At 42.9% G+C, this 56,676-nt stretch carries 61 protein-coding genes and 1 tRNA gene (2 of these 62 only partly in view); 19 read left to right on the forward strand and 43 right to left on the reverse strand.

What is annotated here, in order from left to right:
* On the forward strand, positions 1–343 hold the 3' portion of the coding sequence (locus QYB97_RS03635) for a PaaI family thioesterase (protein WP_301164574.1). It extends 137 nt beyond the left edge of the window; only the last 343 of its 480 coding nucleotides appear in the window; the start codon falls outside the window, past its left edge; the stop codon is at positions 341–343.
* Positions 344–371: 28 nt separating this feature from the next.
* On the opposite strand, the gene QYB97_RS03640 is transcribed toward QYB97_RS03635, so the two are convergent.
* Both QYB97_RS03640 and QYB97_RS03645 read right to left on the reverse strand, forming a co-directional pair.
* A complete protein-coding gene (locus tag QYB97_RS03640; protein ID WP_301164575.1) occupies positions 372–1,391 on the reverse strand; it encodes a CAP domain-containing protein in 1,020 nt (339 codons plus the stop codon).
* 115 nt (positions 1,392–1,506) lie between these two features.
* Positions 1,507–1,935, reverse strand: coding sequence for a CBS domain-containing protein (locus tag QYB97_RS03645; RefSeq protein WP_301164576.1), 429 nt, complete (start codon positions 1,933–1,935; stop codon positions 1,507–1,509).
* Between the two features lie 160 nt (positions 1,936–2,095).
* Here QYB97_RS03645 and QYB97_RS03650 point away from each other — a divergent pair, with 160 nt between their 5' ends.
* A complete protein-coding gene (locus tag QYB97_RS03650; RefSeq protein WP_301164577.1) occupies positions 2,096–2,443 on the forward strand; it encodes a YugN family protein in 348 nt (115 codons plus the stop codon).
* 249 nt (positions 2,444–2,692) lie between these two features.
* Here the strand turns inward: QYB97_RS03650 and QYB97_RS03655 are convergent, their stop codons facing one another.
* From QYB97_RS03655 to QYB97_RS03705, 11 genes are all read right to left on the reverse strand, one after another.
* A complete protein-coding gene (locus tag QYB97_RS03655) occupies positions 2,693–3,418 on the reverse strand; it encodes a nucleotidyltransferase domain-containing protein (RefSeq protein ID WP_301164578.1) in 726 nt (241 codons plus the stop codon).
* Positions 3,419–3,431: 13 nt separating this feature from the next.
* Positions 3,432–4,619, reverse strand: a complete 1,188-nt coding sequence (locus QYB97_RS03660; RefSeq protein ID WP_301164579.1) for a GNAT family N-acetyltransferase — start codon at positions 4,617–4,619, stop codon at positions 3,432–3,434.
* Positions 4,620–4,718: 99 nt separating this feature from the next.
* Positions 4,719–5,576: a cytochrome c oxidase assembly protein gene (locus QYB97_RS03665; RefSeq protein ID WP_301164580.1), complete on the reverse strand. Its 858-nt coding sequence runs from the start codon at positions 5,574–5,576 to the stop codon at positions 4,719–4,721.
* Positions 5,577–5,658: 82 nt separating this feature from the next.
* A complete protein-coding gene (locus QYB97_RS03670) occupies positions 5,659–6,000 on the reverse strand; it encodes a cytochrome C oxidase subunit IV family protein (RefSeq protein WP_301164581.1) in 342 nt (113 codons plus the stop codon).
* A gap of 3 nt (positions 6,001–6,003) precedes the next feature.
* Entirely contained in the window at positions 6,004–6,624 is a 621-nt protein-coding gene (locus QYB97_RS03675; protein ID WP_301164582.1) for a cytochrome (ubi)quinol oxidase subunit III, read from the reverse strand.
* On the reverse strand, positions 6,624–8,429 hold the full coding sequence (ctaD, locus tag QYB97_RS03680; RefSeq protein ID WP_301164914.1) for a cytochrome c oxidase subunit I: 1,806 nt from the start codon (positions 8,427–8,429) through the stop codon (positions 6,624–6,626). Before ctaD ends, QYB97_RS03675 begins: the two co-directional genes overlap by 1 nt.
* Before the next feature lie 75 nt (positions 8,430–8,504).
* Positions 8,505–9,521 (reverse strand): cytochrome c oxidase subunit II, encoded by a 1,017-nt coding sequence (gene coxB / locus QYB97_RS03685; RefSeq protein WP_301164915.1) that lies wholly within the window; start codon positions 9,519–9,521, stop codon positions 8,505–8,507.
* 184 nt (positions 9,522–9,705) lie between these two features.
* A complete protein-coding gene (cyoE, locus tag QYB97_RS03690) occupies positions 9,706–10,641 on the reverse strand; it encodes a heme o synthase (RefSeq protein ID WP_301164583.1) in 936 nt (311 codons plus the stop codon).
* 381 nt (positions 10,642–11,022) lie between these two features.
* Positions 11,023–14,469 carry a pyruvate carboxylase gene (pyc, locus tag QYB97_RS03695; RefSeq protein ID WP_301164584.1) on the reverse strand — a complete coding sequence of 1,149 codons (3,447 nt, stop codon included), beginning with the start codon at positions 14,467–14,469 and terminating at the stop codon, positions 11,023–11,025.
* Between the two features lie 29 nt (positions 14,470–14,498).
* The gene (gene ftsW, locus QYB97_RS03700) at positions 14,499–15,656 is read right to left on the reverse strand and encodes a putative lipid II flippase FtsW (RefSeq protein ID WP_301164585.1); all 1,158 of its coding nucleotides are present in this window, start codon (positions 15,654–15,656) and stop codon (positions 14,499–14,501) included.
* A gap of 152 nt (positions 15,657–15,808) precedes the next feature.
* Positions 15,809–16,090 carry an Fpa/YlaN family protein gene (locus tag QYB97_RS03705; protein WP_061969177.1) on the reverse strand — a complete coding sequence of 94 codons (282 nt, stop codon included), beginning with the start codon at positions 16,088–16,090 and terminating at the stop codon, positions 15,809–15,811.
* Between the two features lie 146 nt (positions 16,091–16,236).
* Between QYB97_RS03705 and QYB97_RS03710 the strand changes: the two genes are divergently transcribed.
* Complete coding sequence (locus QYB97_RS03710) at positions 16,237–16,734, forward strand: peptidyl-prolyl cis-trans isomerase (protein ID WP_301164586.1); 498 nt, start codon at positions 16,237–16,239, stop codon at positions 16,732–16,734.
* 37 nt (positions 16,735–16,771) lie between these two features.
* Here the strand turns inward: QYB97_RS03710 and QYB97_RS03715 are convergent, their stop codons facing one another.
* Positions 16,772–18,103, reverse strand: coding sequence for a PhoH family protein (locus QYB97_RS03715; RefSeq protein ID WP_425589753.1), 1,332 nt, complete (start codon positions 18,101–18,103; stop codon positions 16,772–16,774).
* A 285-nt stretch (positions 18,104–18,388) separates the two neighbouring features.
* Between QYB97_RS03715 and QYB97_RS03720 the strand changes: the two genes are divergently transcribed.
* Both QYB97_RS03720 and QYB97_RS03725 read left to right on the forward strand, forming a co-directional pair.
* Entirely contained in the window at positions 18,389–18,589 is a 201-nt protein-coding gene (locus QYB97_RS03720; protein ID WP_301164588.1) for a YlaI family protein, read from the forward strand.
* Entirely contained in the window at positions 18,579–19,028 is a 450-nt protein-coding gene (locus QYB97_RS03725; protein WP_301164589.1) for a hypothetical protein, read from the forward strand. The genes QYB97_RS03720 and QYB97_RS03725 overlap by 11 nt, the downstream gene beginning before the upstream one ends.
* An 11-nt stretch (positions 19,029–19,039) precedes the next feature.
* Here the strand turns inward: QYB97_RS03725 and QYB97_RS03730 are convergent, their stop codons facing one another.
* From QYB97_RS03730 to typA, 3 genes are read right to left on the reverse strand one after another with little or no spacing between them, the layout of a single operon-like run.
* Positions 19,040–19,309 (reverse strand): hypothetical protein, encoded by a 270-nt coding sequence (locus QYB97_RS03730; RefSeq protein ID WP_301164590.1) that lies wholly within the window; start codon positions 19,307–19,309, stop codon positions 19,040–19,042.
* An 11-nt stretch (positions 19,310–19,320) separates the two neighbouring features.
* On the reverse strand, positions 19,321–19,641 hold the full coding sequence (locus QYB97_RS03735; RefSeq protein WP_301164916.1) for a YlaH-like family protein: 321 nt from the start codon (positions 19,639–19,641) through the stop codon (positions 19,321–19,323).
* Positions 19,642–19,683: 42 nt separating this feature from the next.
* Positions 19,684–21,522: a translational GTPase TypA gene (typA, locus tag QYB97_RS03740; RefSeq protein WP_301164591.1), complete on the reverse strand. Its 1,839-nt coding sequence runs from the start codon at positions 21,520–21,522 to the stop codon at positions 19,684–19,686.
* Positions 21,523–21,708: 186 nt separating this feature from the next.
* Here typA and QYB97_RS03745 point away from each other — a divergent pair, with 186 nt between their 5' ends.
* On the forward strand, positions 21,709–21,894 hold the full coding sequence (locus QYB97_RS03745; protein ID WP_301164592.1) for a DUF5325 family protein: 186 nt from the start codon (positions 21,709–21,711) through the stop codon (positions 21,892–21,894).
* Here the strand turns inward: QYB97_RS03745 and QYB97_RS03750 are convergent.
* The 3 genes from QYB97_RS03750 to QYB97_RS03760 form a co-directional block, all read right to left on the reverse strand.
* Positions 21,891–22,364 (reverse strand): GNAT family N-acetyltransferase, encoded by a 474-nt coding sequence (locus QYB97_RS03750; protein WP_301164593.1) that lies wholly within the window; start codon positions 22,362–22,364, stop codon positions 21,891–21,893. The genes QYB97_RS03745 and QYB97_RS03750 overlap by 4 nt on opposite strands.
* Positions 22,354–23,169, reverse strand: a complete 816-nt coding sequence (locus QYB97_RS03755) for an inositol monophosphatase family protein (protein ID WP_301164594.1) — start codon at positions 23,167–23,169, stop codon at positions 22,354–22,356. The genes QYB97_RS03750 and QYB97_RS03755 overlap by 11 nt, the downstream gene beginning before the upstream one ends.
* Positions 23,170–23,332: 163 nt before the next feature.
* Positions 23,333–23,521 (reverse strand): hypothetical protein, encoded by a 189-nt coding sequence (locus tag QYB97_RS03760; RefSeq protein WP_061969159.1) that lies wholly within the window; start codon positions 23,519–23,521, stop codon positions 23,333–23,335.
* A 205-nt stretch (positions 23,522–23,726) separates the two neighbouring features.
* Here QYB97_RS03760 and QYB97_RS03765 point away from each other — a divergent pair, with 205 nt between their 5' ends.
* A complete protein-coding gene (locus QYB97_RS03765) occupies positions 23,727–24,365 on the forward strand; it encodes a YktB family protein (RefSeq protein ID WP_301164595.1) in 639 nt (212 codons plus the stop codon).
* Positions 24,366–24,454: 89 nt separating this feature from the next.
* Here the strand turns inward: QYB97_RS03765 and QYB97_RS03770 are convergent, their stop codons facing one another.
* Positions 24,455–25,465 carry an NAD(P)H-dependent flavin oxidoreductase gene (locus tag QYB97_RS03770; protein WP_301164596.1) on the reverse strand — a complete coding sequence of 337 codons (1,011 nt, stop codon included), beginning with the start codon at positions 25,463–25,465 and terminating at the stop codon, positions 24,455–24,457.
* A 99-nt stretch (positions 25,466–25,564) separates the two neighbouring features.
* On the opposite strand from QYB97_RS03770, the gene QYB97_RS03775 reads away from it, so the two are divergent.
* Positions 25,565–27,043 (forward strand): aminotransferase class I/II-fold pyridoxal phosphate-dependent enzyme, encoded by a 1,479-nt coding sequence (locus QYB97_RS03775; protein ID WP_301164597.1) that lies wholly within the window; start codon positions 25,565–25,567, stop codon positions 27,041–27,043.
* 100 nt (positions 27,044–27,143) lie between these two features.
* Here QYB97_RS03775 and QYB97_RS03780 read toward each other — a convergent pair whose 3' ends face one another.
* Both QYB97_RS03780 and QYB97_RS03785 read right to left on the reverse strand, forming a co-directional pair.
* On the reverse strand, positions 27,144–27,281 hold the full coding sequence (locus tag QYB97_RS03780) for a GapA-binding peptide SR1P (RefSeq protein WP_425589754.1): 138 nt from the start codon (positions 27,279–27,281) through the stop codon (positions 27,144–27,146).
* 91 nt (positions 27,282–27,372) lie between these two features.
* On the reverse strand, positions 27,373–27,672 hold the full coding sequence (locus QYB97_RS03785) for a DUF3055 domain-containing protein (protein ID WP_301164599.1): 300 nt from the start codon (positions 27,670–27,672) through the stop codon (positions 27,373–27,375).
* A 215-nt stretch (positions 27,673–27,887) separates the two neighbouring features.
* On the opposite strand from QYB97_RS03785, the gene QYB97_RS03790 reads away from it, so the two are divergent.
* Together QYB97_RS03790 and QYB97_RS03795 are read left to right on the forward strand one after the other, a co-directional pair.
* Positions 27,888–28,307, forward strand: a complete 420-nt coding sequence (locus QYB97_RS03790) for a DUF1885 family protein (RefSeq protein WP_301164600.1) — start codon at positions 27,888–27,890, stop codon at positions 28,305–28,307.
* Positions 28,308–28,469: 162 nt separating this feature from the next.
* The gene (locus QYB97_RS03795) at positions 28,470–29,978 is read left to right on the forward strand and encodes a glycine betaine uptake BCCT transporter (protein ID WP_301164917.1); all 1,509 of its coding nucleotides are present in this window, start codon (positions 28,470–28,472) and stop codon (positions 29,976–29,978) included.
* Positions 29,979–30,501: 523 nt separating this feature from the next.
* Here the strand turns inward: QYB97_RS03795 and lpdA are convergent.
* The 4 genes from lpdA to pdhA form a co-directional block, all read right to left on the reverse strand.
* Positions 30,502–31,914, reverse strand: coding sequence for a dihydrolipoyl dehydrogenase (gene lpdA, locus QYB97_RS03800; protein ID WP_301164601.1), 1,413 nt, complete (start codon positions 31,912–31,914; stop codon positions 30,502–30,504).
* A 4-nt stretch (positions 31,915–31,918) separates the two neighbouring features.
* Entirely contained in the window at positions 31,919–33,220 is a 1,302-nt protein-coding gene (locus tag QYB97_RS03805; protein ID WP_301164602.1) for a dihydrolipoamide acetyltransferase family protein, read from the reverse strand.
* A 100-nt stretch (positions 33,221–33,320) separates the two neighbouring features.
* Positions 33,321–34,298: an alpha-ketoacid dehydrogenase subunit beta gene (locus QYB97_RS03810; RefSeq protein WP_301164603.1), complete on the reverse strand. Its 978-nt coding sequence runs from the start codon at positions 34,296–34,298 to the stop codon at positions 33,321–33,323.
* Position 34,299: 1 nt separating this feature from the next.
* Positions 34,300–35,379, reverse strand: a complete 1,080-nt coding sequence (gene pdhA / locus QYB97_RS03815) for a pyruvate dehydrogenase (acetyl-transferring) E1 component subunit alpha (RefSeq protein ID WP_301164604.1) — start codon at positions 35,377–35,379, stop codon at positions 34,300–34,302.
* Between the two features lie 531 nt (positions 35,380–35,910).
* Here pdhA and def point away from each other — a divergent pair.
* From def to rnjA, 3 genes are all read left to right on the forward strand, one after another.
* On the forward strand, positions 35,911–36,465 hold the full coding sequence (def, locus tag QYB97_RS03820) for a peptide deformylase (protein ID WP_301164605.1): 555 nt from the start codon (positions 35,911–35,913) through the stop codon (positions 36,463–36,465).
* Between the two features lie 341 nt (positions 36,466–36,806).
* Positions 36,807–37,016 (forward strand): DNA-dependent RNA polymerase subunit epsilon, encoded by a 210-nt coding sequence (locus tag QYB97_RS03825; protein ID WP_301164606.1) that lies wholly within the window; start codon positions 36,807–36,809, stop codon positions 37,014–37,016.
* A gap of 3 nt (positions 37,017–37,019) precedes the next feature.
* A complete protein-coding gene (rnjA, locus tag QYB97_RS03830) occupies positions 37,020–38,690 on the forward strand; it encodes a ribonuclease J1 (RefSeq protein WP_301164607.1) in 1,671 nt (556 codons plus the stop codon).
* A 49-nt stretch (positions 38,691–38,739) separates the two neighbouring features.
* On the opposite strand, the gene QYB97_RS03835 is transcribed toward rnjA, so the two are convergent.
* Together QYB97_RS03835 and QYB97_RS03840 are read right to left on the reverse strand one after the other, a co-directional pair.
* On the reverse strand, positions 38,740–39,414 hold the full coding sequence (locus QYB97_RS03835) for a potassium channel family protein (protein ID WP_301164608.1): 675 nt from the start codon (positions 39,412–39,414) through the stop codon (positions 38,740–38,742).
* Positions 39,415–39,555: 141 nt separating this feature from the next.
* The gene (locus QYB97_RS03840; protein WP_090233068.1) at positions 39,556–40,104 is read right to left on the reverse strand and encodes a peroxiredoxin; all 549 of its coding nucleotides are present in this window, start codon (positions 40,102–40,104) and stop codon (positions 39,556–39,558) included.
* 241 nt (positions 40,105–40,345) lie between these two features.
* Between QYB97_RS03840 and QYB97_RS03845 the strand changes: the two genes are divergently transcribed.
* On the forward strand, positions 40,346–41,200 hold the full coding sequence (locus QYB97_RS03845; RefSeq protein ID WP_301164609.1) for a mechanosensitive ion channel family protein: 855 nt from the start codon (positions 40,346–40,348) through the stop codon (positions 41,198–41,200).
* 66 nt (positions 41,201–41,266) lie between these two features.
* Complete coding sequence (locus QYB97_RS03850; protein ID WP_301164610.1) at positions 41,267–41,470, forward strand: ChaB family protein; 204 nt, start codon at positions 41,267–41,269, stop codon at positions 41,468–41,470.
* Between the two features lie 25 nt (positions 41,471–41,495).
* On the opposite strand, the gene QYB97_RS03855 is transcribed toward QYB97_RS03850, so the two are convergent.
* The 5 genes from QYB97_RS03855 to ccpC form a co-directional block, all read right to left on the reverse strand.
* Positions 41,496–42,800 carry a hemolysin family protein gene (locus QYB97_RS03855; RefSeq protein ID WP_301164918.1) on the reverse strand — a complete coding sequence of 435 codons (1,305 nt, stop codon included), beginning with the start codon at positions 42,798–42,800 and terminating at the stop codon, positions 41,496–41,498.
* Between the two features lie 150 nt (positions 42,801–42,950).
* Positions 42,951–43,196: a YkuS family protein gene (locus QYB97_RS03860; protein ID WP_301164611.1), complete on the reverse strand. Its 246-nt coding sequence runs from the start codon at positions 43,194–43,196 to the stop codon at positions 42,951–42,953.
* Between the two features lie 107 nt (positions 43,197–43,303).
* Positions 43,304–44,428: an N-acetyldiaminopimelate deacetylase gene (locus QYB97_RS03865; protein ID WP_301164612.1), complete on the reverse strand. Its 1,125-nt coding sequence runs from the start codon at positions 44,426–44,428 to the stop codon at positions 43,304–43,306.
* Between the two features lie 25 nt (positions 44,429–44,453).
* Positions 44,454–45,170 carry a 2,3,4,5-tetrahydropyridine-2,6-dicarboxylate N-acetyltransferase gene (gene dapD / locus QYB97_RS03870; RefSeq protein WP_301164613.1) on the reverse strand — a complete coding sequence of 239 codons (717 nt, stop codon included), beginning with the start codon at positions 45,168–45,170 and terminating at the stop codon, positions 44,454–44,456.
* Positions 45,171–45,247: 77 nt separating this feature from the next.
* On the reverse strand, positions 45,248–46,108 hold the full coding sequence (gene ccpC / locus QYB97_RS03875; protein WP_301164614.1) for a transcriptional regulator CcpC: 861 nt from the start codon (positions 46,106–46,108) through the stop codon (positions 45,248–45,250).
* A gap of 127 nt (positions 46,109–46,235) precedes the next feature.
* Between ccpC and QYB97_RS03880 the strand changes: the two genes are divergently transcribed.
* Positions 46,236–46,607 carry a VOC family protein gene (locus tag QYB97_RS03880; RefSeq protein WP_301164615.1) on the forward strand — a complete coding sequence of 124 codons (372 nt, stop codon included), beginning with the start codon at positions 46,236–46,238 and terminating at the stop codon, positions 46,605–46,607.
* Positions 46,608–46,616: 9 nt separating this feature from the next.
* Here QYB97_RS03880 and QYB97_RS03885 read toward each other — a convergent pair whose 3' ends face one another.
* From QYB97_RS03885 to QYB97_RS03900, 4 genes are all read right to left on the reverse strand, one after another.
* Entirely contained in the window at positions 46,617–48,152 is a 1,536-nt protein-coding gene (locus QYB97_RS03885; protein WP_301164616.1) for an MDR family MFS transporter, read from the reverse strand.
* Positions 48,145–49,038 (reverse strand): cation diffusion facilitator family transporter, encoded by an 894-nt coding sequence (locus tag QYB97_RS03890; protein WP_301164617.1) that lies wholly within the window; start codon positions 49,036–49,038, stop codon positions 48,145–48,147. Before QYB97_RS03890 ends, QYB97_RS03885 begins: the two co-directional genes overlap by 8 nt.
* An 82-nt stretch (positions 49,039–49,120) precedes the next feature.
* Positions 49,121–49,864 (reverse strand): SDR family NAD(P)-dependent oxidoreductase, encoded by a 744-nt coding sequence (locus tag QYB97_RS03895; RefSeq protein ID WP_301164618.1) that lies wholly within the window; start codon positions 49,862–49,864, stop codon positions 49,121–49,123.
* A 120-nt stretch (positions 49,865–49,984) separates the two neighbouring features.
* Entirely contained in the window at positions 49,985–51,016 is a 1,032-nt protein-coding gene (locus QYB97_RS03900) for a zinc-binding alcohol dehydrogenase family protein (RefSeq protein ID WP_301164619.1), read from the reverse strand.
* Positions 51,017–51,166: 150 nt separating this feature from the next.
* Between QYB97_RS03900 and QYB97_RS03905 the strand changes: the two genes are divergently transcribed.
* A complete protein-coding gene (locus QYB97_RS03905) occupies positions 51,167–51,412 on the forward strand; it encodes a hypothetical protein (RefSeq protein ID WP_301164620.1) in 246 nt (81 codons plus the stop codon).
* A gap of 100 nt (positions 51,413–51,512) precedes the next feature.
* Here QYB97_RS03905 and QYB97_RS03910 read toward each other — a convergent pair whose 3' ends face one another.
* Positions 51,513–52,982: an arylsulfotransferase family protein gene (locus QYB97_RS03910; protein ID WP_301164621.1), complete on the reverse strand. Its 1,470-nt coding sequence runs from the start codon at positions 52,980–52,982 to the stop codon at positions 51,513–51,515.
* 187 nt (positions 52,983–53,169) lie between these two features.
* On the reverse strand, positions 53,170–53,877 hold the full coding sequence (locus QYB97_RS03915) for a DNA alkylation repair protein (protein ID WP_301164622.1): 708 nt from the start codon (positions 53,875–53,877) through the stop codon (positions 53,170–53,172).
* A 250-nt stretch (positions 53,878–54,127) separates the two neighbouring features.
* Between QYB97_RS03915 and QYB97_RS03920 the strand changes: the two genes are divergently transcribed.
* Positions 54,128–54,301 carry a hypothetical protein gene (locus QYB97_RS03920; protein WP_301164623.1) on the forward strand — a complete coding sequence of 58 codons (174 nt, stop codon included), beginning with the start codon at positions 54,128–54,130 and terminating at the stop codon, positions 54,299–54,301.
* A 180-nt stretch (positions 54,302–54,481) separates the two neighbouring features.
* Here QYB97_RS03920 and QYB97_RS03925 read toward each other — a convergent pair.
* The 3 genes from QYB97_RS03925 to QYB97_RS03935 form a co-directional block, all read right to left on the reverse strand.
* Positions 54,482–54,557 (reverse strand) — tRNA-Val (locus QYB97_RS03925).
* Between the two features lie 118 nt (positions 54,558–54,675).
* Entirely contained in the window at positions 54,676–55,431 is a 756-nt protein-coding gene (locus tag QYB97_RS03930; protein ID WP_301164624.1) for a DUF6143 family protein, read from the reverse strand.
* A gap of 119 nt (positions 55,432–55,550) precedes the next feature.
* On the reverse strand, positions 55,551–56,105 hold the full coding sequence (locus QYB97_RS03935) for a phosphatidylglycerophosphatase A family protein (RefSeq protein ID WP_301164625.1): 555 nt from the start codon (positions 56,103–56,105) through the stop codon (positions 55,551–55,553).
* A gap of 125 nt (positions 56,106–56,230) precedes the next feature.
* Here QYB97_RS03935 and QYB97_RS03940 point away from each other — a divergent pair, with 125 nt between their 5' ends.
* A protein-coding gene (locus QYB97_RS03940; RefSeq protein WP_301164626.1) for an alpha/beta hydrolase crosses the window boundary here: on the forward strand, positions 56,231–56,676 show its 5' portion. Its footprint extends 280 nt past the window's final position; 446 of the gene's 726 nt are visible here — the first part of the coding sequence; the start codon lies at positions 56,231–56,233; the stop codon falls past the right edge of the window.

Here is a 56,676-nt window from a genome sequence, read left to right on the forward strand (position 1 = left end):
TATGCAGCTGAGAAAGCTCAATGAAAACGCAGTGGAAATAACCATACCCGTTACCCCTTTTTTAAACAATACCATTGGAATTGTTCATGGCGGCTTAACGGCTACTCTAATGGACACGGCTATGGGGACAGCTGCCAACCTGTCATTGCCCGAAAATGCTGCAGCCGTTACATCGGAAATGAAGATTAACTACACCTCCCCCGGAACAGGAAAATACCTGCGCTGTGTCGCCCAGGTGCTTCACCATGGCAAAAATGTCATCGTAACAGAAGCGAAGGTATATGGTGATCAAGAACAGCTCATATCCATATCAACCGGCACATTTTTTATCATAAAAAAATAAGGAAAAGCCGCCCTGGCTTTTCCTTATTTTATGGTTTAATAAAATTTTGAGTATAGTAGCTGTCATAAACACCCACACCAAGCTCAGTATAATTCTCATTTAAAAGCGCTTCGCGGTGCCCCTGGCTGTTGAGCCAGCCCCCCACTGCCGCAAGGCCGTCCGTATACTTAGCTGCGATATTTTCCCCCGCCTGAGTATACTTAACACCACCATCTTTCAGTCTGTCAGACAATTCTCCTGCTTTTGGGGAGGTATGGGAAAAATAATCAAGCTCGGCCATTTCTTTGCTGTGAAGATAAGCAACTTTTGCTGTTTTGGCATCCCATTTCAAGGAAGCCAGCCCATGGTCTTGTCTGATGACATTGGTCAGATCCAAAATTTGTTTCTCCTGGCCTTCTTCGATTTTGCGCTTCATGCCCCCTGTAAATTCAGGCTGGGGCTCCAGGGAGCCTCTGTAAACAACAGAATAGGGCCTTTGTGCCAGAAGTGTTTCTTTATCCATATAACGGATGCTGAACAATTTCTGTGAAAATTTATCAAAATAAAGCTGAGCATAAATATCATTTAATGGGATCAGCGGGCGGGTATTCATTTCTTCCTCTGAAAGCTCAAAACGATAAAAGTCATTGCCCTGCTTAATATTTATCTCGCTTTTCACTTGTAAATTTTTCAGGATGGAAGTAACCGATTGACCAATTTTGAATGGTTTCACCGGTACCCCTTTGCCTGCCGCAAATACCGTTACCACTTTATTGTTTTTAACACCCGCCTGCAGATAACCATCTGTGTCGGGGTAAATATACCAGTCATAGCCATAGCCTGAAGGTTCCACTCTGTCGGCCGGACCGAGACGTTTGTTTAAATAATCCTTGCTCTTGCCCATAAAGTTGGCGACAGTCGATTTTTCAACACGTAATGTTTGAATACTTTCCTTCGGGATCCTCTGGTTGGTTTCCTCAGGTGAATGATTGGGATGCTGTTCACGGGTATCCAAAAAGAAAAAAATTGCAAGTAACCCCAAAAGCGTCAGAATTGCTGTTTTCTTCAAAAGCTATACTCCCTTCAAATACATACCTTATTTAACTGTACTGTACTTTAAGGGATTTTGTCCATTAAAGCGAAAAAAACACCCCGGGTATAGGGTGTTTTTTAAGGGGCCAAGATTATTGGAGCTGATCTCTCTGCTCGGAAATTTCACTAAGAGCGACACCGGCTTTGGAATCAGATTCTTTATGCACCGCGATATCTCCAAGAGATACGATTCCAACCAGATCACTGTTTTCTACTATAGGAAGACGGCGGATTTGATCTTGCGACATAAGCTTGGAAGCTTCTTCCACACTCATATCTGGCGAACCGGTGATCAGACGGCTGCTCATTACATCAGTCACCTTCGTTGATCCCTGTTTCTTTTCAGCCACAGCGCGGATGACAATATCGCGGTCGGTAATGACCCCAAGAAGTTTTTTCCCTTCACAAACGGGAATCACTCCTACATCGTCCTGCTTCATTTTTACGGCAGTTTCATAAATGCTGTCTTGTGGTGAGCAAGTATCCACATTTGTGGTCATAATGTCTCTTAATGTTTTCATAAGAAATCCTCCCTTTCAATTTTCTCATGTAGTTTGCACCGAGTAAGAAATTTTATACAGGACAGGATATGGGGAAATATTTTGACAACGATTGCATCTTCAAGATTTTCATACTATCATAGAAAAGTAAAGGTTTACATGAACATTGGGAGGTAGTGTAATGGTATTCGAAGAAAGCGGCCTAAAAGGGCAAGTTGTCCAATTTTCAATCCTGGAACATATTATGAATAACCACGGGATCGTCCGGGCTGGACAATGGGATTATGAAAGAATTACATACGATTATAAATTTGAAGACATGACAAATGGAGACGTTTACTACTTGCGCTTCCCTTGCCTCGTGACAGAAGGCGAAATTGAACGCCCTTATGCAAAGGTTGAACTCGGCGATCCATATGTGGGAAAACACTATTACCCGCACGGCGTGGAATATGACGAAGAATTCCCCAAGAATATCGTTGACCACTGCAAAAAGACCATCAACCTGGTTGCTGAAGAGATCAAGTAAGCTTCTGTGCCAGCAACCCTGTTGCTGAAGAAATCAAGTAAGCCTCTTTGCCAGCAACCTTGTTGCTGAAGAAATCAAGTAAGCTTCTTTGCCAGCAACCTTGTTGCTGAAGAAATCAAGTAAGCTTCTTTGCCAGCAACCCTGTTGCTGAAGAAATCAAGTATGCTTCTTTGCCAGCAACCCTGTTGCTGAAGAAATTAAGTAAGCTTCCTTATCAGCAAAAGAATAACCCTTCCCGGTTGGGAAGGGTTATTCTTTTGCTCTGCTTTTTCCGACCGAATAGCCTTCAAACAGCCGTCCGCCATATGGCTCAAGTACGTTGTCGGCGAACCCAATTACCCGCTGCTTTTGTCGGGTTTTGTAATAATCGTCAAAAATTGAGACAAAGCACTCAGCAAACTCTTCATTGAACTCCTTGAGTGCTCTTACAATCCATTTACCTTCCCCGATCCAGCAGCCGTTGACACGGAGAACAAATTCATGTATCTTGGCGGCGAGCCTGGATACCGTAAATAAATCTTCTGCCGGGTTGGTTGATCCTTCAAGATCATCCAGCAAGTTGGTTATTTCATACCGGGCAGAGTCCACTTCCTTGGATTGCCATGGAAGCGGCCCTCTCTTCAGAAGTGCCAGTGCTTCATTTTTAATGGAGGCGGCCTGACCATTATCTTTAAGGATTATCCCTTCTGCACACATTTGTGGAAGCGAAGGACGTGCCCGGTCCCTGTTCTCTCTAAAGAAGTCTTTATACGTATGAAAGCTGTGAACAAACACTTCGATAGGCCAGCCAAATTCGACGAAGGATTTTCGGTACGAATGCTCCAGGCTTCCCTCAAACACAATAATATCCAAATCAGAGCTTTCAGTAGCTTCCCCTCTTACAATGCTTCCAGCTAAAAATACAACTTCTCCTGCAGGAAAATATTGATCAATAAATTTTTTTGCTGCATGTACCGCACTATCTCTTATCGTCATTGGAATGCGCTCCTTAAAAAAAGTCATAAATATAGGGAGTTTGTGTCTGGAGAACCGCTTGCAGCAGATTGATGTCTTCTTCTTTTCCTGAAATTCTCCCGAAGCGGTATAACTGATCCGGCGATTTATAATTGAACAAAATAGCCGTCAGCTCCTGTATGTTCAGGGATACGCCCCTTTGTGGTGTAACCGTGCAGGATGAATTTCCATTTTTCGCCGGGAAAAAGGTAATCTCCTGTTCTCCTTCTTGAAAAGAAATGGAATAGGTTCCTTCATTCCACGGTGCAAACGAGTCCTTAACGTGAAGAAAAAGAGTTCCATTACCCTTGAACGTAAACGGATAATCCTTTAGTGCTTCCAGAACGTTTACAATCCGCCCCATAAAATAGCTGTGCTGTTCTTGATGAATCTTCGTATCACCAAGGTAAAATCCCATTTCATCATCAGGTGGAACCACAATGGTAACATTCTCAATCATCGAATCATGGTTTCCTATAAAATTCCACAGCCCATTAAAACCTTCTTTGTTCAGAAAGATAAATTCTTTTATTTCCATTACATCTTCTTTAATCGAATATACGATATATCCTAGCGCATCTCTTTTGCTGTCTCTATATACCGCTATTTGTTTATTGTTTACTATTTTGTCCTTCCACCAGTCTTCAGTGCGTTTTAGTGTGCCGTTATACCGTATTGCAAATTTTTCATAGATGGAGTTTAGCATTCCCCAATCATCAAAAGCGTGCCGGCCCATCTTCCCTGCTACTTTTTCAAAGGGAGGAAATTGGCTTTTATGTATGTTGTACTTTTTATAATCGCATGTCATTTCCCACCCAAAGCTCCGGTAAAAGGCAACTGAGAACGGATGCAGCATGGAGAGGTAAATCCCTGATTGGTTCATTGTTTCTAAAGCATGCGACAGCAGCTTTCTGACCAGTCCCTTTCTTCTGTTTTCCGGCCAGGTGGCAACACCCGCCAACCCTCCCATTTTAACTGCTTTCCCAGAAAAATAGGCATCAAATGGCAAGAGATGATATTTTGCCAGCAAGTGGTCATCTTCGCCAAAGGCTCCATAAACCGTATTCAGGTCAGTAGCAGTCATGCGCCTTTCAGTTTCCTCAGGGGTCAATGAATATCTAAATGCATATTGTGAAAGCTCTATTGAATTCAGCAATTCGTTGCGGTGAAGATTTCTAATCACTGTTTCTCCTCCTGTTCTGATTACCCATTACTTCGACATCATGCCATTCAAATCATTTTTTTTGCCAAAAAAAAAAGATACCCGGTTGCCCGGTTATCTTTAGGAATTCTTGGCTGCAGCAGTCAATTTGATTTTCACTAAGTCTTCCTTATCTTTAGCCCGTTCTTTTTTCACCCATTTGTAAAAAATGTGGCCAAGCACGGTACCATATACAGCTTCCTGCAACACCTTCATTAAGATTCCACCGGAATTCTGGTCTTCAAGAGGCGGCAGGAAGGAATAAAGCAAAGGTGCATGGGCATAGGTGTTATACATGACGTGGCTTGAAAACATGATGAGCGCACATGCAGGCGTTAATAAGACACCACTTGCAAACACATACCCTACTTTTTTCAATTCTGACAGAGTGGTCAGTTCCTCCACCGGACAGAGGACCGGCCACCACATCGTAAATGCCGTGATGAACAATAGCGAATGGCTCAAAAACATTAACAGACCGTTTGCCATAATTGCATCAAATATCACAGGCATGTGATAAATGGAGAACAAAGCGATAAAGACCAAAATGGCAATTAGAGGCTGAGTCAGGAACCGAATAAGCCTAATCAATATATTGTCCCGGTTCTGCCATTTCGTATAAAAGTCATGCGGCATACCCAGGATAAGAAACGGCGGTGCCACAAGATAGCTGATGGCCATTTCCAGCATATGCACAGTAAATAAGTAATGATGGCCTATTACATTCAGCGGACTTCCTTTGGAAATATAGAGAAAAACAAGTCCAACAGTGAAAAATATTTTTTGCAGCAGCGTTGCTTTTATCTTACTGCTTCGAACTCCGTAAAAGCGGTAATATAGAATCCCAATGACCAGCAGAATCAAAAAAATGTCGGGTCTGAACAGACTGTAAAAACTGAAATCGCTCAGTTTTTCGGGTGCCATCATATGATGGTTCATTATAGCAACTCCTTTCCCACGGAAAGCAGGGATATTCGATAGTTATGAAAAATGGCTGCTGAATCAGCAGCCATTTTTCGTTTTAAGAGGTCCAGATCAATCCTGCAATGCCAACCACCGTAATGGCAGCGAATAAAATACCGCTGATCATCCCCCAAAGAGGAAAATCGTGGCCTTTATGGCTCAAATGCATCCAGATATACAATTGGAAAAATACTTGAACAACAGCAAGCACCAGAATAAACAATACAGCGAACGAATCCGCTACTTTATCACTCCAGATGGCGTAAAAAGCAACCAATGTTAAAAGAATCATCATGATGAAAGAAACGTTATGATGTTTTCTTTCTTCCCTAAATGCAAGCTTTCGCTGCAATGCTTCATTGCGGTGAATATTGGTTTCAGTGTTGTTACGTTCAGCCATTTGTTACCCCACCTTCCCCATAAGATACACTACCGTAAAGATGAACACCCACACGACATCAACAAAGTGCCAGTATAGGGCGAACAAATAATACTTTGGTGCGTTAACAAGGGTGATGCCGCGATTCCAGTTTCGAGCAAGAAGTGTGATGATCCAGAGACAACCAAACGCCACGTGCCCTCCATGGAATCCTACCAGCGTGTAAAAGGCAGAACCAAAGGCACTGCTTGTAAAAGTATGCCCTTCATGCACATATTCCATAAATTCGTACACTTCCAGCCCAAGGAAGGCTAGCCCAAGGATTAGCGTGATAATAAACCATTTTTGCAGGGTGCGTACACGATTTTGTTTTAATGCGAGAACAGCATAAACACTGGTTAAAGAACTTGTTAAAAGCAGCATGGTCGCCAGGAACACGGTAGGGAGCTTGAACAGCTCCTCCGTGGATGGCCCATCCATATTCATATGGCGCAGACCTAGATACGTACCAAATAATGTGGCAAATAAAACAGTTTCCCCGCCAAGGAACAGCCAGAATCCCAAAAACTTGTTTTTTCCTTCGAGGGTGGCTTTTTCGGGATGTTCCGGAAAATTATCATCCGTTAAACGTTGTCCAGCATCCATTATAGCTTAACCCCCTTTAGATCTTCTTCCACTTCTTCTTTATGAATGTGGAAACCATGGTCATCAATAACAGAGCGCAGGAACATGCAGATAAAGGTAATCGCCATCCCGATGACAACGACTGTCATTGTGTCATAAATTAAACCAAATGCAGCTACGAATAATCCTGCTGATATAATCAGCGGCAGAATAGATGGATTCGGCATATGAATGTCACCTACTGGTTCTGCCGGTGTCATGCCTTTGTTTCCTGCTGCTTTTTCAATCCAGAATGCATCCAGACCACGGACAAGAGGCGTTTGGGCAAAGTTGTATTCCGGAGTTGGATACGGGATTGCCCATTCCAATGTGCGGCCATGCCATGGATCTGATGATGGCGCGTATTTTTTAGAAGTGGAAATAATAACATTGATAAACAATACAATGGTTCCAATTGCCATCAGGAATGCACCGATTGTACTGATAAAGTTCAACTGGTCAAGATCCTGCCCGGAAAGATATGTAAATACCCGGCGCGGCATACCCATTAATCCCAAGAAATGCTGTGGGAAGAAGGTAAGGTGGAAGCCGATAAAGAACGTCCAGAAGTGAATTTTCCCAAGCGTTTCATTAAGAACTCGGTTGAACATTCTTGGATACCAGTAATACAATCCGGCAAACAGACCCAGAATTACACCACCAACAATAACGTAGTGGAAATGCGCGACAACAAAATAGCTGTCATGGAACTGATAGTCTGCAGACGGAATGGCAAGCATAACTCCTGTTACCCCGCCCATTACAAAGGTAGGTATGAATCCAACCGCCCATAACATAGCAGTGGAGAAAACGATTCTTCCTCCCCACATAGTGAAGAGCCAGTTGAAGATTTTAACACCGGTCGGTACAGCAATCGCCATCGTTGCTACGGCAAAAATAGAGTTGGCTACTGGTCCAAGACCTACAGTGAACATGTGGTGGACCCAAACCATGAAGCCTAGAAAACCGATAAGCACGGTCGCAAATACCATCGCGCTGTAACCAAAAAGGCGTTTTCTTGAGAAAGTTGCAACCACTTCACTGATTGCTCCAAAGGATGGAAGAATAAGAATATAAACCTCAGGGTGACCAAAGATCCAGAAAATATGCTCCCAGATCAGAATGTTGCCCCCATTGTCCGGATTAAAGAAGTTAGCATCAAAAACCCGTTCAAACATGAGCATAAACAATCCAATCGTTAATGGAGGAAACGCAAACAATATTAATCCGGATGTTACAAATGCTGTCCAGGTGAACAACGGCATACGCATAAAGGTCATCCCTGGTGCACGCATATTGATGATGGTAACAAGGAAGTTAATACCCCCTATTAGCGTACCCGCTCCGGAAATCTGCAAACCAAGCACATAGAAGTCTACACCAGAGCCTTCAGACGTAGTAGACAATGGTGCATATGCTGTCCACCCTGCGTCAGGCGCTCCGCCCAGCAGCCAGCTCAGGTTGAGGAGAACTCCCCCAAAGAAGAACAGCCAGAAACCGAGTGAATTCACGAATGGGAACGCTACGTCCCTTGCTCCGATTTGCAGCGGAACAACTGCATTCATAAAGGCGAATATTAGTGGCATGGCCGCAAAGAAAATCATTGTGGTTCCATGCATCGTAAGCAATTGGTTAAAAGTTTCAGCTGCTACAAAATCATTTTCCGGTTTGAACAGCTGAATTCGCATGAACATCGCTTCAAGTCCACCGATGATGAAGAAGAATCCCCCGGCAATTAGGTAAAGTATACCTATTTTCTTGTGATCGACAGTAGTGAGCCAGTCCATCAGCCCGCTTCTCTTTTTATGACTTGCATGAGTAGACACCTTTTTACCTCCCTTTTTACAAACAGCTCCTAATGTCTATTGAAGTTTTAGACTAAGAAGATAGTCAGCAACTGCATCAACTTCTTCATCGTTAAGGGGCACGTTCGGCATGTTGTTGCCAGGTTTTACTTTTTGAGGATTTTCAATCCACTTTTTCACGTTATCTTTATCGTGCTCAAGAACACCAGCTACCCGCTCTTTGTCCCCAAATCCTGTCAGGTTAGGACCGGTTGCTCCGCCCTCTTTACCTACAGCATGGCAGGACAGGCAGTTCTTTTGAAAGATCTTTTGCCCTTCAGCAGCATTGCCGGTAGCTTTTCCGCTTGCTTTTTTGAATGAGCTTACCCAGGCCTGGTACTTATCTTTGGATACGACCTTTACTTTGAAATCCATCAGGGCATGCGATGCTCCGCAAAGCTCGGCACATTTGCCCTTGTAAACCTGCTCCTTGCTTCCTGTCTCGATCCACATGTAGTTTTTGCTGCCGTCACCAGGGTTGGTGTCCGTTTTTCCGGCAAGTGAAGGAATCCAGAATGAATGGATAACATCAGCAGAAGAAAGTTCTACATGAACCTTCGTATTCACCGGAAGTACAAGCTCCTGAGACGTAATAATTTCCTCTTTCGGATACTCAAACTCCCACCAATATTGATGGCCCGTAACTTTGAGCGCCAATTCACCCTTTTTCGGCTTTTCTTTTGCTGAAAGATCAAAGGTTTGCATGACCGTTGGGACCGCAAGTATGATCAACAGCAAAATAGGAATGGCTGTCCAAAGAATTTCAAGCAAATGATTCCCTTCCACTTGTTCAGGGATGGTATCATCACCTTTGCGCTTTCTGAACTTAATAATTACAAATACATAAATTACAAAAACGACCAACAAAACAAAGATCATGATTGCCAAGCTGAGAACCATTAATGAATATTGCTTGTCAGCTACTTCACCCTGCGGCATAAGCGCAGAAAGCGTTGGATCACCGCAACCCATCAAGAGAAGCGCCAACATTGCAAACAAAGGAACCAGCCGCCCTTTACGCAGCAATTTTTTCATCACTTCATAAAACCCCACTTTCTCGTTGTAGTTCAGCTGTTATTATCTATAACCTGCTTAACATAAACGTCCAATGTCTCATTTACATTAAGCAGCAAATAGCAGGAAAAATGTAAGCCCTTTTATGTAAAAGGTCTTTAATATCCGGATTTTTCTGTAAGGGGACTCCTTGTAAAATCCAGTATTATATGTTTACGAGAATCATCGCAACAAAGAGAATCGTCAAATAGTTAAGAGAATAGACAAACATTTGTCTTGCCCATTTGATGTCATTCGTTGACCTGAGACCGGATAAACCAAGGGCCAGCCAGCCAATACCCATGATGGCAGCGAGAATGGTATATACTTTGCCAAATGGATACAGATAGAGAGAGACTGGAATTAAAGCGGATACATACCAAATTATTTGGCGCTTTGTCATTTTGAATCCCGACACAACTGGAAGCATTGGAATGCCAGCATTTCTGTATTCTTCGCATCGCTTCATGGCGAGGGCAAGAAAATGGGGAGGCTGCCATAAGAACAGGATCAAGAAGAGGATCCAGGCTGTATGAGCAAGGCCCGGGTCAACTGCTGCCCACCCGATCAAAGGCGGCATTGCACCGGAAATCCCTCCAATCACCGTGTTGATGGAATAGGTCCTCTTCAGCCACATCGTATATACAACCACGTATACGAATAGTCCAATCAGTCCAAAGACAGCGGCTGTTAGCGTTGTCATTGCAAGAAAGATGACGCCAAGGGCAGATAAAATAATTCCCATCCACAAAGCCTGATTAGCTTCTATTTTCCCGGTTACAGTCGGTCTTTCCTTTGTTCGTTCCATCAGCCCGTCAATATCACGGTCTATGTAATTGTTAAGACTGCATCCACCGGCAATGACAAGGGCTGAGCCTATTACGGCCAATGACAGAACAGCAAGTTCATCCATAAACTGCAGATGGTTGTACTTGATTGCAAGAAAGGATCCTGCAAAGACGGTAATGAGGTTGGAAATTACTATTCCTATTTTCGCAAGGGTCAGATAGTCTCTCCACGTACCTGACGGATTTGCTTCGGTTAAAGAGACCGGCTTGACTGCTTTATCAGCCGCTCCAAGGGTTGTTTCCGTTTTGCTCACCGCATACACCTCCTTTACAGGTAAGTTTCCATCCATTTCAAAATTATCCATTTAAAATGCCATATTTTATTCTAAATAGTAATGAAACGGAAATCAATATGTAAAATGCCTATCTTTTTTCACATAATGTCGAAATTTATCACATAATGATGTGATATGATAGACAGGTTTCAAAATCATTATAAAACAATTTAGAAGGTTTGTATACTTCATCCCAGACACCTCAAGCTCCCTATCATAACTATGATTTGGGAGGCATTGGCATATGTTTAAATTTTAACAAATTTGTGAATTTTCTTGTCGATGCCCCGCCCCGCCAAAAAAGAAGCTGATAAGGAGAACGGCAACATTCTCTTTACCAGCTTCTTTAGGCACTACGAACTATTTTTCAAGCTCGATCAATAAATCTCCCGGACTAATAGCTTCACTGCTGCTTGCATAAATCTCTTTTATTACTCCGTCGAATGGAGCCTGTACCGTCGTTTCCATCTTCATGGCTTCCGTGATCATTAAGTGATCTCCCTTATTGACCTTTTCTCCTTTTTCCACAAGTACCTTTACGACAGTCCCTGGCATCCCAGCACCAATATGGGCCGGATTGGCCGGATCTATTTTTTTCTTGACTGCAATGGCAGATTTTATGCTTTCATCTTTGATGATCACTTCACGAGGCTGTCCGTTTAATTCAAAATACACGACCCGGGTACCATCAAGCTGTGGTTCACCGACGGAAACCAGACGGACAATCAGAGTTTTCCCCTGTTCGATCTCCACCTCCAGTTCTTCTCCCAGACTCATTCCATAAAAGAAGGTCGGTGTGTCAAGAACTGAAAGATCGCCAAATTGGCCAAACATTTTTTCCCTGTCCAAAAATACCTTTGGATACAGCGCATACGACAAGGCGTCAAAACTTGTGACTTGCCGGTTGAGTTTATGAAAAAGGGTTTCCTTAATATCCAGGAAGTCCGCTGCTTCAAGCAATTCTCCCGGCCGTCTGGTAATGTGTTCCCTTCCTTTCAGGATCAACTGCTGAAGCTCTTTAGGGAACCCCTGGTAGGGCTGCCCGATGTACCCTTGAAAAAACTCGACAACAGAATCAGGAAAATCCAGCTTCGCTCCCTGATCGTATACGTCAACCTCGCTCAACTGGTTTTGAACCATAAACAAAGCCATATCACCCACTACTTTGGATGAAGGTGTAACTTTAACCACATCACCAAACATATCGTTCACACGCCGGTACATTTGCTTGACAAGGTCCCACTTTTCTTCCAGGCCGACCGCTTTGGCCTGCTGCTTTAAATTGCTGAATTGTCCGCCGGGCATTTCATGTTCATAGACTTCGGGATCCGGTGCATTCATGCCGCTTTCAAAACCTTGATAATAGTGACGGACATCCTCCCAATAGGAGCTTAGATGCTGCAGATTATTGATATTCGCCTCCGGCTGGCGTTCGTGTCCGGACAAGGCATAATATAAAGAATTGGCTGAAGGCTGAGAGGTCCCTCCTGCCATCGAGCTGATCGCAACGTCTACAATGTCCACACCAGCATCTATGACTTTGGAATAGGTGAAAATACCATTTCCGCTCGTATCATGGGTATGGAGATGAATAGGAATTTCCACGTTCTCCTTCAACCGGGAAACCAGTTCATAGGCAGCCTCCGGCTTAAGCAAGCCTGCCATGTCTTTTATGCCGAGTATATGTGCCCCTGATGCTTCCAGCTCCTTCGCCATATCAATATAATATTGTGCATTATATTTGGTACGGCCGGCATCCAGGATGTCACCGGTATAGCATACTGCTGCCTCAGCAACCTTTCCGCTTCTTCGCACCGAATCAATGGCAACTGTCATGCCTTCAACCCAGTTAAGGCTGTCGAAGATGCGGAATACATCAATTCCCGCTTCACTGGATTTTTCAACAAACTCTTCAATAACATTGTCCGGGTAATTTTTATAACCCACCGCATTGGATGCCCTCAGAAGCATCTGAAACAATATGTTGGGAACTTTATCGCGAAGCTTCAACAGCCTTTCCCAAGGATCTTCATTTAAAAAACGATAAGCAACATCAAACGTCGCCCCTCCCCACATCTCCATTGAAAACATAGAAGGCCATAGTTTCGCCGTCGGTTCTGCCACCTGGAGAAGATCGTGCGTCCTTACCCTTGTGGCCAAAAGAGACTGGTGGCTGTCACGGAACGTAGTATCAGTCAGCAGGACGTTCTTTTGTTCCTGTATCCAATGAGCCAGTCCTTCTGCCCCTTTTTGTTCAAGAATTTGCTTGGTCCCCTCGGGATACAGTTCGGATAGTAAACCGGACGGTACACGCGGCTTTTGAAAAGCTTTCGTTTTTACTTTTTCGAGCCCCGGAAACCCATTAATCGTCGTAGAACCAATGTAACTGAGCATCTTTGTTCCGCGGTCTTTTTTCTTTGGAAAAATAAACAGCTCACTGGAGGTGTCAATAAAAGACGTGTCATAATCCCCTGAAAGGAATGACTCATGGGTAACAACATTTTCAAGGAAATCAATATTGGTCTTGATTCCCCTTATTCGAAATTCTTTTAAGTTCCTCAGCATCTTGGCTGCTGCCTGTTCAAAGGTAAGCGCCCAGGTTGAAAGCTTAACAAGCAATGAATCATAGTGAGGTGTGATTATTGCCCCCTGAAATCCGTTCCCGGCATCTAGCCTTACCCCAAAACCGCCGCCTGACCGGTATACATTGATCCTCCCGGTATCGGGCATAAACTGGTTGGCTGGGTCCTCTGTAGTCACCCTGCACTGGATGGCATATCCGTGGCAGGCAATCTCTTCCTGCTTTGGAACACCAATCACGTCGCCATGGAGTTCATTTCCCTGCGCAATCAAGATTTGTGACTGAACAATGTCCACACCGGTAACCATTTCTGTAATGGTATGCTCAACCTGAACCCTTGGATTAACTTCAATAAAATAGAATTCACCGCTGTTTGTTACCAAAAACTCCACTGTTCCTGCATTCAAATAGTTAATATGTGACATAAGCTGAACAGCAGCTTCGCAGATCTCTTGACGCAGACCCTTATCAAGACCGACACTCGGCGCTACCTCGACCACCTTTTGATGTCTCCTTTGAACCGAACAGTCCCTTTCAAAGAGATGGACGATATTTCCTGAGGAATCCGCAAGTATTTGAACCTCGATATGTTTTGGTTTTTCGATAAACTTTTCCACATAAACCTGATCCTCGCCAAATGCAGCTTTTGCTTCAGATTTGGCGCGTTCATAGCCTTCGGCGAGTGAATTTTCGTTTCGTACGATCCTCATGCCTCTTCCGCCGCCGCCGAGCGAGGCTTTTATGATAACGGGATAGCCATGCGCTTCGGCAAAATTCTTAACTTCTTCCAAACTGTCTACCGGACCATCGCTCCCCGGTATAACCGGCAATCCGGCACTTACCGCCACTTCTCTTGCTTTCACTTTGTCACCAAACATAATCAGATGCTCTTCTTTGGGTCCAATAAAAAATATCTTTTCCTCGGCGCAGCGTTTTGCAAAATGAATGTTCTCGGATAAAAATCCATATCCGGGGTGAATCGCATCAATTCCGTTCTTTTTTGCAATAGCGATGATACCTTCAATATCCAGATAAGCATCAATCGGCTTTTTTCCTTCTCCGACCAGATAGGCTTCATCTGCTTTGTACCGATGATAAGACCCTGAATCTTCTTTTGAATATACGGCTACCGTCCGGATCCCCAATTCCGTGCAGGCACGGAAAATGCGAATAGCAATCTCGCCGCGGTTAGCAACGAGTATCTTTCTGATCTGCTTTTGTGACATCGGTATCTCTCCCTCTTTTTCACCGGATTTCAGACCGCTCGCAAATCTCCTTTTACTGGGGCTTGTTCCGGATTTTGATGCTTCCTTTTATAATTCACATGACAGGATATATTGACGAGAATCCCCATGGAAATTAACAGCAATACTAGAGATGAACCACCATAAGAAATAAACGGCAGCGGGACACCGGTAACCGGTAAAAGGCCAATGGCAGCACCAAGGTTGACAGTCGCCTGAATGCCAACCATTCCCGAGATGCCAAATGCGAGCAGGCTGCCGTATGTATCCCTGCTCCGCAAACCAGTAATAAATCCTTTGATTACGACAAAAGCAATTAAACCAACAACAGCCGCCACACCCCAAAAGCCGAGTTCTTCAGAAATGACAGCAATAATGAAATCGGTGTGCGGTTCAGGTAAAAATCCGTACTTTTGAATGCTTTGTCCGAGTCCTGTGCCCGATAATCCGCCATGGCCGATTGCCAGATAGGAGTTTACAAGCTGAAATCCTTTTCCTTCAGGATCAGAAAAAGGCGCATACGCGGCCGTAAACCTCGACTTCTGTTCATCTGAGAGAACCTGTGAACCGAGAGCAATGATCACTACAGCTGATATGATCAACAGCAGCTTATGGACTGGCTTCATTCCAGAACTTAAAATAATGACACCTGTAGTGGCAGCAATGATCATGCCTGTCCCCAAATCAGGCTGTTTCATAATCAGTATAAAAATAATACCGAATATACTGATGGGCGGAGCACTTGCTGCAAAATTTTCGAGTTTGTCTTTTTTCTTCGAGAAAATAGCTGCCAGATAGATCGTCAGTCCCAGTTTGACAAATTCAGAAGGCTGGAATCCGATGCCTCCTATATCAATCCAGCTCTGCGCATTGTTCGTAGTACGTCCGATAAAAAGAACAGCCACCAATAGCGCGATTGACCCAAAAACGATAGGAACAATCAATTTTTTATAGAGCTGATAGGGAATGATCATTGCGATCAGGAAGCAAAACAAACCAGCAACGAGAAAGACAAGCTGCCGTACAAAAAAGAAGCTGCTTTCATAGCCGAAACGGTTAATCGAAACAATAATACTTGCACTGTACACCATGACAAGCCCGATTGCACACAACAGCAAAATAGCAATGACAAGTGAATAGTCATAGTGGCGAAACATTTTCTTTAACATGCTCTTACATCCTTTATGTAGTCTTTTCCCTAACAGTTTTCGTACCTGCCCTACACTTTCCCACTGTATGATGAAGTTAAAAATAGTTTAACACACATTAATGCCACAAAATAAAAAAACTCAAACCATTCACCGACGGTTTGAGTCATTTATTATTTCCGCATGGATGCTTCATGCAAAGCGGTTAGCTGTCGCTCAAGTGATTCTAGCAAACCTTTCCCATCTTCTTCATCCACCAGGTTCAGCCTTACTGCAAAATCAATCTCCCGGGAGAGTCCGAACATTTGGGTATCCAGCACTTCCTCATAGAGGGGACATTGCGGCATTGTCAGGTTTTCCATCTGCACTTCGATTAATTTCAGAATCTTCGCTGCATCTGCCTGTAACAGTTCAAATGCCTTTTCACGATGTCCTGTTGCCATCTCAGGTGACAATATAATCCCTCCGTTCTACTCTGGCTTTCTACTCTTTAATATAGCGTGATACAGGCAAAAAATCAACAAATTACCGTATTATGCTTATTCATGTTAGAATGTATGAGGATATAACATAACTATACAACAAATAGGAGCTTGGTACTATGGATTTTGTTCTGGAGTTGACGGGAAACGTAAAATACAAACTTGCCATCGATCCGGGTGTTTTTATTTTTGATGAAAGAAAGTTTGATCTGACCACCTATTTCAACCGTGACGAGGATCTTGAAAGTGAAGAAGAAAAATATTTAAAAGCAGTGTCCTCCCACTGGGACAGAGAATTAACTGAAGGTTCTGCCCCTCCGGAGAAAAAAAACAAACCGAATAAGTCGTTAAAAGAAACGATTTCAACCGGTACGTTTGCCATTGCCTTGTCCCATTTTATTAAAAATGCCCAGCCTGATTCCAATGCCTCTGTCCTTGAAGTTCAATCTTTAGACGGAAATCTGGAAATGGCACTTGAAGAAGGCATGAAAGCCATTCTTGGATTCTCATTAGAGGGAAAACCGCTTAGGGAAGACGGCCCGGTCCATTTTTATTATGGCGACGGAAGAAACAAGGATAATCCAGTAAAAAACATACGAAAATTTATTATTAAATAAACCTGATGCCCTGCATCAGGTTTATTTAATAACCGGATTAAAGCAAATCGGCTGCCAGCTGTGCAAGGCTTGATCGCTCACCTTTCTCAAGCCGCACATGTCCACTTATGCTCTGATCTTTGAATTTTTCAACTACATATGTGAGCCCGTTCGTAAATTCATCCAAATAGGGATGATCAATTTGTTTTGGATCTCCCAAAAGTATCACTTTGCTACCTTCTCCCACCCGTGTAAGAATCGTCTTCACCTCATGCTTGGTCAGGTTCTGAGCCTCATCGATGATGATAAATTGATCCGGGAGACTCCTGCCCCGTATATAGGTGAGTGCCTCAACATGAATAGAACCGATTCCAGCAAGAATTTTTTCCAGCTCCCCCTGTTTTTTTGCATTAAATAAATACTCTAAATTATCATAGATAGGCTGCATCCAGGGTTTCAGCTTTTCATCCTTTTCCCCGGGCAGATATCCAATATCTTTTCCTACCGGTACAATGGGCCGCGCAATAAACAGCTTAATATAATTTTTCAGGTCTTCAGTCTGAAGCAAGCCCGCAGCCAGTGTCAGGAGTGTTTTCCCGGTACCCGCCTTGCCGATCAGCGTCACAAGGTGTACATCGTTTCTCAACAGCAATTCAATGGCCATCTTTTGCTGGACATTCCTGGGTTTGATGCCCCAAACCGAATCTCCGTCAAAAAGAAGAGGCTTGATTTTCTTTCCGTTATCTTCCACCCTTGCCAGGGCCGAGACTGAACTTCTGTAAAGATCCTTCATAATCAAAAACTGGTGGGGATAAAAGGAATGATTAGCTATCTCAATTGTCGCCAGCTCATGCTTTTCGTAAAATTTATCGAGCACTTCGCTCGCTACATAAATTTCTTTATAGCCCAGGTACGTTTGTTCATCCCTGTCCACCACCCGGTCACTTAAAAAATCTTCGGCCTGAATGCCTAAGGCGTCAGCTTTAACTCTCACAAGAACGTCTTTGCTGACCAGAATAACCTCTTTCCCATTTTCTTTTCCTTTTTCTTCAACTGCCAGGTTCAGTGCAACCGCAAGTATCCGGTTGTCATTTGTATGTTCAGAGAAGGTTTCCTGAAGCCTCTGGAATGATTTATGATTCAGCTCCACGCGCAATGTGCCGCCATGATCCAGCGGGATATTTTCATGAAGCTTCCCCTTCGTTCTTAGCTTATCGATGAGCCTTGATACTTCACGTGCGTTTCTTCCGATTTCATCCATGTATCTTTTTTTCGAATCCACTTCTTCAAGTACAATTGCCGGAATTACCACTTCTTGATTGCCAAATGAGAATATAGAATACGGATCCTGTAAAAGAACGTTAGTATCAAGGACATATATTTTATCCAATCCTACACAGCCTCCTGACATTATTTGTTAATAATGGGCAGTGTTAATATTAAAACGGAAAATACGGTGCGTATAACCCCGGCGGTTGTATGGCTCTGCCGGGACGGACTATAATTCAATGTATGAACACAGCAATAAAGTTAGAAGGAATCAATGTAAATTGCAGAAAAAAGAACCACAACACCCTCCTTTCTTTGTTTCTGAACCATTCAGAGAATGATTGTTTCTTAACGCCCATTTTTTGCTATAATAAGAACAGCACCAAAAAATAGAGGTGAATGTATTATGCGTGTAAAATGTGTATTGTGTGATTCCATTCAATCCATCGAAGATCAATCCTCACTGGCCAAGCGGCTGAGAAATCGGCCAATTCACACCTTTATGTGTGAAAAATGCCAGGAGCGTATTACTGATAAAACCCATAAAAGAATAGCAACCGGGAATTTTCTCTTGTACCGGACACCTGACAAAGAAAATGAATGGTAAATCTGTTGCTGCCGGCCTGTGGGCCGGCTTTCTTTCGGGGTGTGTGCTGGGTTTCTTTCTTTTAAGTGTACAGCTGGTAACTGGTGTCCGTGTTTACACCCTTCTTATTAATATTGATTTCATGCCTTTCCTTCTCCCCCTTTTCTCTTCAGAATGGTCACAGTTTTTATTGCATTTGCTTGTCTCCTGCATTATTGGTATGACTGCCGTTTATCTTAGCTTTCGCCTTTCTTGGAATTACTGGCGGATCTCCTTTTCGCTCAGTCTGTTCGCTGCCTTATTATACTTCCCCCTGACAAAACTGTCCGTCACTCCGGCCCCTGCTTGGAACGACTGGGTTGCCATCCTGTTCTGGTTTTCGGGGCATATGCTGTATGCTGTCGTTTTGGCTGGCCTGATTCAAAATAAAAAACGCCCTGACATGGATTGCTCTCCATGATCAGGGCGTTTTTAATTATATTTGGGTTCTGCTTCGATGGATTCCCATAAAGCATCAATGTAGTCACGGGGGAATGACGTTTTATGGCGGGTGGTTTCAATCATGAATCCCACTTCATAGTTCTCTTCCTGCAGATTAACTGAAAGATTTAAAACATGGTGATCTTCGCGCAGGATTTCGTCAAAAAACTGTAAGGTTTCTTTTGCAGCTTGATCTTCTGGTCGTTCCTCTGCCACTTTTTTGATACTAAGCCAATTGTAAAGCGCGTCCTGCAAGGTCATTATTTTGCTCCTTAAAGGTTTTCGGCTTTATTACTGCGTTTGCTTTGATGCAGGCGGACTTTATAAATAATAAGCACCGCAGCTGCACATAGCAGGCCTTCCGCTACCGGCAGGCCGATTCCAAAAAACGTAAGCGGAAAACATCCCAGCACCAAAAGAATATATATAACAGCTGATTTCAATGGAGGAAGCTTTTTAGCAAACCCAAGCTTATAGACGAGAATCGTCAATAACGTGATTACCAGATACAACAAAAAGAATCCTGCTACCGGATGCTCATTGATTCCTAAGAGAAGTGCGATGGGTGAAGAATCTTCACCCGTCGCAGACATGACCTTTTTATCATTCATCACTTACACCCCACCCGGACATCATTAGTTTTGACTGGCTAGTTTGTTCTTCTTGGCCATACGTTCGCGTTCATTTTTATCAAGGATTTTTTTACGAAGACGGATGCTCTCCGGTGTAACCTCACAGTATTCATCTTCGTTCAGGTATTCGAGCGACTCCTCAAGAGACATAGAACGAGGCTTCTTCATGCTGACAGTTTGGTCTTTGTTGGCAGAACGCATATTAGTCATTTGCTTCACTTTTGTAATGTTTACGGTAATATCATTCTCACGAGTGTGTTCGCCGACGATCATTCCTTCATAAACCTCAGTTCCAGGTTCCACGAAGATGGTTCCGCGGTCTTCTACGTTTAGAATGCCGTATTGGCTTGCTTTACCATGCTCCATGGATACAAGAACACCCTGACGGCGTCCTCCAACCTGTCCCTGGTGAATTGGCTGGTAGCTGTCAAACGTATGGTTGAGTATTCCGTATCCGCGCGTTTGGGAAAGGAATTCTGTTGAATAGCCGATCAAACCGCGGGCTGGAACCATAAATTCAAGTCTTACTTGACCAGATCCGTTGTTGATCATATTCAGCATTTCACCTTTTCTTGCACCAAGAGATTCCATTACCGCTCCAGTGTATTCTTCAGGAACGTCAATTTGTACGCGTTCAACCGGTTCGGATTGAACACCGTCAATCATTCTTACGATAACTTCCGGTTTTGAAACTTGAAGTTCATATCCTTCACGTCTCATGTTTTCAATCAAGATGGATAGGTGCAATTCACCACGTCCGGAGACAATCCATGCATCTGGTGAATCTGTATTATCTACGCGTAAAGAAACATCTGTTTCCAGCTGGGAACGAAGACGTTCTTCAATTTTTCGAGATGTAACATATTTCCCTTCACGGCCTGCAAATGGCGAGTTGTTTACCAGGAAGGTCATTTTCAATGTAGGCTCATCAATACGAAGAACCGGAAGCGCCTCTTCCTGGCCTTCTGGACAAACTGTTTCACCAACATTGATTTCTTCCATACCAGATACGGCAACCAGGTCGCCGGCTTTTGCTTCCTGAATTTCAACTCGTTTAAGCCCCATAAAGCCGAATATTTTGGTTACACGGAACTTTTTCACCGATCCATCCAGTTTCATCAACGATACAGATTGGCCGACATGCATGGTTCCTCTGAATACGCGGCCAATACCAATACGACCAAGATAATCATTGTAATCAAGCAATGCGATTTGGAATTGAAGCGGTTCAGCACTGTTATCCACTGGAGAAGGAATGTTCTCAATGATGGAATCAAAGAGAGCTTTCATGTTTTCATCCTGCTGGCTTGGGTCTGTGCTTGCTGTACCATTGATGGCTGAAGCATAAACTACCGGGAATTCCAACTGGTCTTCGTCTGCACCAAGCTCGATAAATAAGTCGATTACTTCATCAACCACTTCTTCAGGACGTGCAAAGTCACGGTCAATTTTATTTACGACAACGATAGGTGTAAGCTTTTGCTCAAGCGCCTTTTTCAAAACGAAGCGGGTTTGCGGCATGCATCCTTCATAGGCATCAACTACCAAAAGCACTCCGTCCACCATTTTCATGATCCGTTCAACTTCACCGCCGAAATCGGCATGTCCTGGTGTATCCATGATGTTGATTCGGCTTCCTTCATAATTGATTGCTGTATTTTTAGCAAGGATGGTAATCCCGCGTTCTTTTTCAAGGTCATTGGAGTCCATTGCCCGTTCATTTACATGTTCATTTGAGCGGAATGTTCCTGACTGATGAAGCATTTGGTCCACGAGTGTTGTTTTCCCGTGGTCAACGTGCGCAATAATCGCGATGTTCTTAATGTCTGTTCTTAAATTCAAATTAATCTCTCCTTAAAGGTCCTATCTTTTTATTTATAAAATTCCCAGTGCCAGTCTGGATATTTTTTCTGTAATTTGGGTATTGATTTTCAACTTTACTATTATACCACAAAGTACAACAATCTTTTTCTTTTTTGAAAAATTAGTTACACTATACTTATAATAGGGAGGATTGGAGGGTTTATTATGAAAGCTGAAAATATCATCTTTTTAGTGATCGCCGTATTAACGACGTTCAGCATTGCACTCATCGGCGTAGCCATAGGACAACACAGCTGGCTAATCGCCATTATTGCCATTGTCGCTGTCTTTTTCCTAATGGGCTATGGTTTTTCTTTGAAAAAGAAATTCAGAGAAAGAAACAACGCTTAAGCCGAAGTAACAGCTTTAGCGAACTTTATATATTCTTTTCCATTTTCATCTTTTTCCAGACCTATTTGCTCAAAACCGGTATGATTCAAAAAAAGAATCCAGTCCTGGTTAAAGACTGGTACTGCAGAAAACAGAACCGGGGTGATGGTTTCCACCTTTCTGCAGCAATCAGCCACGATTTGGCGTGCATTACCCTGGTTTCTCTTTTCAGGGTCAACAAGAATGGTACCAAGCCATGGCTTCCCATTAGAAGGAGCAGCGTATACAAGATACGTTGCTCCTATTTTTTGTCCGTTTTCAATCCAGATCAGCCATTCTCCGCCTGTATGGTCATACTTTTTCATATAGGACTCAAGCTCAGCTGTACGAATTTCACCTGGCAGCCCTTCCTCCACCAGCCAACTCGGCGAGGAAAGAATCATTTGTTTAAAAAATGGAAGGTCGTCCTTTACTAACAGCCTACTGTCCATTGTCATCTTTACCTTGTGAAATGAAGCCAAGAATTTCTTGGTGCAGGGAAGGCTTTGCTGCAAAAATGCTTGTTTTCCCGAGCACATTCACTTCCTCCCCATTCATGTCTGATATGATCCCCCCGGCTTCTTTGATTAAAATATAGCCAGCTGCAAAATCCCAGGGCGACAGTCTCATGGTTAAATACGCATCCAGGCGGCCGCAGGCAACATAAGCAAGCTCGATGGCTGCGGTGCCATACGATCTGGTTCCGCGTGATTTTCTGACCAGCGGCAAGAGAAGCTGGTGATCAATTTTTGGGTTCGGTGTAATCCAAGTCGCATTGAGCCCTATGACCGATTTATCAAGTGTCGTTTCTTCAAGCCGGGGCAATTTGTCCTCATTTAAATACAGCCCTTCACCAGCCTTGCAGTGAAACAGCTCATTTCGAACCACATCATATATGAAAGCCAGCTTTTCTTCTCCGTCATGAAAGATGCCGACCGAAATGGCAAAGTTCAATTGTTGGTGAACAAAGTTCGTAGTACCATCAATTGGATCTATGATCCAAACTGTACCGTCGAGGTCTTTAACCTTATCCCCATATCCCTCTTCACCCAAGATTTCGTGATCCGGATATTTATTTTTGATTTTATCAATAAAAAACTGTTCAATTCCCTTATCCATATCCGTTACAAGATCAGCAGCATGTGATTTGTATGTAATGGTCAATTCATTTGAAAAAGAACGCTTAATGATCTCTCCAGCTTCAAACACCCAGCTTTTTGCCGTATCATAAAGTTCCGTGAGCTTTGCGTTATCCATTTTATATCCACTCCTTGTCTCGTGCTTCCTATACTATATGTTACCACTACTCGACCCCAACATAACCATACAATGCCTATTGGGTAAAGAACTCTTCTCTAACACCAAAAAAAACGACCCTGCATTAGATCAGGTTCGTTTTTTTACCCCGTATCAGTTGTGATCATGCTTCTAGTCTCACTAGCTCTTGGCGTAATTTCTCCAGCTTCCGCTTCGACTCATTGATTTGTTTTGTGTTTTTATTTTGCAGCGCATCGAAAAGGGTGGACAATTCATAGTCGATTTCAAGTTTTAATACAGGGATTCTGCGTTCTGCGTCCGTTCGCTTTAGGGTTTGAATGACTTGTTTCATACACTTTCCACATCCTTTCTTTCGTTTATAAGAATACTAAATATTCTGATTTTTGATATTGTCTTCTATCATATGATTGACTTTTGCTTAATGCAACCTTATTCTCTTTTTTTAATAAAAATATATAAAAGTAGCATATATTGCGGACTGTGGTAAACTACTAACCTGAACGACAATTACGTTTTTTTTAGCAGGAGGAACGACAATGCATTTTAACGGATTTAACGAGAACGATTTTTCTGTATTTGCCATTGATGGCCTGGAGGTGAGAATGGAGAAATTGATCGAAAGGGTCAGACCGAAGCTGGAGGAGCTTGGAAAGCATTTTGCTTTGGAGCTTTCTTCTTCCACCGGAGAAGAAATGTTTTATCATGTGGCAAAACATGCCCGAAGGACTGTTAATCCTCCCAATGATACATGGGTGGCCTTCTCAAGCAGCAATCGCGGGTATAAAATGCTGCCTCACTTTCAGATCGGACTTTTTGAAACCCATATTTTCATCTGGTTTGCTGTCATCTATGAGTCTCCCGTAAAAAAAGAATTTGCAGCGTTATTAAAAAAAGAGCTGAAAACAGTCAGTAAAGCCATTCCTGATGACTTTGTATGGTCACAAGATCATATGAAGCCCGATGCCTTTTTGCACCGGGATGTGAAAAAAGGCAAACTTCCTGATTTTATAAATACCTTGGCTAATGTGAAAAAAGCAGAACTACTGTGCGGAATACATATTCCAAAAGAGAAAGCTGTACAGATGGACGGAAACGTGTTTATTCATAGAACTGAATCGGTTTTTAAAACCCTCATGCCTTTGTACGAGCTGAAAAAGAAGATATATTCCGAATAAGTTTGGCTTGGCAGGAAGGGGAGAAGGTTTCTCCTCTTCTTACCACCATTATATTGTTGGCGTTAAAAAATGTTTGGGTAGAATGTTTTTTATTTTTTTAATCGGTCCTCCGCCCACCTTTTGCGTATCTCGACCGTCTCACCGATCATGCGGCCGATGAGTTCCTTGACCGAAGGGACATCCTGAATTCTCCCCATCACCTGACCGGCCCAACCAAAACCCTCGTCTGCCTTTCCTTCATATATATAGCTTTTATTCCGCTCTCCACTGATCAGATCTTTAAGTGCTTCATATCCCGCTCCATCTTCCTCACGCGAGAGAATAAACTGAGTCCAGCTGTTGGCTACAGCCCTTCCAGGCGCCCCCAGGGATCGTTTAATAACAGCCGTGTCCATCTCATGACCTTTAACAAGTGCTTCTTTATAAGAAGAATGGGCATGCTCACATTCCTTCGTGGCGATAAACCTTGTACCCATTTCAATGCCTTCTGCCCCGAGGGCCAGCGCCGCCATCAATCCCCTGCCATCGCCAATCCCTCCAGACGCAATAACCGGTATGGAAACCGCATCGACAACCTGCGGAATCAGAACCATCGTTCCTACATCGTCTCTTCCTATATGCCCCCCACCTTCCTGTCCGACAGCCATTACAGCATCCGCCCCGAGCTGTTCCGCCTTCACAGCCTGCCTGGCGGATGCCACAAGCACGAGTTTTTTGACAGATACTCCTTCAAGCAACCGGAAAAGTCCTGCAGGATTTCCACCTGTCATACTGATGACTGGAACTCCCTCTTCAAGCGCCGCCTCCACCATGTGCTCGTTGGGGCGTCCATGCTGCCCTATGGCGAAATTCACTCCAAAAGGATAAGGTGTCATTTCCTTCGTTTTTTTGATTTCTTCTTTTAGAAGCTCCGGTGTTTCAAGTGACATTGCAGTAATTTGTCCAAGCCCCCCGGCATTCGATACAGCGGAAGCGAGTTTCGAATAAGCAAGATAAGCCAATCCTCCTTGTATAATCGGATATCTTATTCCCAGCAGCTCCGTAATTTTCGTATTCATCTTCTTTTCCTCCCCTATCCTTCTTTTTTGATTTCTTTGCATACAAAACCGTTAGAATCTGATATACTGTCTTTTGTTTTACTTTTACTATGTACGTATATAAAAAAACGAATTAAGTTCATTATAGATGAGGTGTCTGAATTGTCACAACACGAAACCCCTTTATTTACCGGCCTGAAAAAGCATGCCAAACGCAACCCTTATCAATTTCATATTCCCGGCCATAAAAAAGGCCAGGGAATGGATCCTGAATTCAGGGATTTTATAGGGGAAAATGCATTATCCATTGATTTGATTAATATTGCACCACTTGATGATCTTCACCAGCCTAAAGGGATGATCAAGCACGCCCAGGATTTGGCTGCCCAGGCGTTTGGGGCTGACCATACGTTTTTTTCTGTCCAAGGGACTAGCGGCGCTATCATGACGATGATTATGTCTGTTGTTTCCCCGGGAGATAAAATTATTGTGCCGAGAAATGTGCATAAATCCATCATGACAGCAATCGTCTTTTCCGGAGCCACTCCTGTCTTTATACATCCTGAAATTGACCGTGATCTGGGTATTTCTCATGGCATCACACCTCAGAGTGTTAAAAAGGCGCTTGAGCAAAACCCGGACGCCAAAGCGGTTCTTGTCATCAATCCAACATATTATGGCATTTCCGCCAACTTGAGTGAAATTGTGGACATTGCCCATAGCAATCAGGTTCCAGTACTTGTTGATGAAGCTCATGGGGTACTTATACATTTCCACGATAAAATGCCTTTATCAGCTATGCAGGCTGGGGCAGACATGGCAGCGACCTCTGTTCATAAATTGGGCGGATCTCTGACAGGAAGTTCAATACTGAATATAAAAGAAGGGCTTGTTTCGGCGAAACGTGTTCAAACCATTCTAAGTATGCTTACTACTACATCTACTTCTTATATTCTGCTGGCATCACTTGATACAGCCCGTAAGCGTCTGGCTACCGAAGGATACAGCATCATAGAAAAAGCCATTAAATTAGCAAATGACGCCCGTGAGAAAATTAATCAGATTCCTTTGCTGTACTGCGTTGGAGAAGAAATATTGGGAAAAGAAGCAACCTATGACCTGGACCCTACAAAACTGTTGATTTCAGTAAAGGATCTTGGCATCACAGGCTATGATGCAGAGGTATGGCTGCGCGAGGAACATAATATCGAAGTTGAACTCTCTGATCTGTATAATATCCTTTGTTTAATCACAACCGCAGATCATGAAAAAAATATCATGGTCCTTGTTCATGCTTTAAAAGAAATGGCAGACCATTTTGGGAAGAACCCGGGCGGCAAGCCTGTGCAGCCCCTGCCGGTCCATGTTCCGGATATCCCGGTTCTGGCCTTGTCACCGCGCGATGCCTTTTATGCGGATACCGAAAGCATTCCGTTTGAAGAATCTGCCGGAAGAATCATCGCAGAGTTCTTAATGGTATACCCGCCCGGCATACCGATTTTTATCCCTGGCGAAATTATTACTCAAGAGAACCTTAATTACGTTAAAGAAACGATTGAAGCAGGTCTGCCCGTACAAGGGCCTGAAGATCCCGAATTGAAAATGATCAAAGTCATCAAAGAGCATATTGCAATCCGATAAAGAAAGGAGCCTGGAAATCCAGGCTCCTTCTTTATTTTTTATTGCAAAGAAAAAAGACCCCACTCACTTCCACTCAGGGCCTTTTCACGTTTCTACATAATTATTTGTCGTTTTTGCTTGAGCAGTTCGGGCATTTATTTGAATATAATTTCGTCACTTTTTCGTCTTCAAAATGTTCAATAGTGTTGTCACATGTTTGGCAAATGATTTCTCCCATCACAAAACATCTCCTTTTCATGTAAGCGCTGTTATTCTTATCTCCATATTATTATGTCACATTCGTTTTGTCAACACTTAATTAGTGTGACACATTTATTTAATTAGGATAATTAATCATACTGTTCAGAAGCAGGTATGTGGGGAACTGTCTCTTCAAAAAACAGAGATAAATCTTTTGCTTCCTTTAATGAATGTATCTGGAATACCCGTTGCAAGTATTCATGATTTTGCAAGTCATTGGCATCTAAAAGTGCAGAGCGTCCTGTCTGCATACAGATAACCAGCGGTTTTCCGAAAAACATATTCGTGTGAACAATCCCAAAATCATAACGGACGTCTTCTGTGGTAAAACCTACGAATCTTACACCCACATTTTCTTGTTCATCGTATAGCTTTTCAAATATCTCCACAGTAACCCCTCCTTTAATTTCGTTCGTAAAGCGGGCTGCTATGCTTGCAATATATCATAACTATATTCGCTGAAATGTGATTTATAACAACTTGCAATTTATATCTTTTTCCCTATTGGGACAGCAAATAAACCTTATTGTCAAAATATTTTAAATAATGATAAACTTATCTTAACAAGTTATGAAGAGCTAATAAAGAAAGGCGGAGATTTCCATTGCAAGAAAATGCTTATATTAAATTGGTGCCTGCTTCAAAACAGCAAGTCATAACCATCGATGAAGTAAAGGATCTGTTTCGCTATTACAAAGAAATTACCGGTAAAACCGGCTCTCAATTAGGCTGGGAATATGGAGAATCAGCGTTTCCTTATAACATGGAAGAGAAGAGCCACGGGAAAGGAAAATGGTTTTATTTGAAAAGTAAAGAACAGCGGTTTAAATATATTATGGTTGGGGTAGATAATGAATCAGGAACCTGTCCAACTACCCCCTATATTCAAATTACCCTTCCTGAGGGATTTACCCATGGTGATAAAGGAAAAGCAAACGAATTCTGCAAGTTCCTGGCCAAGCAGCTGAATGCCGAGCTGCATTTATTTAATGGGAGAATTATGTACTATTATAAAAGAAAATGATGCGGGTTTGCAGTACAGGGGAATATTTGTGGACGAAGTCCTGCCTTATGGTTAGACTTCTTTTTTTATGTTCTGTATCCTATTAAGTTGGGGGGATGTGGAAAGACTATACTTAGGGCCGAACATAAAATCCAATATTTAAAAGTAAAGGTGTGAAACATTATCAAAAAATCGAACACAGTTTTTATCGTATCCCTAATTATATCTATATTATTTATCGCTCCAGGCATAATTGCTCCAAAGCAATTCGCCAAGATTGCAACTTCCATTCAAACTTTCCTGCAGGACAAGTTTGGCTGGTTTTACTTGCTTTCTGCAACGGCCTTCCTCGTATTTGTCTTATTCCTTGCATTCAGCAAGTTTGGAAGGATTCGTTTAGGCAAGCCTGACGATCGTCCAGAATACAGTACGATTACCTGGTTTGCAATGCTTTTCAGTGCCGGTATGGGTATTGGTCTTGTTTTCTGGGGAGTGGCGGAGCCAATCAGCCATTATTTCACTCCGCCAAATGGCGAGGCTGCAAGCCCTCAGGCTGCACAAAACGCGCTTCGCTATAGTTTTTTCCATTGGGGACTCCATCCGTGGGGGATATATACTCTGATCGGATTATCATTGGCCTACTTTAAATTCCGGAAAAACGCTCCTGGATTAATTTCCGCTATCTTCACCCCGCTTATCGGGGACCGGGTCAATGGTCCAATCGGAAAAACCATTGATGTCATTGCTGTTTTTGCCACAGTCTTTGGGGTAGCCACTTCGCTTGGACTTGGAGCAATTCAGATTAGTGGAGGAATATCTTACCTAACAGATTTCTCTAATAACTTTCAAACGCAGTTTATCATTATTATCATTGTTACTTTCCTGTTTATGTTCTCTGCCCAGACTGGACTGGATAAGGGTATTAAATATTTGAGTAACACGAACATCATTTTGGCCATTCTTTTAATGGTTGCATTGCTCTTTGCCGGCCCAACCAATTTCATTATGGATGCTTTTGTCCAGTCTCTTGGCAGTTACCTTCAGTACCTTCCAAGCATGAGTTTTAACCTTAGTACATTTAATCCAAAAAATTCTTCCTGGATTCAAAGCTGGACCGTCTTTTATTGGGCCTGGTGGATTGCTTGGGCGCCGTTTGTCGGTACCTTTATTGCCCGTGTTTCAAAGGGACGAACCATCCGTGAGTTTATCATTGGCGTCCTTTTGGTTCCGACCGTTTTTGGCGCACTTTGGTTTTCCGTGTTCGGTGGAACGGCCATCAATCTGGAAATGTTCCATGATTTCCATATAAACGACGTGATTAATAAAGAGGGCTCTGAAGTGGCACTGTTTGCGATGCTTGGGCATTTACCTTTAGGCAATATCATGTCGGTGATTGCAATCCTATTAATTGCCACATTCTTTATTACATCTGCGGACTCTGCTACCTTTGTTCTTGGCATGCAAACGTCTAACGGCAGCCTTAACCCGCCAAACAAAATCAAATTTGTTTGGGGAATCGTTCAGGCAGCTACAGCCGCCGTTCTTCTCTGGTCCGGAGGGCTGGAGGGACTGCAGACGGCTGCCATTATTGCTGCATTTCCTTTTGCCTTTATCCTTATAGCCATGATGTTCTCAATGGTAAAAGAATTGCGCGAGGAATTGGCAGCAATACGGCAGGAAGGAAAAAAATGATAATGGTGGTATCCATATCATCGTAACTTTTGTTAACAGAAATAAGAAGGATGAAAAAATTGTACTTTTCAATGCTGACGATTTAGACTGGCACATCATTTCCGACAGTAAATAAGAAAAGTACAAAAACATAAAGAATAATAAAATCTCGAAGAATGGTCTGTCATGCTTCGATAGTCCTATGATGGTAAAGTAACAGCACCATAACAATGCATGAAGTGCAAGTAACAGGCTCAAGGTTCTCAAAGGCACCCCCCCGTCCTACTTTATGCGTGCTGCTTTGCAGTCAATCCTAAAAATTCACAAAAAGAGGCTCTTCCTGATGGAAGAGCCTCTTTTATATGAGAAAAAAATTGCTGAATTAAGTTAATCTTGAGTTATATAAAAAACAGGTTTATTAATACTGGAAAAATAGTTAATAACGAAGAATTATATGTCTTAGGAATCGAATAATAAATCATTAACATTAATTCTGCAATATTAAAACAGCCTTCCCCAGAAGGAAGGCTGTTTTATATAAAATTTATTTTACGATGTGAATAGGAGAACCAAGAGCAACTTCCGCTGCTTCCATAGAAATCTCACCGAAAGTAGGATGTGCATGAATGGTCATGGCAATGTCTTCAGCTGTCATACCAGCTTCAATCGCAAGTCCAAGCTCAGCAATCATATCGGAGGCGTTGCCACCCGCGATTTGAGCACCAAGAAGCAATCCATCTTCAGCACGAGTGATTAGCTTCATGAAGCCATCAGTCTCGTTCATGGAAAGAGCACGTCCATTCGCCGCAAATGGGAATTTGGAAGCTTTTACTTCAAAACCAGCTTCTTTTGCACTCTTTTCGTCAAATCCGACCGTAGCCAATTCAGGATCTGTAAATACAACAGCAGGAATGGCAAGATAGTCGATTTCAGAAGGATGACCGCTGATTGCTTCAGCCGCTACCTTACCTTCGTAAGAAGCCTTATGAGCAAGAGCTGGGCCTTCTACGATGTCACCGATCGCATAAATGCCTTTTACGTTTGTTTGGCATTGCTTGTCGATCTTGATCAAACCGCGTTCAGTCATTTCAATTCCCACTTGTTCAAGGCCAAGTTCTTCTGTGTTTGGTCGGCGTCCAACAGTAACCAGTACATAATCTGCTTCAAAGGTTTTTGTTTCACCTTTTATTTCAGCTGTTACGGTTACACCATCTTTTGTTTCTTCAACGCCTTTGGCAAGAGCCTGTGTAAACACTTCTACATTGCCTTTTTTCTTCAGGCGCTTGGAAACCACTTGGCTCATTTGCTTTTCAAAGCCAGGAAGGATTTGTTTGCTTCCTTCAAGCACTGTAATTTCTGTGCCAAAGTTAGCGAACGCAGTTCCAAGCTCCATACCGATGTACCCGCCACCGATGACTACCATTTTTTTAGGTACTTCCTGAAGAGCAAGTGCCCCTGTGGATGAAATGACACGGTCACTCCATTTGAATCCAGGAATTTCGATCGGACGAGAACCAGTTGCAATGATGCAATTTTTGAAAGTATAGGTTTGAGATGATTTTTCATCCATGATGCGTACAGTGTTTTCGTTAACGAAATAAGCTTCACCCCGAATGATTTCCGCTTTATTTCCTTTAAGCAAACCTTGAACACCAGTAGTCAGCTTTTTAACAATTCCTGATTTCCATTCTTGAACCTTGCCGAAGTCCACAGATACGTTCTCTGCAGAGATCCCCATATCATCGGAATGCTTGGCGTGTTCAACACGGTGTCCAGCATTGATCAAAGCTTTAGAGGGAATACATCCAACGTTCAAGCATACGCCGCCCATTTCACCTTTTTCTGCTACAGCCACTTTCTGTCCAAGCTGAGCAGCGCGGATTCCAGCCACATATCCCCCAGGGCCGGAACCAATTACGAGTGTGTCTAATTCAATCGGAAAATCACCTACAACCATTTCTCTACGCCTCCATTACTAGTAGTTGTGGATCGTTCAATAAACGTTTAATATGATTCATCGCATTTTGAGCTGTTACACCATCAATCAGACGGTGGTCGAAGCTTAATGATAACGCAAGCACAGGTGCTACAACAATTTCCCCGTTTTTCACCACTGCTTTTTCTGCAATACGGCCAATTCCAAGGATGGCAACTTCAGGATGATTGATAACTGGAGTAAACCATTGTCCGCCTGCTGAACCAATGTTGGAGATCGTTACAGATCCGCCTTTCATTTCATCAGCTGAAAGTTTTCCGTCACGCGCTTTAACAGCAAGCTCGTTGATTTCTGCAGAAATTTTAAAGATGGATTTACGGTCAGCATCCTTAACGACAGGAACCATTAGACCGTTATCTGTATCAGCGGCAATTCCGATGTTGTAATAGTTCTTCCAAACAATTTCTTCGTTTGCATCATCAATAGAAGCATTGATTGCAGGAAATTCGCGTGCAGCAGATACTAAAGCTTTTACGACATATGGAAGGTACGTAAGCTTAATTCCTTTATCAGCAGCAACCTGTTTGAACTTCTTGCGGTGTGCAACAAGCTCAGTTACATCGATTTCATCCATCAATGTCACGTGAGGAGCTGTGTGCTTGGAGTTAACCATTGCTTTGGCAATAACTTTACGTACGCCTTTAATTTTTTCACGCGTTTCGTTTTGTCCCGCAGGGATGGCTTTAGGAGCTTCCTTGGCAACAGGAGCTTCAGCAGGTGCTGTTACAGCTTCCTGATCTTGAGTAGTTGTTTCTCCGCTCAAGTATTTGTCGATGTCTTCTTTCATGATTCGGCCATTGTCGCCAGAACCGGTAACTTTACGAATCTCAACGCCTTTTTCGCGAGCGTACTTGCGAACAGAAGGCATAGCGATTACACGCTTGTTTTCATCTGCTGATTCATCAGCGGATGGTTCTGTTTTTGCCGCTTCAGTTTTTTGTTCAGGTTCAGCAGCTGCAGGCTGTTTCTCTTCCTCTGCTTTTGGCTGCTCGGGAGTATCATCTCCATGTGCTGATGGAGGTGGCTCACTGTCAGATTCAATCGTTACTAGTACATCACCAACAACAGAAACGGTTCCTTCATCCACTTTAACTTCAAGAATTTTCCCGTCTACTGGAGAAGGGATTTCAACTACTGCTTTATCATTTTGAACTTCAAGAAGGATGTCGTCTTCTTTGACTTCATCTCCTGCTTTAACAAACCATTTAACAATTTCGCCTTCGTGGATACCTTCACCGATATCGGGAAGCTTAAATTCAAATGCCACTAACAACGCCTCCTATAGTAAAAAATTAATCATGTTTTATTGGGATAAAAAGCCGAAAAAGAAATCAAAAAGATTTCTTTTTCAGATCTGTTGTTTAGCATTAGAAGTTGTAAACTGTCTTCGCCTTTTCAACGATATCCTTATAATCAGGAAGCCAAACGTCCTCTGCTGATGCAAACGGGAATACCGTATCAGGAGCAGCCACACGAAGTACAGGTGCTTCAAGACTCAGGATGGCACGATCATTAATTTCCGCAACAACAGTTGCGCCAACACCAGCTTGCTTTTGTGCTTCCTGGACAACAATGGCTCGTCCTGTTTTTTCAACAGAAGCAATGATTGTGTCAATGTCCAGAGGGCTCACTGTACGAAGGTCAACCACTTCTGCGGAAATCCCTTCTTTCTCTAGCTCTTCTGCTGCTTTTAGAGAAGAGTGAACCATTGCTCCGTAAGTGATGATGGAAACATCTTTTCCTTCACGTTTTACGTCAGCTTTTCCGATTTCAATTGTATATTCTTCCTCCGGAACTTCACCGCGGAAAGAACGGTACAATTTCATATGCTCAAGGTAAACAACCGGATCATTATCACGGATTGCAGAAATTAACAGACCTTTTGCATCATATGGTGTAGAAGGTATTACAACTTTAATACCAGGAGCCTGAGCCATAAGACCTTCAAGGTTGTCTGCGTGAAGTTCAGGAGTTTTTACTCCACCGCCAAACGGTGAACGGATAGTAATTGGAGAATTATATACTCCTCCGGAACGGTAACGCATACGGGCAGCCTGAGCCACCACGGAATCCATTACTTCAAAAACAAAACCGAAAAACTGAATTTCCATAACCGGACGGAAACCAGTTAATCCAAGACCGATCGCCAAACCGCCGATTCCGGACTCTGCAAGCGGAGTATCAAATACACGATCTTCGCCAAATTCGGATTGAAGGCCTTCAGTTGCACGGAAAACTCCGCCGTTTTGACCAACATCCTCACCGAATACAACAACATTTTCGTTGTTTTTCAATTCAGTGCGCATTGCATCTGTGATTGCTTGAATCATAGTCATTTGAGCCATATTATTTCGACTCCTTTGCTTTGTATTCTTCAAGTTGCTCTTTAAGATTGTGAGGAAGTTCTTCAAACATAAAGCCGATCAAATCTGTTACTTTCTGTTTTGGAGCACCGTCAGCTTTTTTGATGGCAGCTTTAATGTCTTCCTTTGCCTGATCAATTACTTTATTCTCTTGCTCTTCAGACCATAGTCCTTTTCCTTCAAGGAACGTACGGAAACGAACAAGCGGATCTTTCTTCGTCCATTCGCTGTCAAGGTCTTCTGTACGGTAACGTGTAGGATCGTCTCCTGCCATAGTGTGCGGGCCATAACGATAAGTAAGGGTTTCAATCAATGTTGGGCCGTCACCATTCAATGCACGTTCACGTGCCTGCTTAACCGCAGAATACACTGCGAGTACGTCCATTCCGTCAACCTGGATTCCTTCAATACCTGCAGCAACCGCTTTTTGAGCAATCGTTTTAGCCGCGGATTGTTTTTCTACAGGAACAGAAATTGCAAACCGGTTGTTCTGCACGACAAAAATAGTCTGTGCATTGTATGCTCCGGCAAAGTTAAGTCCTTCATAGAAGTCACCTTGTGAAGCGCCGCCGTCACCTGTGTAAGTAATAGCGACATTCTTTTTGCCCTTTTTCTTAAGACCCACTCCAACACCGGCAGCTTGAATAATCTGTGCACCGATAATGATTTGCGGCATAAGAACATTTACGCCTTCCGGAATTTGTCCGCCGCTAAAATGTCCGCGGGAATACAAGAAAGCTTGATATAGCGGTAAACCGTGGAACACGATTTGCGGGATATCACGATACCCTGGAAGAATCCAGTCTTCTTTATCCAGCGCATATTGAGAGCCAAGCATGGAAGCCTCTTGACCTGCAACCGGCGCATAAAATCCTAAACGTCCCTGACGGTTTAGGGAAATTGCTCTTTGGTCCCAAATGCGCGTATATACCATACGTGTCATTAATTCCTGTAATTCTTCATCTGAAAGTTCAGGCATAGCAGATTCATTAACTACTTTCCCGTCTTCTGATAAGATTTGAAAGGTTTCAAATTGTTTTTCAACCTGTTCAATCAAACTCATTAACCTTCACCTCATCCTTCCTTACACCAATGTTATCCGCCATGTATGTAATAGGCGCTTCTATTAGATTGCCCAATATTTACCGTATACATGACATGGTTTATAAAAAAGCCTCCAATGGCCCCGATGCACAAATCATTATTGCTGTTTCCCTAATTGACCGGCGGTAAACATTGAACTTGTGCACCCTTCCTTTATATAAGGGCTTTCATAAACTGTATTACTATTTTTTTGAATCTAAAGTAATACAATCATCTTGAACACATCATTAGTTTACACCTTCATATATTGACCGTCAATTGTTTAATACCAATAAGTTATTGATTTGTTTTTTACTGCATTATAGCTGTTACACCTTTTATATAAACCGCTGTATTACTATCTGTATCCATCTGTTTCAAAATGTGTTTTTTTCAGGAAACCCGGAATCCCGCCTTCTTTTTCTAGCGTTTTGGGCTCATAAATATGGTAGAATACAGAAAAAGCGATTGTCATATGAATAAAGAAATCATAATAATGGGAGGAAATCCTATGCTAACCATGAAAAATATTGTCCGGGAAGGAAATCCAATTCTTCGCGAGAGGGCAACAAACGTTGAACTTCCTCCTCAGCAAGAGGATATTCAAATTGCCAATGAGATGCTTGAGTTCTTAAAAAACAGTCAAAACCCCGAACTGGCCCAAAAATACAACCTTCGGCCAGGCGTAGGACTCGCATGCCCGCAAATCGGAATTCCCAAACGAATCATCGCGGTTCATACTGAAGATGAGCAGGGGGAGTTATACAGTTATGCCCTTTTCAATCCTAAAATTGTAAGCCACTCTGTAAAAGTAACGTATCTCGAAGGAGGAGAAGGCTGCCTGTCAGTTGACCGTGATGTTCCCGGGTATGTTCCGCGCTATGCGAAAGTTACAGTCAGGGGAACTACAATAAAAGGAGAACAAGTGGATATAAAATTAAAAGGCATGCCTGCCATAGTGTTCCAGCATGAGATTGACCATCTCGACGGCATCATGTTCTATGACCGAATTGATAAAGAGAACCCTTTTACACCCCCTTCCGCAGTGATCCTAAACCGCGCATGATAAATCCCCGTCCTTGAGACGGGGATTTTATTTATCTATTCCACTATTTTCCTCGCAACCTAAAAAAAGCAGGCGGCATACTATAACCAACTATTGAAAAAAAGGACGGTTATACGTTATGAAAAGAAAACGCCGAATCATTAACAGATTAAAAAAACTTTTTCACGAATACCCATGCCTCACTCCCCAAAAACGGGGATTTTGCATTCAATAAATAATAAAAAAGCCTGTATTTCCGCCTCACATCGTGCAAATAATGAAAAAAACATGAAAAACCCACCTATATCATTTATAATAGAACGAAGATATTGTTAATACTAGCACGGTAAGGAGACGAAAAGATGATTTTTAAAGTTTATTATCAGGAAAACAAAAACGAGGTACCTATTCGCGAAAACACCAAAACTCTATATATGGAGTCCACCTCCATTGAGGAAGTTCGAAAAAGTCTTGCGGATTCAAACTTTAATATTGAGTTTGTTCAAGAGATAAAAGGGAAATTCTTAAAATATGAACAACAATCAGACTCTTTTGAAGTGGAGAAAAGATAATTTATGAAATTTGTTAAAAACCATCAAACTGCAGTCTTTGCCCTCGGCGGCATGGGTGAGATTGGAAAGAATACATATGGTGTTCAATTCCAGGACGAAATCATCCTCATCGACGCAGGAATTAAATTTCCGGAAGACGAGCTGCTTGGCATTGACTACGTAATTCCAGACTATACGTATCTGGTTAAAAATGAAGACAAGATCAAAGGGCTCTTCATTACCCATGGCCATGAAGACCATATTGGAGGCATCCCCTACTTGCTTCGACAGGTTAATATTCCGATTTATGGGGGAAAGCTTGCCATTGCGCTGATTAAAAACAAACTTGAAGAACATGGGCTTTTAAGGCGGGCAAAGCTTTACGAAATTAACGAGGACCAAGTGATTAAATTCAGGAAAACATCTGTTTCGTTTTTCCGAACTACCCACAGCATACCGGAATCGCTAGGTGTAGTGGTGAAAACACCACCCGGCAATATTGTACATACCGGCGACTTCAAATTTGATTTCACGCCGGTTGGAGAACCTGCAGATTTAACAAAAATGGCCGAGATCGGAAAAGAAGGGGTCTTGTGTCTGCTTTCTGACAGTACCAATGCGGAAGTTCCCGGTTTCACTCTGTCCGAGCGACGTGTAGGTGACAGCATTAATGATATTTTCCGAAAAGTTAACGGCCGGGTGATTTTTGCAACGTTTGCATCGAATATTTACCGCCTGCAACAAGTAGTGGAAGCTTCTGTGCAAAACAATCGAAAGATCGCTGTCTTTGGACGAAGCATGGACTCTGCCATTACTATTGGTCAGGAACTGGGATTCATAAAGGCTCCAAAAGGCACCTTTATCGAGTCTTCACAGATTAACAGGCTGCCCGATAACCAAGTCACGATTCTTTGTACAGGAAGCCAGGGAGAGCCTATGGCCGCACTTTCCAGAATTGCTAACGGAACTCACCGTCAAATTCAAATTATACCTGGAGACACGGTCGTATTCTCTTCTTCTCCTATCCCGGGAAATGCATTAAGCGTAAACAAGATCATTAACCAGCTGTTCCGCGCCGGTGCTGAAGTGATTCATGGGTCTCTCAATGATATTCATACCTCCGGACATGGAGGCCAGCAAGAACAGAAGCTGATGCTCCGGTTAATGAAACCAAAATACTTTCTCCCTATTCATGGAGAATACAGAATGTTAAAGACGCACATTCAGCACGCCATATCTTGTGATGTTCTGCCTGAGAATTGTTTTACCATGGATAATGGCGAAGTTTTGGCCCTGTCCAGCAACGAGGCATCCGTCGCAGGAAAAATTCCTTCTGGATCCGTTTATGTAGACGGAAGCGGTATTGGAGATATTGGTAACATCGTTCTCAGAGACCGCAAGATTCTTTCTGAAGAAGGATTGGTCGTGGTTGTGGTCAGTCTGAATATGAAGGAATTTAAAATTGAAGCCGGTCCGGATATCATTTCCAGAGGATTTGTCTACATGAGAGAATCCGGAGATCTGATCAATGATGCCCAAAACCTATTGAATCAGCACTTGAACAGTCTTATGGAAGAAAAACGAACAAGGCAATGGTCTGAAATTAAAAATGAAATCACCGACGTGCTTTCTCCATTCCTTTACGAAAAAACGAGAAGACGTCCGATGATCCTTCCGATTATTATGGAAATCTAAACAGAAAAAGCATGAGAGGAAAATTCCTCTCATGCTTTTTTTGTGCTTATTACGCCATCAGATTATCCTCGAGCCGGTTAACATCCTTTTCTGCACCAATGACAATCAAGATATCCCCCTCTTTAACAGGCTGGTTAGCGTGTGGAGAAACTATAACTTCATTGTCCCTTTTAACTGCCACCACATTGCAGCCATATTTTGCCCGGATATCCATTTCCAACAGGGATTTGCCGTCCATCTTGTTTCCGGCCACCATCTCCACAATACTGTATTCATCCGATAATTCCAGATAATCAAGAACACTTTTTGAAACCACCTGGTGGGCAATTCGGATACCCATATCACGTTCGGGGTGAATAATGCGATCCGCACCAATCTTCAATAACACCCGCTCATGATAATCATTTTGTGCTTTCACCGTAATTTTATCGATACCCATATCTTTAAGAATGAGTGTAGTCAGGATACTGGATTGGAGGTTTTCTCCAATCGCTACAATGACATGCTCAAAGTTACGAACTCCCAGGCTTTTGAGTACACCCTCATCGGTTGAGTCCGCAACCACGGCATGAGTAGCAATGGAAGAATACTCATTTACCCTTTCTTCATCCATATCGATTCCAAGCACTTCCATCCCCTGCTCGATTAATGCCTTGACAACCCCTCCGCCAAACCGGCCCAGCCCGATTACCGCATACTGACGTTTTCCCTGTCGTTTTGCCACATTTATTCCTCCAGCATATTATGTACTATTTTTTTTAGCATATCACATTGTCTCCTCATCACAAAACTATCATTCTCAATGCAATGAGAATAAAAAAAGATGGCCAAGATTTTATCTTGGCCATCTTCCGAAAAACAGGTATTAAACGTTAAGTGTTTCTTGTCCTGGCTTCCAGTTTGCCGGGCAAAGTCCGCCAGTTTGAAGAGCTTGAAGGACACGCAATGTCTCATCCACATCACGGCCAATGTTGTTGTGATTAACTACGGCATACATTAGTTCACCTTCAGGAGAAATAATGAACAGTCCGCGAAGGGCAACCCCTTCTTCTTCAATCAATACGCCATAATCACGTGCTACAACATGGTTTGTGTCTGCAGCTAGTGCATAGTTAAGGTCACCAAGACCATTTGAGTCACGAGGAGTATTGATCCACGCTTTGTGCGTATGAATAGTGTCTGTAGAAACACCAATTACTTCTGCATCTAAATCTTCGAACTCGTCAAAACGATCGCTCAAAGAAGTGATTTCAGTAGGACATACGAATGTGAAGTCCATTGGATAGAAGAATAGTACAGTCCATTTGTCATTCTTCATGTTTTCTTCAAGACTTACCTTGCCAAATTCTTTGTTTGGCAATACAGCGTCCATTTCAAAGCGAGGAGCTTGTTTTGCTACCATGCGTTCTGCCATGTTAAAATCCCTCCAACTAATTATGTTATTGCTTCTACTTAATTATAATCGACCCTTACTTTTTAGTCAATATTAAATAATAATTAATTTAAATAAGGGCTTATAAGCATAACCATATTTACTTTCCCCCATATCATAACAAGTTAATCTAAAGAAGTGAAATAATTGGATTGCGCGGTTTACTCGGTTATACTGTTATGCATACTAAGCATGTTAAAAACAGAAGGAGGAATTTTTTTCAATGCAGGATGATTACAAGAAATTCACAGAAATAGACTGGGGCGCACTTGCAATCAGCTCCGGTATTTTATTATTAAAGCTTCTCGCTATTTATATCATTTATATAGCAGTCCGCAACATTGGAAAGAAAGTTATTCGAACTGCCTTCGAACGGATGACGCATCGAAAAAGCATGTCCAATTTCAGGGCAAAAACCTTAGAGACCCTTGTGATCAGTATCTATACATATGCCCTTATCTTTATGGCCTTTGTGGCTGTGTTTGGATTGTTTAACATCGATATTCGGGGATTGCTTGCAGGCGCAGGGATCGTAGGACTTGCGATAGGCTTCGGAGCACAAGGACTTGTCAGTGATATTGTTACAGGATTCTTTATTCTCCTTGAAAAGCAAATTGATGTTGGCGACTATATCACTACCGGAACATTTAACGGAATAGTCGAGGATGTGGAACTTAGGACAACCAAAGTACGGGGCTTTGATGGCACTCTGCATTATATACCCAACCGGTTAATCACAAGTGTCAGCAACCATTCCAGAGGCAATATGAGGGCTTTGGTTGATTTTAAAATCCCGACCACCCCACAAGTCGAAGAAGCATTGAGAATCATTAAAGAAGAAAGTATCGTGCTTCAGCAGGAGGAACCAGCAATTCTTGAAGGTCCGAATGTTCTTCCGGTGATTGAAGAAGAAACCGGGCTGACAGTATTGCGCATTCTTGCAAGAACCGAAAACCTAAAGCAATGGAGCATGGAGCAAAAAATTAAGGACCGTCTTCAACAAAGGTTTAATGAAGCAGGAATCCAGCTGCCACAGCCAGAAGAAGAAAATACGTCAGGCAAGCCTGACACCGAATGATTACGGTAACTGTCCTTGGGGTATTTTGATAGATATATCCCACAAAAAAACAGGAGGTTTCGTATCATGCCTTATGATTCCATTAAAGAACTCCCAGACTCTGTAAAAGACAATCTTCCGCATCACGCACAGGAAATTTTTAAAGAAGCCTTCAATTCCGCTTCTGACGAATACAAAGAAGAAGAAACGGCTTTCAAGGTTGCATGGAGTGCAGTGAAAAAGAAGTACGAAAAAAACGATAACGATGAATGGGTAAAAAAAGAAGAGTAAAAAAATGAGGCAGCAACATGTCGTATCATGTTGCTGCCTCTTCCTTTTCTCTTTTAATCACTTTTAATTTCTTGATTTGATGCCCATCCATTTCGATTACTTTAAAGGTATATCCTTCATGATTCACCTCTTTATTGAGGTCCACATCAATTCCCTGGCTTAAAAACCAGCCGCCGATTGTATCAAGATCAGAATCATCAAGATCCAGATGGAACATTTCATTGACTTCGGAGATGAGAACCTTACCTTCGAGAATAGTCACTTGATCATTTACTTTTTTGATTCTCGGTTCTTCATCCTCATCAAACTCATCGCGGATTTCACCGACGATTTCTTCGATAATGTCCTCAACCGTTACAATACCTGACGTTCCGCCGTATTCATCCATTAATACCGCCATATGAACCCGGTCCTTTTGCATTTTAACCAGCAGTTTTTGGATAGGAAACGACTCATGAACAGAGATAATTGGCCTTATGTATCGTTCCAGCTCTTCTTCTTCATTGGTTACATGTTCATTAAAGAATTCCTTTATATTCACCAAGCCGATGATATGGTCTTTATCCTCCACGGCAACCGGATATCGCGTAAACTTTTCCCCTCTCATGATATTAAGGTTCTCCCAAAAGCTGTTTTCCTTATATAAACAGACAATCTCTGTACGGGGTACCATAATTTCCTTGGCCAGTCTGTCATCAAATTCAAAGATTCGATTGACATAACGGTATTCGGATTGATTGATTTCGCCGCCCTCAAAGCTTTCTGATAAGAGGTGGCGCAGTTCCTCTTCATTGTGGGCCATTTCATGCTCTTCCCCGCGCTTCAGTCCCATCAATCTGGTTAGGACGGCAGCGGAACGGTTTAAAACAAAGATGAACGGAAACATGATAACGCTGAAGGCAATCAAAGGCCGGGCTACTGCCAGCGCAATAGCTTCAGACTTTCTGATCGCAAATGACTTTGGAGCCAATTCGCCGAGTACCACTTCAAAATAGGTAATTACAGTGAAGGCAATGATAAATGAGATGGTATTGATTAGTTGCTGCGGCAGGTCCACATGCTGAAAAACGGGATGAAGCAGCGTTTCCACTGTAGGTTCTCCCATTCCGCCCAATGCCAGTGATGTTATCGTAATGCCGAGCTGTGTCGAAGAAAGATAACCATCGATATTACCCAGAATCTTTTTAACCGCTTTTGCATTGCCGTTTCCCTGTTCTGCCAGAAAATCTATTCGGGTTGCACGGACTTTTACAATGGCAAATTCAGTAGCCACGAAGAATGCCGTTATTAATATTAGGACGATAATAATGATGATATTGAATAATGCCATGTGGTTATCCCTGATCACTTGAGCGATCAAGGAAGGTCACCTCCTGCCGAAAAATAAGGTTAAAGATAATAAAGATTACCCTCTCCACCTAGCAGATAAACAAAGACAAATGAGGAGGGAACAGCTATATCGCTGTTCCCCTCCCTTTTTTTATTGCTGAAGCTTGCTTTGTACAGCCTGACAAACATCGTCAGCACTCATACCGTCTGCGTTGATGACCGAACCCTGCACCACTGCATTTTGCATACCCATCACATTTTCATCCTGACCAGTGACCACACAGCAATCACAGCCGTTTGCATCATTTTCCTGGCGAAGCACAACCACATCATATCCTTTAGCTTTTAAAGCATCGGAAACATTAGTTAAGGATTCCTCCACACCAATTCTTGCCATTATTTCCACCTCCTTAGCATTTTTAATTTTTCCTATGGACTGGCGACTTATTCGCGCCCAATGAAAAAAGGGCTGCTCGTTTTTGAGCAGCCCTTTGTTTTTTAATTTCAATTTGCTTTCCACTCGATATAGGAAACAAGCGTACGGAGAGCCACAGGAATGGCTTCTTCTTTCGGCTCGATCATGGAATGGTGGAGACCGAACCCGCTGTCTGCACCAAGCCAAAACATAAAACCTGGAATTTCCTTTAGAAAATAGCCAAAGTCTTCTCCAGTCATGGCCTCTTTACAGTGATATACTTCTGCTGTTTTTTCCCGTTCAAGAAAAGCAATGAATTCCCTCGTCAGTTCTTCATGATTGTACACCTGATAATAATTGGCGCCATAATCAATCTCTGCCTGGCAATCAAAAGACGTCTCCAGCCCCTTCACAAGGGATTCAATCCTCCCCTTGACCTTTTTCATGGAGTCAGAGGAAAGAGTGCGTATGGTCCCTTCCAATCGGGCAGTTTCCGCGATAATATTTTGCTTTGTGCCCCCCGTAATTTTACCAACCGTCACAACAGCTGAATCAAGAGGATCAATGTTCCGTGCCACAATGGACTGAAGCTGAGTCACCAGATGGCTGGCCGCCACAACCATGTCATTGGCAAGATGAGGATAGGCAGCATGTCCGCCCTTTCCTTTAATGTCAACAAAAAGCTCGGATGTGTTGGCGAACAAAAGCCCTTCTTTGACAGCAATTGTGCCAACCGGGTGCTCGGGTGCAATGTGCAGCCCTAGGATTATATCCGGTTTTTCCGACTGGAACTCTTCACTTTGAAGCAAAGGAAGTGCTCCGCCCGGCCCTTCTTCTGCCGGCTGAAACACAAACAATAAATGATCCTTCACGGGATGATAAACGAAATAATCCAGCAGCCCCAATGCGACGGACATATGGAGGTCATGTCCACAGGCGTGCATAAATCCTTCGTGGATAGAAGGAAATTCATAGGTTGTTTCTTCCTTGATCGGCAATCCGTCCATATCCGTGCGGTAGGCAATTGTTTTGGTGGGATCGTTGCCTGTGACTTTAACAATTAGGCCGGTCCTCCATTTTTTCACACTCAGACGCTCTTGCGGCAGCTGGTTTATGAAATCAAGAATAAACTGCTGCGTTTTGAATTCCATAAAACCAGGTTCAGGAATTTGGTGAAGCTGCCTTCTGATGTCAATGAAACGTTGCGCTTCCATTCTATATCATTCCTGTCCAATCAACTTAGTCGTTCAGTCTACGCAATTCTTGCTTAATTTCTGTTTTGGATTTTGTTTTTTCATCGATTTCTTTAATTACACGTGCAGGAGTTCCGGCTACAACTGTATGTGGAGGGACGTCTTCAATAACAATGGCACCTGCAGCAACTACAGCTCCTTGTCCTACTGTAACGCCTTCAAGAATGACTGCGTTGGCTCCAACCACTACATCATCTTCCACAACTACAGGTTTTGCAGATGGGGGTTCAATTACACCAGCCAACACGGAGCCTGCTCCGATATGACAGTTCTTTCCTACCGTTGCACGTCCTCCGAGAACCACGTTCATGTCGATCATTGTTCCTTCGCCGATAACTGAACCGATGTTAATGGATGCTCCCATCATAATAACCGCGTTGTTTCCGATTTCCACCTGGTCACGGATAATCGCACCCGGCTCGATACGGGCATTAATATTTTTCATATCCAGTAAAGGAATAGCTGAATTGCGGCGGTCATTCTCCACCACGAAATCTTCAATTTTGCTTTCGTTGCTCTTCAGCACTTCCTGAAGTTCTTTCCACTCACCAAAAAGCACCCCGGTATTCCCATTGATAAACGACTGGGTATTTTCACCGAATTGGAGCCCCTCAAGATCCCCTTTGACATATACTTTTACTGGTGTTGATTTAGTACTGTTACTAATAAAAGAAATAATTTCATTTGCATCCATCATTTTCATGGTGTGTGCTCCTCCTTTAATACGTTCTGTATTGTATTAAACCACTAATTCATCCAACATTCAAACCAAATTGCTGTTTAATCTTCCTTCACTAATTTCACAAAAGCCTCTACCTGTTTCAGTTCAAGTGAAGCACCATGACAGATCATCCACGTATCCCGCTTCATCTGCTCGCCATTTTTATTATGCAGGGGAACCTGATGAAAAGCATCTGCTTCACGTAAGGAGATAGAAGGCAGGATGGCATATCCGATTCCGTGAAGGGCCATCTGTTTACACGTTTCTATCTGATCAACGATGATGGTTTTTTTCGGCGGGATGGAAAAGTGGTCCTGCCACCACTCCTGAATATCCTGATAATACGTGGAGTGGCTCTTAAATTGAATGAAAGGCTTCTCTGTTTTCTGCAGTTCTTCAATAGAAGAAATATCCGTATCCACGAGATACAGACTGTCTGAAAACAAGTGGATTTTTTCCCCCCGCCATTCCGGATTTCCTCTGACGATCCCGATATGAATCTGGTCTTCATACAGATGCTTGATGATTTCGCTGCTCCAGCCCGTAATGAGCGAGATATTGACCTGCGGATACAGGCTTACATATTTTTTAAGTGTGTTCGGAAGCCAGTACTGCCCTATGATGGACGCCACGGCAAGCCGGAGTGTGCCAAACACTTCTTTTGAAAGAGATTGAAGTTCCTCCCGAACACGATCTTCCTCTTTTAGCGTCTCATTGACATGGGCAATAATTTTTTCTCCTGCTGCAGTGATTGCCAGCCCTTTTTGAGAGCGGAGAAAAATTTTACTGCCCCAGCTGTTTTCAATGCTCTGCAGGCGCTGGCTGAGTGCAGGCTGGGACACATACAGACGCTCGGATGCTTTTCTCATATTTAATTCCTGAGCGAGCACTTGAAGGATTTTAAATTCGGATAGCTGCATGCTGCTCCCCCTTTTGGTAATCATAAGCAAAACTTATCAGTCTAACCTATTATATTCTATTTTTCATCTTTGCACGAAATATTTAAGATAAAAGTAGAGGTGCATCTAGCGGAAAGGGATGATAACCATGAAAGTAAATGTAAAGGGAGTCCACCATGTACAGCTTTGCATACCCCCGGGAGCCGAAGACAAAGCAAGATCCTTCTTTTCGATTATTCTTGGATTTCAGGAGATTGAGAAACCAGACAATTTAAAGCCAAACGGCGGATTATGGTATCAAGCGGGAAAGCAGGAACTGCATCTTGGGATCGAGAACATTCCCCTCCAAAAAGGAAAAAGCCACCCCGCATTTGAAGTGGCCCAGCTTGATTCTGTAAAAAAACATCTTCTTTCCCAAGGAATAACTGTAAAAGACGAAACCGAAATTCCAGGTTTATCAAGATTTTCTTTTCGGGATCCTTTCGGAAACCGCATTGAATTTCTTGAGAGAACGACCTAACCAAGGAGATTACCGGCTTTTTGATTTTGAAATTTCAGGCTTGGGAAGCAAGATCGAAAACAGCAAGCTTAAAAACGAAAGGATTAGAACACCTTTATATACATCTGCCAGTGAAAACGAAAGGCCATTCTGCAGAAGCTCCAGCACAGAGCTGCTCAATCGGCTCCGTTTTTCTTCATCGAGCAAAATGTTGGCCGCATCGAGTGAAACCTTCTCATTTTCATTGCCCTGACGGTTAAAATACGTGTTTAGTCTTGTGTTCAAAATGCCTCCGAGAACCGCGGCTCCGAGGGCGCTCCCGACGATTCTCATAAACATATTGGAGGCCGTGGCAATTCCTCTTGTTTTCCAATCCACTGTATTTTGAATAGCCACAATATAAGTAGTATTCGTCAGCCCCATGCCGCAGCCAATAAGAAAGGAACCTGTCCCCGCCCAAACGGGGCCTTTCGAAGGGTCCATGAAGATGAACACCAGCGAACCAAGGAGCAAGGCAAAGCCGCCGGCAACCGCTACTGGCCTGAAACCTATTTTCAAAAGCAGTTTTCCGGCAATCGTTGAACAAATGGGCCAACCGACCGACATAGCTGTAAGGGTAAAACCAGCCACAACTGGCGGCTGTTCCATTACTCCCTGAATATAGGTGGGAAGGAAACTGGAAAGCCCGATCAATATGGCGCCGTTTGTTAACGAAGCGGCATTTGAAAGCGAGATCAGTCGGTTGTTCCATAACGAGATGGGCATCAAAGGTTCCGGAAACCTTGATTCATGCCTGAAGAAACCGAATAGGATAAGTACCGAACCCACCCCTAGAACATAGGATTCCCATGAATTCCACGGCCACGCGGTACCCCCTTGTATAAGAAGAACCATCAGCGCACTTACCCCAAACAAAACAAGGAACGAACCGAGGTAATCAATATGTACTTTTTTCCGCTCCACGTTCTCATGAAGGAACTTCCAAACACCTGCCATTGCTAGAATACCAAGCGGAACATTAATCCAGAACACCAGAGACCAATGGGAGTATGTAACAAAAAAACCTCCGAGCAACGGACCAACGATCGCTGAAATTCCCCAGACGCTTGCAAGGTAGCCCTGTATTTTCGCCCGCTCTTCAATTGTGTACATGTCCCCTACTATTGTGGTAGCAATCGGCTGTACAGCCCCCGCCCCAAGACCCTGAATCAAGCGGTAGATAATCAGCTGCTTCATGGATCCCGCGAGACCGCACATAACGGATCCTATTAAAAAAATGATAATGCCAATCGTAAAAACCGGCTTACGGCCGTATAAATCGGATAACTTTCCATAAATAAGAATAGTAACAGCCTGCATGAGCAAATAAGCGGAAAACACCCAGCTGTATAAAGCAAATCCGCCCAAATCCCCCACAATACCCGGCATGGCTGTAGAAACAATCGTTCCTTCAATAGCTGCCATAAACATGGCAATGATTACCGAAGCGAGAACATAGGGCCGCTTTGTCCGCTGTTCTTCCCTCTCTGCCTCCGCCTGTTCTTTCCTTTGGAAACTCTTATTCATTTGTCTCAACCTCTTTTCGTATCTCATGCGGCTCCACATGAACAGAAATACTTTCTACTTTATATTTATTCTTCAGTTCGTTTTCAAGCTGTTCCGTAATCGCATGGCTTTCTATTACGTTTAAATCAGGATGAACATGAATGGTCACATCAAGAATAACAGAATTCCCATGCTTTCTGGCTTTTAAATCCCTGACTTGTTTTACCCCTTTCACATTCAGGATCTGCTTTTCCATCTTCTTTCCCTCTTCATAATCAAATCCATCCGAGAGGTTATGGGAAGTTTCGTAAAAGATATCCCATCCGGTTTTGATGATCATGATGGCAACCAGGACTGCGGCCAGCGGATCCAGCCATATCACACCGAACTGCGCTCCAAAGATACCCACAGCAGCACCTATGCTCACAAACGCATCCGAGCGATTATCAAGAGCGGCCGCTTTTAAACCCTGACTGTCCGTTTGGCGGGCAAGCTTTATATTGTACTTATAGACTGCCAGCATAATCAAGGCAGAGAAGATAGCTGTAACACCTGCAATCATGGATGGCGACTCAATTTCAAACGCCACGATGCTCTTGATGGCGGAAATCAGCACCTCAAGTCCAATTACTACCATTATAAAAGAAGCAATCATGGATGCAATGGTTTCCGCCCTGAGATGGCCATATGGATGGTCGCGGTCCGCAGGTTTTTTCGAGATTTTCAATCCGATCAGAACAGCCAAAGAGGCCAAAATATCTGTTGAGTTATTTAAGCCGTCTGCTACAAGGGCTTCAGAAGAATAAACCCATCCTACTCCCAGTTTTAGAAAGGACAACATAATATAAGCTGCCAAACTAAGGTAAACGCCTCTCTCCACTTTTGCCTGCGCTTTCTGCTCTGTCATGTCTTACGCTCCCTTAACCCGTTCTCTTGCATTTAAAGTTAGGATGTCTAAACTTGCCGGAATGCATCCCTGATCCGGAGCATTAGTGATGATAGATCATCTTTCGGGTCATCCCCCCATCGATGACAAGATTTTCACCATTGATGAAATTATTCTCAGGATCCGTTAAATACAGGCAGGCTCTTGATACGTCAGAAACGGTTCCGACTCTCTTTGACCAGTGCTGCTCATGATCAACATTGCGCAGGCCTTCGTAGTCCTTGGTTTCAATCCAGCCCGGACTAATGGAATTTACGGCAATTCCCTCTTCACTTAAGGAAGCGGCAAGCGCATGGGTTAAAGCGACAATGCCTCCTTTTGTGGCAGCATATGCTTCACTGTCTGGTTCTGACATGGAAGCACGAGTCGATGCAATATTTACAATCGATCCTCCTCCGTTTTCTTTCATTTGCTTTGCAGCCTCTCTTGAACATAAGAAAACGCTGCGGAGATTCGTTTGTATGACGTCATCCCATTCTTCAACGCTCAGTTCGAGGGGCGATTTCCAGATGCCTTTCCCGGCATTGTTAATCAAAATATCAACGGGTCCAAAAAGGGATTGTGTCCTCTCCAATAATGAAACGATATCCTCAGGTTTGCGGACATCAGTTGCGATAAATTCGGCCTTTCCCTTTGCTGAAGTGATCTCTTTCAGTGTTTCGGCCGCTTCCGCCTCCTTCACATCTGCGATAACAACGCGGGCACCGGCATTTGCGTAATCAATTGCAATTTGCCTTCCAATTCCTTGTCCTGCACCTGTAACAATAACAACCTTGTTTTCAAACATATGTAGACCATCTCCTTTTTTCCATTGATTAGATTTTAAAATATTCCCTTAAGTTCTATAACAATAACAAGGATGATTCAAAAAAACAGCAGGTAAGTATGCTGCTGTTTTGATGACCAATTATTTATTATGGCTAACCACCACTTTTCCAATCGTTTTGCCTGATTCCAGCCTGGAATGCGCCTTTCTTAAGGTTTCTGCATTAAACGGCGCTAAGGTCTCCGTTAATGTAGAGGTGAGGATCCTATCATCAAACATTTTCCCCATTTCTGTCAGAATCTCATGCTGTTTGATCATATCATCCGTTTCAAAAAGAGAACGGGTAAACATAAATTCCATAACAAACGTAATACTTTTTTGCTGCAATAAACTGATATCCAAAGGGGTTGACGTTTCAACGATGGAACAAATTTTACCCTGGGGAGCAATGGCTTCCATCATTTTTTCCCAGTGCTCATCCGTGCTGTTCAAACAGAAAATATAATCCGCTTCAGTTAGACCTTTCTGCTTAAGCTGCGGCAAAAAGTCCTCATAGTGGCTGATCGTATAGTCAGCACCATGTTCTTTCGCCCATTCCTTTGTTTCCGGCCGTGATGCTGTGCCAATCACCGTTAATCCCGCCCATTTTGCAAGCTGAAGGGCAATCGATCCGACTCCTCCTGCAGCACCAATGATTAGAATTGATTTCCCTTTATTTTCATCAGGCGCCAGAGAAACTCCTAATCGGTCAAATAACCCTTCCCAGGCTGTAAGACTTGTGAGAGGCATGGCTGCCGCTTCCTCGTGGCTGAGTGTTTTCGGTTTATGGGCGACAATCCGTTCATCTACGAGATGATAGTCACTGTTTCCTCCCGGCCTTGCAATGGTACCGGCATAATAGACTTCGTCACCCTCTTTAAACATCGTTACTTCAGATCCTGATCCGGCTACAATTCCTGAAACATCCCAGCCGAGAATTTTGGGTTCCTTTTCCATGCCCTCTTTTGGACCCCTCACTTTTGTATCAACAGGGTTTACAGAAATCGCTTTTACATTTACGAGAAGGTCCTTTTCCCCTGGTACAGGCTTTTCAATTTCAACATCTACCAGACTCTCTGGATCACTGATCGGCAGGTATTTATACAACCCTACTGCTTTCATTTTTCCGCTCATTAACATCCATCCTTTCTATTATTGTTACGTTACCCGAACAGGCCAGGGAAAAACATAAATCCCAAATTCGCAGCCCGTCCAAACCAACTTTGGACGAGACGCATAAGCTATGTTATGTACAAGTTTTAAAAAAATAAAGGTGGTTGGCAAATGAAGTTCCCCTCTAAACATTCTCAGGTTTGCTTGAAATTCAAGCGTCTAAAACCTGGAAATGTGGTGCGTATTCATTTACATGGTACATCCGTTCAAGTAACCTTCAGACAATATGATTCCGCTACAGGTATTGTAATTGCAGCAATTTCTGACGGCAGTCTTGTAAAATTCAAATGCTGTGACGTGAATAAGGTGGAAAAGAACCCTACTCAAAACTGGTTGCTTGAGGGCCGAGCCGAATAATACATTATTATTCGTTATCCATTACAGGAATTTAATATTAAAAAAGGACGCCGATGTGGTGTCCTTTTTTTGTTAGTTCTACAAGATCATTTTATTCCCGTCATTTTACAAAGATAGTTTGAGAAATTCCAATAATTTTACCACAAGCGTCCAGCGCTTTCACTTGATAATAAGGGCCTGAAGCATTTACTTTTATCTTCGTTTCAAATCCCGAACGAGGGGCCTGGGCACCAGCAATTTTCAATTTGTTTATAGAAGAGCCCGCCAGCACCTGCCAAGCTGCAGTTTCAGTCGAGCCATTCCATGAAGCATAGACTTCAGCAGTCTTCTTACTTAATGGAACCACTGTCAGACTCGGCGGATAACCTGGTCTCCCTTTCCAATTACTTTTGAAAGCCCTGTATGACTCATACTGATCGGGATACTGCATATCATATATTAAATTTTTCGAAGGATTTTTTAATGTATTTCCAGCTTTGCGAAATTCAGAAAGATATGGCTCTTGTCCCCAACCGATAAACTGGTTGCAGTTCGGCAGTTGCTGCATATTCCCCTGACTTCCAACAATAAGTGGAGGGTCATGGTAGTATGTCCGGTCTACAACTGCTTTCATTGATTTAAAGTCAAGCTGCAGCAGTAAACCGCGTGCCCGCCCTTCCGGTGGTGAAGTCGGAGTAGCGCAGCATTCATTATCAAATAAACTGATTCGGTTTCTTCCTCTAAACCTTGCATCATGCTGCCAGGAAAAGGAAGCGTGTGGTCCCAGAATAAAGTCTGATTGTTTTCCGCCAAGCTGCCATAGAATGTCACCTGTATTTTTGTCAATATGGTAGACTGCCCACATGTTGCGCATGTTAATGAGCAGCGTATTATCCGGCCCTTCTTCAATTGAATTTATATGGAAACAATCCCATATATTATTATTAACGAATGCAGTAGATGCAGGAAGCATGGAATCTGCGGGATTCAGGTGGTCCAGAACATTCCAAAAGAAAACAAGCTCACCGGTTTTAAGATCCACCTCCTGGATCGAGTAATTGTCGATAAACCCGTTTCCCGGCCCACCAAATGGAGATAAATCTGCAGGTACTTGTTTAACTGCCAAAAAAAGTGCTGTATTTCTTTTAGTAATCTTAAACTCGTGCAAATCAGCCGTATATCCTTTTTGAGCAATGACTGTTTTTATCACCTCATATTTCTGGTTGATAATTTGAAAAAATGCTCCCGGCTCCGGAGCCCCGACGGGAAGGTTCGCATTATTAGTCTGGACACCCGAAATCGATCCTTCCCACATGGTAAGTACAGGCTTTCCTTTATAGCATTGAACTTTAAAGTCGGTATTTTGGATCAAACGGTTTTTAAGTGGTTTGAACCAGACCGGGTTACCTGCTTGATCCATGATCAATGATCCTGGTTGAGCAATCGTTTCCTCTCTGTTCCCAGTATAAGGAGCAACGAATATCAAGCCTGGTTGGGTCCCCCTCTTATTCACATTAACCTTCACCTTTATGGGATGCAGATTTGGTTCAGATACAAAGTTCCAGACCTGTGAATCATCCTCATTTTTCACTGATATGTAACCCCCTCTTCTGAAATAGGCAGTTTCCAAAAGTTATATTCATCCATATAACATGATATTCTTGGTATACAATCTTAGGTAAAAAGAAAAAATCCCCCGGTTACCTTTTAGGAACCGAAGGGATTTAATAAATTACTTTGCATTGGATAAGGTACTAAATTAACTTTAGCTAGGACTTTTAGCATCTGACATACCTTCGTTTAAAACCGAGCTTCCCTCTCTCTACTTGTTTTTGAATACTTTCTTGCGCATTTAGAAAACTGCTTTTTTTCTTGTCCCTTTTGACTTCTACAATACCCACTTCCCTTGCAGTCACTACAGCTTTTTCATACAGTGGCGTATATGAAGTTCCTACGGTGTACAGAAAGTTATTCATAGCGGACTTTGTTCTTTCTGGTGAAGTATGAATTGATTTTTTTGCCAAATCAAGCATATTGGAAATTTTACTTTCGGAAAACGCTTGGTCCTTGCGACTTCCCAAAAGCCAGCAATAACAACTCCAGCCAGCAGACATTTTTAGTTCTTCACCACTTGAAATCCATTTATCAGCAACCTCTTGTGCAATATCTGACTCAGATAACGTAACTGCGACTACATAATCTGATAGCATATAAAAATAAGCAGCCTCCAGCCAACGGTCATAATCAGATTCAGTCATGCCGTCCGGGTCCGCTATAATGCCTGCAAAATACATTGCATCGTAGTTACCTGTAGCATAAAGCTCTTCAGCTAAACGTTGATTTCTCTTTATTTTCTTTGCGATTGGCTTCATAGCGCCTGTAGCCACACCGAAAAGCGGCTCATGTGCGCCATTGGATATGTACATTTTTTTAGTTCGTTCCTTACCGAGGGCTTCTAGTTCCTGCATAACTGTATTAAAATCCATCGTGTCGCACTTCCTCCCTTATCGTTTTCCTTCTATAATTGTAACCAAATCAGCAAGAAAATGTAAGCCAATCGCTCCTTTTCTCCAGAAATCCTTGATTTATAAAATGTTATTGAAAAGACCGGTTTTATGTAGCATAAATACTGTATTCTCCTATTTAAAAATCGATTCTGTAAAAATATGAAGACAAAACATCCATAAGAAGATATTATTAAGGTTAAGAATGATGGGCAGTAGGAGGTATGAACAGATGTCATCTGAAAAAAAATTAAGCTTTCAAGAGGCAGTTAAGCAAAGACTGGCTGAAAAAAAACAGCAGCAGGCCAACGGAAATTTCTCAACGAACCCTGTAAAGTCAACAAAGCAAATGAAGAGCCAGCAGACGAAGAAGGCAAACAACCAACACCGTCGCACCGGCGTTTAATAAACATTTAAGAACCCTTTACGGAGGGTTTTTTTCTTTATTTTTTTGTCCAGGCAGAAGCTCAATAAGGTGCTATTAAATCGCTCCTCCCCCCAAATGAGGGAAGGAGCGATTAATAAACAAAAAAGCCTGCAACCCTTGATCTACAAGGTGTTACAGGCTAATAATATGTATAAGTTATGGTGACCCGAGAGGGGCTCGAACCCACGACCTCTACCCTGTCAAGGTAGCGCTCTCCCAGCTGAGCTATCGGATCAGTAATTATGTATCGGACAAATAGAATTATATCTCATAACTAACTATTTTGACAACCCCTTTTATCTAAAAAGGTTGAAAAAGAAACAGGCCCCGAAAAACAGGGCCTTATTCAATTCTTATTTTTCTTCCCATTCAAAGGAAACGACCGATTTCAAATTACAATCGTTGCAGTGGGCAGTCAGGTAAACCATAACATTCGTTCCCTGGCCGATCACCCATAAGCCATCGAGTTCCACCGTAATGGAAGTGTTAGCCGGGATGACGCGAGTAGCCCCAATTGCTCCGTTCACCGGGGAGTTTGGAAGAATTCCATATTGGATTTGTCCTTTTGGCCGGTCAGGCGGGTTTTTTGAAAGATCAGCCGGTGTAACGTTCGAGGACATCTTCCCGTTGAAAGGAAGTGTTGGTTTGAAATAGATAGTAGCAATCATTGGATTACAGGTCATGTTCGAGATGGTGATCCGCTGCAGGGAAACGTCCACGTTAGAGCTTGCCGGATTGACCAGTGACGCCCATACATTTTCTCCAGGTGGGCATGGACACACAGAAAGCGTATCAGTAGACCCGAGAAAGTTATTGGCCTTTGTTTCTTCTGCCGGGCTTACCTCCGTTTTTTTCTCCTCTTTTGGATACTTGCCAAAGCCCATATTTGGCATTTTGGGCTGCACCGGGATATTTACATTCATATTAGGATTTACCGGATAGTTCATGTTGGGGCTGACAGGATAGTTCATATTGGGGCTGATATTGGGATTCGGGTAGTTCATATTCGGATTCATATTGGGATTGATGTTTGGATTCATGTTGGGGTTGCTGCCCTGACCATAACCATACCCTGCCCCCTGTCCATACGGGTACATTCTATTTATCATATGCATTTTCCCTTCTTTAAAGTTTACACATTATTACCATATGTAGATAAGCTATACTTGGTCAGTCTATTTGGAAAAATGGGTAAAAGAAAAAGCCATCCTGATTGGGACTGGCTTTTTTAACCTATTTTTTCTTCCTGGTCATTTAAAGCAATTTCTTCTTTGGATAATCGTTCTTCCTGGTCCCTCAGACGATGGGCAAGACGGCTGGAAGCATTTGCGGCGATGCTGGCAACAAGGTCATCCAGAAACGTGTGGACACCCTCGTTTGTCTTCGTATCCAATTTACGGATGATCCCCAGCTTATACTTGTCTAGGTGTCCGAACGTTGTAACTGCAATACTTCCGTAGCCGAACACTGCCCCAAGTGCTATTGTCTCATCCACGCCAAAAAGGCCTTCATCCATTTCAACGATCGCCTGCAATGGTTCTGACAGCAACTTTTTTTCAGCCAGTATATCCAATTCAATTCCCACAAGCAGGGCATGCTGTATTTCCCGTTTTGTCAGTACCTTATCTACACTTTCGATACACTCGGTCATCGTTAAATTAGGAGAGAACGGTGACTGCATCTCAAATACAATTTCAGCAATATCCGGGATGGTTACACCTCGCTCAGCCAGCAGGGTTCTCGCTGCTGTCTCTACTTCCCGACTGTGTACTCTTTTAGTCATTGTGTCCACCTCTTGTGCTTTCCTTGGATTTTTGCACAATAATCATATATCTTGATTAGATTATACCACTGTATGATAAAATAAAACGAATACTATGAAAGCGCTCTTTTCAAGATAGGAGAATTATGATGCCCTTTAAAGGTACTATCGAAGAACAAACTCTACATAGCCAGGAACTGAATGAGAAGGTTCCTTTATTGGTCTATTACCCGCCCGTATATACAACCTTAAAAAAATACCCGGTGTTAATTGCGCAGGATGGCCCCGATTATTTTCAATTAGGAAGACTCGCCTCTACAGCAGATGAGTTGATTCAGTCAGGGGATATAGAGCCCATGATCATTATTGGAATTGCTCATCAGCGGGGAGATGACAGGCATCAAAAATACCATCCCATTGGATCAAAGCATTCCTCCTACCTGAGGTTTATGTCAAATGAACTGCCAGCCTACATTAATCAGGAATTTAACACATATCTCCTCGGATCGGGGATATGCCTTATTGGAGATTCACTCGGAGGGTATGTTTCACTTATGTGCGGTTTACGATACCCCCGCACGTTTGGCCAGTT

It is taken from the genome of Fictibacillus fluitans, assembly GCF_030418125.1.
Taxonomy (GTDB): domain Bacteria; phylum Bacillota; class Bacilli; order Bacillales; family Fictibacillaceae; genus Fictibacillus_C; species Fictibacillus_C fluitans.

What these genes read in the sequence shown, in the direction of transcription:
- QYB97_RS03920 (WP_301164623.1), top strand. Translation starts at nt 54,128, where the DNA reads ATGTCATCTGAAAAAAAATTAAGCTTTCAAGAGGCAGTTAAGCAAAGA.
- QYB97_RS03915 (WP_301164622.1), bottom strand. Translation starts at nt 53,877, where the DNA reads ATGGATTTTAATACAGTTATGCAGGAACTAGAAGCCCTCGGTAAGGAA.
- QYB97_RS03650 (WP_301164577.1), top strand. Translation starts at nt 2,096, where the DNA reads ATGGTATTCGAAGAAAGCGGCCTAAAAGGGCAAGTTGTCCAATTTTCA.
- QYB97_RS03725 (WP_301164589.1), top strand. Translation starts at nt 18,579, where the DNA reads ATGAATGGTAAATCTGTTGCTGCCGGCCTGTGGGCCGGCTTTCTTTCG.
- QYB97_RS03720 (WP_301164588.1), top strand. Translation starts at nt 18,389, where the DNA reads ATGCGTGTAAAATGTGTATTGTGTGATTCCATTCAATCCATCGAAGAT.
- QYB97_RS03900 (WP_301164619.1), bottom strand. Translation starts at nt 51,016, where the DNA reads ATGAGCGGAAAAATGAAAGCAGTAGGGTTGTATAAATACCTGCCGATC.
- QYB97_RS03855 (WP_301164918.1), bottom strand. Translation starts at nt 42,800, where the DNA reads ATGGCATTATTCAATATCATCATTATTATCGTCCTAATATTAATAACG.
- QYB97_RS03860 (WP_301164611.1), bottom strand. Translation starts at nt 43,196, where the DNA reads ATGGCAAGAATTGGTGTGGAGGAATCCTTAACTAATGTTTCCGATGCT.
- dapD (WP_301164613.1), bottom strand. Translation starts at nt 45,170, where the DNA reads ATGAAAATGATGGATGCAAATGAAATTATTTCTTTTATTAGTAACAGT.
- ftsW (WP_301164585.1), bottom strand. Translation starts at nt 15,656, where the DNA reads ATGTTAAAGAAAATGTTTCGCCACTATGACTATTCACTTGTCATTGCT.
- QYB97_RS03825 (WP_301164606.1), top strand. Translation starts at nt 36,807, where the DNA reads ATGATTTTTAAAGTTTATTATCAGGAAAACAAAAACGAGGTACCTATT.
- QYB97_RS03935 (WP_301164625.1), bottom strand. Translation starts at nt 56,105, where the DNA reads ATGACTAAAAGAGTACACAGTCGGGAAGTAGAGACAGCAGCGAGAACC.
- ctaD (WP_301164914.1), bottom strand. Translation starts at nt 8,429, where the DNA reads ATGGACTGGCTCACTACTGTCGATCACAAGAAAATAGGTATACTTTAC.
- pdhA (WP_301164604.1), bottom strand. Translation starts at nt 35,379, where the DNA reads ATGAGTTTGATTGAACAGGTTGAAAAACAATTTGAAACCTTTCAAATC.
- QYB97_RS03895 (WP_301164618.1), bottom strand. Translation starts at nt 49,864, where the DNA reads ATGTTTGAAAACAAGGTTGTTATTGTTACAGGTGCAGGACAAGGAATT.
- QYB97_RS03670 (WP_301164581.1), bottom strand. Translation starts at nt 6,000, where the DNA reads ATGGCTGAACGTAACAACACTGAAACCAATATTCACCGCAATGAAGCA.
- QYB97_RS03755 (WP_301164594.1), bottom strand. Translation starts at nt 23,169, where the DNA reads ATGGATAACGCAAAGCTCACGGAACTTTATGATACGGCAAAAAGCTGG.
- QYB97_RS03760 (WP_061969159.1), bottom strand. Translation starts at nt 23,521, where the DNA reads ATGAAACAAGTCATTCAAACCCTAAAGCGAACGGACGCAGAACGCAGA.
- QYB97_RS03750 (WP_301164593.1), bottom strand. Translation starts at nt 22,364, where the DNA reads ATGGACAGTAGGCTGTTAGTAAAGGACGACCTTCCATTTTTTAAACAA.
- lpdA (WP_301164601.1), bottom strand. Translation starts at nt 31,914, where the DNA reads ATGGTTGTAGGTGATTTTCCGATTGAATTAGACACACTCGTAATTGGT.
- QYB97_RS03880 (WP_301164615.1), top strand. Translation starts at nt 46,236, where the DNA reads ATGAAAGTAAATGTAAAGGGAGTCCACCATGTACAGCTTTGCATACCC.
- QYB97_RS03770 (WP_301164596.1), bottom strand. Translation starts at nt 25,465, where the DNA reads ATGCAAAGAAATCAAAAAAGAAGGATAGGGGAGGAAAAGAAGATGAAT.
- QYB97_RS03735 (WP_301164916.1), bottom strand. Translation starts at nt 19,641, where the DNA reads ATGTCTGCGACGGGTGAAGATTCTTCACCCATCGCACTTCTCTTAGGA.
- QYB97_RS03745 (WP_301164592.1), top strand. Translation starts at nt 21,709, where the DNA reads ATGAAAGCTGAAAATATCATCTTTTTAGTGATCGCCGTATTAACGACG.
- QYB97_RS03890 (WP_301164617.1), bottom strand. Translation starts at nt 49,038, where the DNA reads ATGACAGAGCAGAAAGCGCAGGCAAAAGTGGAGAGAGGCGTTTACCTT.
- pyc (WP_301164584.1), bottom strand. Translation starts at nt 14,469, where the DNA reads ATGTCACAAAAGCAGATCAGAAAGATACTCGTTGCTAACCGCGGCGAG.
- QYB97_RS03655 (WP_301164578.1), bottom strand. Translation starts at nt 3,418, where the DNA reads ATGACGATAAGAGATAGTGCGGTACATGCAGCAAAAAAATTTATTGAT.
- QYB97_RS03730 (WP_301164590.1), bottom strand. Translation starts at nt 19,309, where the DNA reads ATGACCTTGCAGGACGCGCTTTACAATTGGCTTAGTATCAAAAAAGTG.
- QYB97_RS03675 (WP_301164582.1), bottom strand. Translation starts at nt 6,624, where the DNA reads ATGGATGCTGGACAACGTTTAACGGATGATAATTTTCCGGAACATCCC.
- ccpC (WP_301164614.1), bottom strand. Translation starts at nt 46,108, where the DNA reads ATGCAGCTATCCGAATTTAAAATCCTTCAAGTGCTCGCTCAGGAATTA.
- QYB97_RS03850 (WP_301164610.1), top strand. Translation starts at nt 41,267, where the DNA reads ATGCCTTATGATTCCATTAAAGAACTCCCAGACTCTGTAAAAGACAAT.
- coxB (WP_301164915.1), bottom strand. Translation starts at nt 9,521, where the DNA reads ATGAAAAAATTGCTGCGTAAAGGGCGGCTGGTTCCTTTGTTTGCAATG.
- def (WP_301164605.1), top strand. Translation starts at nt 35,911, where the DNA reads ATGCTAACCATGAAAAATATTGTCCGGGAAGGAAATCCAATTCTTCGC.
- QYB97_RS03865 (WP_301164612.1), bottom strand. Translation starts at nt 44,428, where the DNA reads ATGGAAGCGCAACGTTTCATTGACATCAGAAGGCAGCTTCACCAAATT.
- QYB97_RS03665 (WP_301164580.1), bottom strand. Translation starts at nt 5,576, where the DNA reads ATGAACCATCATATGATGGCACCCGAAAAACTGAGCGATTTCAGTTTT.
- QYB97_RS03845 (WP_301164609.1), top strand. Translation starts at nt 40,346, where the DNA reads ATGCAGGATGATTACAAGAAATTCACAGAAATAGACTGGGGCGCACTT.
- QYB97_RS03930 (WP_301164624.1), bottom strand. Translation starts at nt 55,431, where the DNA reads ATGATAAATAGAATGTACCCGTATGGACAGGGGGCAGGGTATGGTTAT.
- QYB97_RS03645 (WP_301164576.1), bottom strand. Translation starts at nt 1,935, where the DNA reads ATGAAAACATTAAGAGACATTATGACCACAAATGTGGATACTTGCTCA.
- QYB97_RS03885 (WP_301164616.1), bottom strand. Translation starts at nt 48,152, where the DNA reads ATGAATAAGAGTTTCCAAAGGAAAGAACAGGCGGAGGCAGAGAGGGAA.
- rnjA (WP_301164607.1), top strand. Translation starts at nt 37,020, where the DNA reads ATGAAATTTGTTAAAAACCATCAAACTGCAGTCTTTGCCCTCGGCGGC.
- QYB97_RS03840 (WP_090233068.1), bottom strand. Translation starts at nt 40,104, where the DNA reads ATGGCAGAACGCATGGTAGCAAAACAAGCTCCTCGCTTTGAAATGGAC.
- QYB97_RS03905 (WP_301164620.1), top strand. Translation starts at nt 51,167, where the DNA reads ATGAAGTTCCCCTCTAAACATTCTCAGGTTTGCTTGAAATTCAAGCGT.
- QYB97_RS03710 (WP_301164586.1), top strand. Translation starts at nt 16,237, where the DNA reads ATGGATTTTGTTCTGGAGTTGACGGGAAACGTAAAATACAAACTTGCC.
- QYB97_RS03765 (WP_301164595.1), top strand. Translation starts at nt 23,727, where the DNA reads ATGCATTTTAACGGATTTAACGAGAACGATTTTTCTGTATTTGCCATT.
- QYB97_RS03780 (WP_425589754.1), bottom strand. Translation starts at nt 27,281, where the DNA reads ATGAAAAGGAGATGTTTTGTGATGGGAGAAATCATTTGCCAAACATGT.
- QYB97_RS03810 (WP_301164603.1), bottom strand. Translation starts at nt 34,298, where the DNA reads ATGGCTCAAATGACTATGATTCAAGCAATCACAGATGCAATGCGCACT.